47 protein-coding genes, 1 tRNA gene and 3 pseudogenes (1 of these 51 only partly in view) are annotated in these 56367 nt (G+C 70.5%); 17 read left to right on the top strand and 34 right to left on the bottom strand.

All coding sequences use genetic code 11. The features are described 5' to 3' along the window. Window positions 1-375: the 3' portion of a snapalysin gene (gene snpA, locus ACZ69I_RS32075; protein ID WP_470836091.1), read on the top strand. Its footprint begins 297 nt before the window's first position; 375 of the gene's 672 nt are visible here — the last part of the coding sequence; the start codon falls outside the window, past its left edge; its stop codon occupies window positions 373-375. A 102-nt stretch (window positions 376-477) separates the two neighbouring features. On the opposite strand, the gene ACZ69I_RS32070 is transcribed toward snpA, so the two are convergent. The 3 genes from ACZ69I_RS32070 to ACZ69I_RS32060 form a co-directional block, all read right to left on the bottom strand. Beyond that, the gene (locus tag ACZ69I_RS32070; protein WP_467674468.1) at window positions 478-2487 is read right to left on the bottom strand and encodes an FUSC family protein; all 2010 of its coding nucleotides are present in this window, start codon (window positions 2485-2487) and stop codon (window positions 478-480) included. A gap of 44 nt (window positions 2488-2531) precedes the next feature. Then, a complete protein-coding gene (locus tag ACZ69I_RS32065) occupies window positions 2532-3548 on the bottom strand; it encodes an endonuclease/exonuclease/phosphatase family protein (RefSeq protein ID WP_470836090.1) in 1017 nt (338 codons plus the stop codon). Window positions 3549-3619: 71 nt separating this feature from the next. Further along, on the bottom strand, window positions 3620-4570 hold the full coding sequence (locus tag ACZ69I_RS32060; protein WP_470836089.1) for a hypothetical protein: 951 nt from the start codon (window positions 4568-4570) through the stop codon (window positions 3620-3622). A gap of 143 nt (window positions 4571-4713) precedes the next feature. On the opposite strand from ACZ69I_RS32060, the gene ACZ69I_RS32055 reads away from it, so the two are divergent. Together ACZ69I_RS32055 and ACZ69I_RS32050 are read left to right on the top strand one after the other, a co-directional pair. Then, window positions 4714-5148: an SH3 domain-containing protein gene (locus tag ACZ69I_RS32055; RefSeq protein WP_470836087.1), complete on the top strand. Its 435-nt coding sequence runs from the start codon at window positions 4714-4716 to the stop codon at window positions 5146-5148. An 86-nt stretch (window positions 5149-5234) separates the two neighbouring features. After that, window positions 5235-5627: a hypothetical protein gene (locus tag ACZ69I_RS32050; protein WP_470836085.1), complete on the top strand. Its 393-nt coding sequence runs from the start codon at window positions 5235-5237 to the stop codon at window positions 5625-5627. A 377-nt stretch (window positions 5628-6004) separates the two neighbouring features. Here the strand turns inward: ACZ69I_RS32050 and ACZ69I_RS32045 are convergent, their stop codons facing one another. Continuing rightward, the gene (locus tag ACZ69I_RS32045) at window positions 6005-7312 is read right to left on the bottom strand and encodes an SGNH/GDSL hydrolase family protein (RefSeq protein WP_470836084.1); all 1308 of its coding nucleotides are present in this window, start codon (window positions 7310-7312) and stop codon (window positions 6005-6007) included. Window positions 7313-7466: 154 nt separating this feature from the next. Between ACZ69I_RS32045 and ACZ69I_RS32040 the strand changes: the two genes are divergently transcribed. After that, the gene (locus ACZ69I_RS32040) at window positions 7467-8375 is read left to right on the top strand and encodes a LysR family transcriptional regulator (RefSeq protein WP_470836082.1); all 909 of its coding nucleotides are present in this window, start codon (window positions 7467-7469) and stop codon (window positions 8373-8375) included. Between the two features lie 330 nt (window positions 8376-8705). Here ACZ69I_RS32040 and ACZ69I_RS32035 read toward each other — a convergent pair whose 3' ends face one another. Further along, window positions 8706-9155, bottom strand: coding sequence for a DUF7144 family membrane protein (locus tag ACZ69I_RS32035; protein WP_467674454.1), 450 nt, complete (start codon window positions 9153-9155; stop codon window positions 8706-8708). A gap of 132 nt (window positions 9156-9287) precedes the next feature. On the opposite strand from ACZ69I_RS32035, the gene ACZ69I_RS32030 reads away from it, so the two are divergent. Next, window positions 9288-10136 (top strand): helix-turn-helix domain-containing protein, encoded by an 849-nt coding sequence (locus ACZ69I_RS32030; RefSeq protein WP_467674452.1) that lies wholly within the window; start codon window positions 9288-9290, stop codon window positions 10134-10136. Beyond that, the gene (locus ACZ69I_RS32025) at window positions 10096-10311 is read left to right on the top strand and encodes a DUF397 domain-containing protein (protein ID WP_467674450.1); all 216 of its coding nucleotides are present in this window, start codon (window positions 10096-10098) and stop codon (window positions 10309-10311) included. The genes ACZ69I_RS32030 and ACZ69I_RS32025 overlap by 41 nt, the downstream gene beginning before the upstream one ends. Here the strand turns inward: ACZ69I_RS32025 and ACZ69I_RS32020 are convergent. From ACZ69I_RS32020 to ACZ69I_RS32005, 4 genes are all read right to left on the bottom strand, one after another. Beyond that, complete coding sequence (locus ACZ69I_RS32020) at window positions 10292-11230, bottom strand: SGNH/GDSL hydrolase family protein (protein ID WP_470836081.1); 939 nt, start codon at window positions 11228-11230, stop codon at window positions 10292-10294. The genes ACZ69I_RS32025 and ACZ69I_RS32020 overlap by 20 nt on opposite strands. Window positions 11231-11319: 89 nt before the next feature. Continuing rightward, on the bottom strand, window positions 11320-12474 hold the full coding sequence (locus tag ACZ69I_RS32015) for an abortive phage infection protein (RefSeq protein ID WP_470836080.1): 1155 nt from the start codon (window positions 12472-12474) through the stop codon (window positions 11320-11322). 207 nt (window positions 12475-12681) lie between these two features. After that, window positions 12682-13047, bottom strand: a complete 366-nt coding sequence (locus ACZ69I_RS32010) for a PH domain-containing protein (RefSeq protein WP_361732807.1) — start codon at window positions 13045-13047, stop codon at window positions 12682-12684. Window positions 13048-13086: 39 nt separating this feature from the next. After that, window positions 13087-16614: an AfsR/SARP family transcriptional regulator gene (locus tag ACZ69I_RS32005; protein WP_470836079.1), complete on the bottom strand. Its 3528-nt coding sequence runs from the start codon at window positions 16612-16614 to the stop codon at window positions 13087-13089. Between the two features lie 128 nt (window positions 16615-16742). Here ACZ69I_RS32005 and ACZ69I_RS32000 point away from each other — a divergent pair, with 128 nt between their 5' ends. The 3 genes from ACZ69I_RS32000 (at window position 16743) to ACZ69I_RS31990 (ending at window position 18895) form a co-directional block, all read left to right on the top strand. Further along, window positions 16743-17231, top strand: a complete 489-nt coding sequence (locus ACZ69I_RS32000) for an SDR family NAD(P)-dependent oxidoreductase (RefSeq protein ID WP_470836078.1) — start codon at window positions 16743-16745, stop codon at window positions 17229-17231. 150 nt (window positions 17232-17381) lie between these two features. Beyond that, window positions 17382-18623, top strand: coding sequence for an MFS transporter (locus tag ACZ69I_RS31995; RefSeq protein ID WP_470836076.1), 1242 nt, complete (start codon window positions 17382-17384; stop codon window positions 18621-18623). A 59-nt stretch (window positions 18624-18682) separates the two neighbouring features. Next, window positions 18683-18895 (top strand): hypothetical protein, encoded by a 213-nt coding sequence (locus ACZ69I_RS31990; protein WP_470836074.1) that lies wholly within the window; start codon window positions 18683-18685, stop codon window positions 18893-18895. Between the two features lie 59 nt (window positions 18896-18954). Here the strand turns inward: ACZ69I_RS31990 and ACZ69I_RS31985 are convergent, their stop codons facing one another. Continuing rightward, window positions 18955-19617, bottom strand: coding sequence for a DUF4232 domain-containing protein (locus ACZ69I_RS31985; protein WP_470836072.1), 663 nt, complete (start codon window positions 19615-19617; stop codon window positions 18955-18957). 631 nt (window positions 19618-20248) lie between these two features. On the opposite strand from ACZ69I_RS31985, the pseudogene ACZ69I_RS31980 reads away from it, so the two are divergent. Next, window positions 20249-20756, top strand: a pseudogene (locus tag ACZ69I_RS31980) (hypothetical protein); the annotation flags it as partial. 236 nt (window positions 20757-20992) lie between these two features. Here the strand turns inward: ACZ69I_RS31980 and phoA are convergent. The 9 genes from phoA to ACZ69I_RS31935 form a co-directional block, all read right to left on the bottom strand. After that, window positions 20993-22375, bottom strand: coding sequence for an alkaline phosphatase (phoA, locus tag ACZ69I_RS31975; RefSeq protein ID WP_470836071.1), 1383 nt, complete (start codon window positions 22373-22375; stop codon window positions 20993-20995). A gap of 102 nt (window positions 22376-22477) precedes the next feature. Beyond that, window positions 22478-23761 carry a 5-methylcytosine restriction system specificity protein McrC gene (locus tag ACZ69I_RS31970; protein ID WP_470836070.1) on the bottom strand — a complete coding sequence of 428 codons (1284 nt, stop codon included), beginning with the start codon at window positions 23759-23761 and terminating at the stop codon, window positions 22478-22480. A gap of 35 nt (window positions 23762-23796) precedes the next feature. Continuing rightward, entirely contained in the window at window positions 23797-26037 is a 2241-nt protein-coding gene (locus ACZ69I_RS31965; protein WP_470836069.1) for an McrB family protein, read from the bottom strand. 237 nt (window positions 26038-26274) lie between these two features. Continuing rightward, a complete protein-coding gene (locus ACZ69I_RS31960) occupies window positions 26275-27315 on the bottom strand; it encodes a helix-turn-helix domain-containing protein (RefSeq protein ID WP_470836067.1) in 1041 nt (346 codons plus the stop codon). Window positions 27316-27672: 357 nt separating this feature from the next. Then, window positions 27673-28377 carry a hypothetical protein gene (locus ACZ69I_RS31955; protein WP_470836066.1) on the bottom strand — a complete coding sequence of 235 codons (705 nt, stop codon included), beginning with the start codon at window positions 28375-28377 and terminating at the stop codon, window positions 27673-27675. 135 nt (window positions 28378-28512) lie between these two features. Beyond that, window positions 28513-28881: a MerR family transcriptional regulator gene (locus tag ACZ69I_RS31950; protein ID WP_470836064.1), complete on the bottom strand. Its 369-nt coding sequence runs from the start codon at window positions 28879-28881 to the stop codon at window positions 28513-28515. A gap of 720 nt (window positions 28882-29601) precedes the next feature. Next, a complete protein-coding gene (locus ACZ69I_RS31945; protein WP_467674425.1) occupies window positions 29602-29925 on the bottom strand; it encodes a CBS domain-containing protein in 324 nt (107 codons plus the stop codon). 108 nt (window positions 29926-30033) lie between these two features. Further along, window positions 30034-31527, bottom strand: a complete 1494-nt coding sequence (locus tag ACZ69I_RS31940) for a DEAD/DEAH box helicase (RefSeq protein WP_467674423.1) — start codon at window positions 31525-31527, stop codon at window positions 30034-30036. Window positions 31528-31813: 286 nt separating this feature from the next. Then, window positions 31814-32017, bottom strand: coding sequence for a cold-shock protein (locus tag ACZ69I_RS31935; RefSeq protein ID WP_383781634.1), 204 nt, complete (start codon window positions 32015-32017; stop codon window positions 31814-31816). 319 nt (window positions 32018-32336) lie between these two features. Here ACZ69I_RS31935 and ACZ69I_RS31930 point away from each other — a divergent pair. Then, window positions 32337-32804 (top strand): annotated as a pseudogene (locus ACZ69I_RS31930) (GntR family transcriptional regulator); the annotation flags it as partial. 290 nt (window positions 32805-33094) lie between these two features. Here ACZ69I_RS31930 and ACZ69I_RS31925 read toward each other — a convergent pair. Together ACZ69I_RS31925 and ACZ69I_RS31920 are read right to left on the bottom strand one after the other, a co-directional pair. Then, the gene (locus ACZ69I_RS31925; protein ID WP_470836062.1) at window positions 33095-33409 is read right to left on the bottom strand and encodes a S1 domain-containing protein; all 315 of its coding nucleotides are present in this window, start codon (window positions 33407-33409) and stop codon (window positions 33095-33097) included. Between the two features lie 13 nt (window positions 33410-33422). Continuing rightward, window positions 33423-34040 (bottom strand): annotated as a pseudogene (locus ACZ69I_RS31920) (DUF6009 family protein). 99 nt (window positions 34041-34139) lie between these two features. Between ACZ69I_RS31920 and ACZ69I_RS31915 the strand changes: the two are divergent. After that, window positions 34140-34325, top strand: a complete 186-nt coding sequence (locus ACZ69I_RS31915) for a hypothetical protein (RefSeq protein WP_470836061.1) — start codon at window positions 34140-34142, stop codon at window positions 34323-34325. A 46-nt stretch (window positions 34326-34371) separates the two neighbouring features. Here the strand turns inward: ACZ69I_RS31915 and ACZ69I_RS31910 are convergent, their stop codons facing one another. The 6 genes from ACZ69I_RS31910 to ACZ69I_RS31885 all read right to left on the bottom strand — a co-directional run bounded on the left by ACZ69I_RS31910 (window position 34372) and on the right by ACZ69I_RS31885 (window position 42230). Then, window positions 34372-34725, bottom strand: coding sequence for a hypothetical protein (locus ACZ69I_RS31910; RefSeq protein ID WP_470836059.1), 354 nt, complete (start codon window positions 34723-34725; stop codon window positions 34372-34374). Window positions 34726-34746: 21 nt separating this feature from the next. After that, window positions 34747-39201 carry an RHS repeat-associated core domain-containing protein gene (locus ACZ69I_RS31905; RefSeq protein ID WP_470836058.1) on the bottom strand — a complete coding sequence of 1485 codons (4455 nt, stop codon included), beginning with the start codon at window positions 39199-39201 and terminating at the stop codon, window positions 34747-34749. A 7-nt stretch (window positions 39202-39208) separates the two neighbouring features. Continuing rightward, entirely contained in the window at window positions 39209-39520 is a 312-nt protein-coding gene (locus tag ACZ69I_RS31900) for a hypothetical protein (RefSeq protein WP_467678883.1), read from the bottom strand. A 64-nt stretch (window positions 39521-39584) separates the two neighbouring features. Next, window positions 39585-40391 carry a hypothetical protein gene (locus tag ACZ69I_RS31895; RefSeq protein WP_470836056.1) on the bottom strand — a complete coding sequence of 269 codons (807 nt, stop codon included), beginning with the start codon at window positions 40389-40391 and terminating at the stop codon, window positions 39585-39587. Between the two features lie 209 nt (window positions 40392-40600). Beyond that, window positions 40601-41263, bottom strand: a complete 663-nt coding sequence (locus ACZ69I_RS31890; RefSeq protein WP_470836054.1) for a hypothetical protein — start codon at window positions 41261-41263, stop codon at window positions 40601-40603. A gap of 893 nt (window positions 41264-42156) precedes the next feature. Then, window positions 42157-42230 (bottom strand) — tRNA-Gly (locus ACZ69I_RS31885). Window positions 42231-42749: 519 nt separating this feature from the next. On the opposite strand from ACZ69I_RS31885, the gene dcd reads away from it, so the two are divergent. Then, window positions 42750-43325, top strand: coding sequence for a dCTP deaminase (gene dcd / locus ACZ69I_RS31880; RefSeq protein WP_055565996.1), 576 nt, complete (start codon window positions 42750-42752; stop codon window positions 43323-43325). A gap of 8 nt (window positions 43326-43333) precedes the next feature. Next, complete coding sequence (locus ACZ69I_RS31875; RefSeq protein ID WP_467674421.1) at window positions 43334-43831, top strand: phosphoribosyltransferase; 498 nt, start codon at window positions 43334-43336, stop codon at window positions 43829-43831. A 120-nt stretch (window positions 43832-43951) separates the two neighbouring features. On the opposite strand, the gene ACZ69I_RS31870 is transcribed toward ACZ69I_RS31875, so the two are convergent. From ACZ69I_RS31870 to ACZ69I_RS31845, 6 genes are all read right to left on the bottom strand, one after another. After that, entirely contained in the window at window positions 43952-44995 is a 1044-nt protein-coding gene (locus tag ACZ69I_RS31870) for a Yip1 family protein (protein ID WP_470836053.1), read from the bottom strand. A 158-nt stretch (window positions 44996-45153) separates the two neighbouring features. Beyond that, a complete protein-coding gene (locus tag ACZ69I_RS31865) occupies window positions 45154-46683 on the bottom strand; it encodes an FG-GAP-like repeat-containing protein (protein ID WP_470836052.1) in 1530 nt (509 codons plus the stop codon). Between the two features lie 531 nt (window positions 46684-47214). Beyond that, window positions 47215-48699, bottom strand: a complete 1485-nt coding sequence (locus ACZ69I_RS31860; RefSeq protein WP_470836050.1) for an FG-GAP and VCBS repeat-containing protein — start codon at window positions 48697-48699, stop codon at window positions 47215-47217. Between the two features lie 386 nt (window positions 48700-49085). Beyond that, window positions 49086-50612, bottom strand: coding sequence for an FG-GAP and VCBS repeat-containing protein (locus ACZ69I_RS31855; protein ID WP_470836049.1), 1527 nt, complete (start codon window positions 50610-50612; stop codon window positions 49086-49088). Window positions 50613-50925: 313 nt separating this feature from the next. Beyond that, window positions 50926-52326 (bottom strand): FG-GAP repeat domain-containing protein, encoded by a 1401-nt coding sequence (locus ACZ69I_RS31850; RefSeq protein ID WP_470836048.1) that lies wholly within the window; start codon window positions 52324-52326, stop codon window positions 50926-50928. A gap of 224 nt (window positions 52327-52550) precedes the next feature. Then, a complete protein-coding gene (locus ACZ69I_RS31845) occupies window positions 52551-53330 on the bottom strand; it encodes a helix-turn-helix domain-containing protein (protein ID WP_470836047.1) in 780 nt (259 codons plus the stop codon). Between the two features lie 228 nt (window positions 53331-53558). Here ACZ69I_RS31845 and ACZ69I_RS31840 point away from each other — a divergent pair, with 228 nt between their 5' ends. From ACZ69I_RS31840 to ACZ69I_RS31830, 3 genes are read left to right on the top strand one after another with little or no spacing between them, the layout of a single operon-like run. Continuing rightward, a complete protein-coding gene (locus tag ACZ69I_RS31840; protein ID WP_470836046.1) occupies window positions 53559-54230 on the top strand; it encodes a DUF4097 family beta strand repeat-containing protein in 672 nt (223 codons plus the stop codon). A gap of 41 nt (window positions 54231-54271) precedes the next feature. After that, window positions 54272-55243 carry an ATP-binding cassette domain-containing protein gene (locus tag ACZ69I_RS31835; RefSeq protein ID WP_470836045.1) on the top strand — a complete coding sequence of 324 codons (972 nt, stop codon included), beginning with the start codon at window positions 54272-54274 and terminating at the stop codon, window positions 55241-55243. Continuing rightward, window positions 55240-56031, top strand: a complete 792-nt coding sequence (locus ACZ69I_RS31830; protein WP_470836043.1) for an ABC transporter permease — start codon at window positions 55240-55242, stop codon at window positions 56029-56031. The genes ACZ69I_RS31835 and ACZ69I_RS31830 overlap by 4 nt, the downstream gene beginning before the upstream one ends. Window positions 56032-56145: 114 nt before the next feature. On the opposite strand, the gene ACZ69I_RS31825 is transcribed toward ACZ69I_RS31830, so the two are convergent. Further along, window positions 56146-56367, bottom strand: a 222-nt coding sequence (locus ACZ69I_RS31825; protein WP_470836041.1) for a hypothetical protein, incomplete at its 5' end; no start/stop codon positions are given.

The raw sequence follows: 56367 nt of genomic DNA, 5'->3' as shown, positions 1-56367 counted from the left end.
GCGTCGATCTGGAACGGCGCGGTCTCCAACGTCAAGCTCCAGGCGGGTACGTCGGGCGCGAGCTTCGAGTACCGCGAGGGCAATGACCCGCGCGGCTCGTACGCCAGCTCCGACGGGCACGGCAATGGCTATGTCTTCCTGGACTACGCGCAGAACAAGGAGTACGACTCGACGCGGGTCACCGTGCACGAGACCGGGCACGTGCTCGGGCTTCCCGACACGTATGACGGGCCGTGCAGCCAGCTGATGTCGGGTGGTGGGCCCGGCCCTTCCTGCACCAACTCCCAGCCGGATGCGGCTGAGCGGGCGCAGGTGGAGCAGCTGTGGGCCAATGGGCTCGCCAAGGCGCTGCACAAGGTGAACGCGGGTCGCTAGGCGCGTGCTGTAGCGGGATGCATGGTCGTGGGGAGCTGCGGGTCCGTTGTGGCTGGTGGCGCAGTTCCCCGCGCCCCTTCTTTTGCGGAGTTCCCCGTGCCCCTAGGTGGTCCTCGGGGACGTCAGCGCTCTCGCCGCGTTGACCTCCTGGCGCAGGGGTTCCAGGACGCCGGCCTCGTTGTCGGTGCTGAAGTTCGTCCGGCCCTTTTCCAGGTGGACCGACGTGCGCAGGCGGGTCGCCAGGGCGTGCAGTTCCCGGGCGACTTCGGCCACCTCGTCCCCAGTGGGCGCCTCCGCTCCGTGCTTGATGCGGACCCTGGCCGCCGTCGTCGCGTCCAGGACGCGTTCCACGGCTACGACCAGCGGCCACCAGGCCGCCGCGCGCGTGCCGGTGGGCGGGGGCTCGGTCAGGGCGCGCTGGAACTCGGAGCGGATGACGGACAGGTCGCGGTAGAGGCCGCGGCGCATGCGGGCGCGGGCCGCGGGGTCGCCGTCGGCGCCGAACGCGCACTCCACGTACCGCGCCGTGTCCGCGACCGCGTCGGCGAGGCGGTCGCCGATCCGCGTGCCCCAGCTCTCCGGCCAGAGCAGGTACCCGGCGACGAGCGCGATGCCGCAGCCGATCAGGCTGTCGACGAGACGCGGCACGACGAGGCCGAGCCCCTGGTGGTTGAGGATGTCGGAGAGCAGCAGGATGACCGGGGTGATCGCCGCCGTCTGGTAGCCGTAGCCGCGGGTGGTGAGGGCCGGGATGAGCGGCGCGAGCAGCATCATCACCGGCACGTCCCACCAGCCGTGCGGCACCTCGGCGAGGACCGCGGCGGCCACGACCAGGCCCGCGGCGGTGCCGAGCGCGCGCAGGACCGCGCGGGAGAAGACCGAGCCGAAGTCGGGCTTGAGGACGAACGTGACGGTGAGCGCCACCCAGTACGACCTGGGCACGTCGACGAGCGAGACCAGGGCCTGGGCGATGCCGATGCAGAGTGCGAGGCGCAGACCGTAGCGCCAGGAGGTGCTGGAGAGGACGACGTTGCGGGCGGCGCGACGGGCGCGGACGCGCAGGGCGGCGGGCCGGCCGAGGCGGTCCTCGGTCTCGATGACGCCGAGCGGGTCGGGGTCCTGAAGGGTCTCCGCCGCGTGCAGGACGGCGTGGTCGAGGGCGCGGGTGGCGTGGTCCTGGGCCTCGGGGATACGGGCCGCGGCCCGCGCGGCACCGGGCTCGCCCCCGGCGGCGTGCGGGGGGCCGCCCCGCTCCACCGCCGCCGCCAGCGCGCGGACCGCGTCCGGCACCTCGGCGGGCAGTCGTACGCAGGCGTGCCGGGCGGCCTGGTCGGCGGCGGGGGCCGCTTCGACGACCGGGGTGAGGGCGTTCAACTGGGCGACGAGGCGCACCAGTTCGGGGTTGCGTCCGTGGTCGCGGGTGCGCCGGGCGAGGACGAGGTCGTAGCTCTGGTTCAGGGCGGCCGTCACGGCGGTGCGCGCCTCGCCGTACGCGTCCGTGCCCGCCGCGTCGAGCAGGGCGGCCACCGAGCGGTAGGCGGCGGCGACGGCGGCGCGTTCGGGGACGCCGGAGCGCAGCGGCCAGGCGAGCAGGGCCAGCGCGAGGACGAGGAGTCCGCCGCCGGTCATCAGGAGCGGGGCGAGCCACCACTGCCCCGGCATGGGAAGCCCCGCGCCGACCACGGAGTTGAGCAGCAGGAGCAGCCCGGACACGGAGGCGACGGCGCCGATCGTCGACATCATTCCGGAGACGAGCGCGACGAGGGTGACCGCGCCGACCGCGACCCAGCCGTGCCCGAAGACGAGCGAGCCGAGGGTGACGCCGAGGGCACCGAAGAGCTGGGGCACGGCGATGTTGAAGATCCGCATCCGGTAGGCGTCGGCGGTGTCGCCGATGACTCCGGAGAGGGCGCCCATGGAGGCGAGCGCCCCGTAGGAGGGCTGTCCGGCGAGGATGCCGAGGGCGAGGGGCAGCGCCATCGCCACGGAGGCGCGGGCCGCGGCCGCCCAGGGGATGGGCGCGGACTGCGGCTTGAGGGACCTGACCAGCCAGTCGGGTGGGGTGAGCGGGCTCAGTGAGACCGGACGGGACGGGCGGGGCTCTCGGGGCATGCGCCCATTATCGGCGCTTTACGTGACGTGTCCCGGTCCGTGGATCAACGCTCTGTTTCGGCTTCGTGGAGGATCAGCGTGACGGCGAGCGCCCGGTGGTCGGTGTTGCCGATGTCCAGGAAGCGGGCGTCGCGGGCCGCGAAGTCCGGCGTGGCGAGGACGTGGTCGATCTGCGCGCCGAGCGGCGCGGGCGCGGCGGCGGGCCAGCTCGGGGCGCGCGAGGCCCCGGCGAGCCGGGCGGCGTCGCGCATCCCCGTGTCCAGGACGGCCCGGAAGGCGGCGTGGTCCTGGGTGGCGTTGAAGTCCCCGGCGACGATGGTGGGCTGCCCGTCCCCAGCGGCGGCGTAGTCCCGCAGCTCCCGCATCTCCGAGCGCCACAGGCCGACCCCGCGGGGCACCGGCGGCATGGGGTGCGCCAGCTGGACGCGGACGTCGTGACCCCGTACGTCGGCCACGGCGCCCGGCATGCCGAGCGTGCCGTCGATGCCGGGCGCGCTCTTCAACGGCACCTTGGCGAGGATGACCGAGCCCTCGGCGCCGGACGCCTCGACGGACTCGCGGTAGGGGTAGTCGGCGCGGGGCAGTTCCCTGCGGAGCAGCGCGGAGCACGCGAAGTCGCACTCCTCGACGAACAGCAGGTCGGGCCGCTCCTCGCGGACGGCCCGCACCAACCCCTCGGTGCCGCCGCCGAATTCGACGTTCGACGTCAGGACGCGCAGCTCGGCGACGGCGGGCCCGTCCGGTGCGTCGGTGTTCCCGTAGGGGTCCGTGTACCAGGCGAGGAGGCCGAGCACGACGACGCTCCACAGCATCCCGGTCCGCCACCGGCCGAGCACGGCGAGCAGCAGGGCGGCGCCGGCGGGCACGAGCAGCCAGGGCAGGAAGGCGAGCACCTGCGGGACGGGCGTGAACCCGTCGGAGTCGGCGATCCGGAACCCGAGGACGGCGCTGACCCCGGCGAGCAGCAGCCCGGCCCCCCACGCGGCGGCCCGGCCCACCCGCCGCCGCTCGCCCCCGCCCGCCTCGTCCTCGGCGTCAGGGATGACGGTCGTGGTGTCCAAGGGACCGGCCTTTCGTCGGGGGTCGTACTGCGCGCGTCCTTATTCCTGATTCCTGCTGCGCGCATCCTCCCTCAGACAGGACGGCTCTCGGCGTGCCCCGGTTCACGCCCCCGGGCGAAACGGTGGCGCAACCGGGGAAGGAGCCAGGCGCCGAGGGCGACGACGAGGGTCGCCGCGACGATGATCCAGGCCGTCGCCCGCGGCGTCCAGGTCAGCGCGTCGTAGACCGCGCCCGCCGCGTCGCGCGAGAGGTCGGAGGGCAGGTCGTCGAGGGTGACGGCGCGGCCGATCGCGACGGCGGCGAGGAGGACGGCGGCGCCCAGCGCCATGCCCAGCGCGGTCGCGACGACCGCCCGGCGGCGACGGGCGGCGAGCAGGACACCGGCGACGGCGAGCACGGCCGCCGCCACCGCGGGCCAGACACCGGCCACCTGCAGCGCGTGGAAGCTCCGCCACAGCCAGCCGAGGTCCTCGGACTGCAGGACCGTGACCTCGGTGTGCTTCACCGGGATCTTCGACGCGAACGGCACGCCGTCGTCCTGCAGTTGCTGCTTGATCTGCTGGGTGATGGGGGCGAGGTCGATGGTGACCTCGCCGTTGTCGTCGTGGTTCAGCTCCGACTGCACCGCGTCGTGCGCCGCGCGGTTCGCCGCGTTCCAGGCCGTCTTGAACGCCGCCGTCTCGGTGAAGGACCGCACCGCGTCGCGTACGAACGACTCGACCGTGCCCTGCAGCGGGCCGACGTCGATCTCCTTCATCACCGAGCCGGTGACCGCGTCCGCCACCGCCGTGCGCACCGCCGGGTCGGAGGCGAGCGGCGCCATCGTGGCGACGTAGCTGTCCCGGTCGCCGATCTCGAACTTCGCCCAGGCGGAGAGCGCGCCGACGGGGACAAGGAGGCAGGCCAGGACGAGGAGCACGGCGGACAGGGCGGCTCGGGCGCGGGACGTACGGCGGGCGGTGCTGGACGTAAGGGGGACGGCGCTGGACGTACGGGATACACGGCGGACGCTTTTCGGCACGAGACCAAGGCAAGGCCCCGGCTCCGCGGGGCGCGACCGGGGCGACTGCATATGGGGCAACGGCGCCGGGCCGGGACGGCGGGCCCAAGTGGAGCGCTGGGCCGAACGGGTGTTTCCTGGATGAGGGGGCGAGGAGGTCGATCATGCGAATCGCTCTGAGCCCGGTGGCCGTGGCCGCCGCGGCCGCCGCGGCCCTGCTGACCGCGGGAACCGCCACCGCGGCCACCGCCGCCACCGCGGCCACCGCCGCCACCACGGCGGTCCCCGCGCACCACGACGACGGCGTCATCTGGGGCACCGTCGTCTCCGGGCCCGACCTGAAGGTCAGGGACGAGCCGAGCACCCACGGCGAGATCCTCGCGAAGCTGCCGCCCGGCAGTCAGGACCGCGTCAAATGCGCCGTCTCCGGGACGACCGTGCACGGCGACCCGCACTGGTACTGGCTGGAGGGTGTCCGCGGCTGGGTGAGCGCGGCCTACGTCGACACGGACGGCCGTCACGTGCCCGCCTGCCCGTCCGCGGACCCGTGTCCGCAGTGGCGGGACCGTGACTGTCACCAGGACCCGTGCGACCACTGACGTGACCACCACGTCACTGACCGTCTGGATCGTCTGCGGAAGCCCCTACGGAAGCCCCTACGGAAGCTCCTACGGAAGGACCCGTCATGGCACACGCCGCCCCCGTCTACACCGCCCCCGGCTCCCGGGCCACCGGCACGACAGCTCTCTGGGCGGGCCTGCCCCTGCTCCTGGGCATCGTCTACGGCATCTGGACATCCGGCATCCGGCGCGACGGCGGACCGATCACCACCGGCAACGTCATGTTCGGCGTCGTCACCGGCCTGATCTTCGCCGCCGTCTTCTTCGCCCTGCACCGGATGGCACCCACGCTCCCCCGCGAGGTGCGCGCCCTGTCCTGGACGGCGTTCGCGGGGGTCGCGTTCGGCTTCCTCTACAGCCTCACCGGTGCGACCGTGCTGCGGTCGGTGGTGATGGCCGCCGTGGTGTCCGCGGCGGTGTTCGCGGTGATCTTCTACCGGTACTACACGACGGAGTGACCCGCGCCCTGGCGCGCCCCGCGAGGTGCATCCGCGGTGCGTCCTTCGCTGCGGGTGGATCGTGGTTGCTCGCGCAGTTCCCCGCGCCCCTGATCCGGTCCCTCTCGTGCGTTCTATGGTGCGGGCACGTCGTGGCTGGTCGCGCAGTTCCCCGCGCCCCTGGGGGGGCGGTGCCTGGGGGTTTTTCAGGGGCGCGGGGAACTGCGCGAAACCCCGTGGGGGTCGAGCTGAGCGGGGGAGGTGAGGTTGTTGCGGGTGGGGTTTTTCAGGGGCGCGGGGAACTGCGCGAAACCCCGTGGGGGTCGAGCTGAGCGGGGGCGTGAGGGTGTTGCGGGTAGGGCTGTTCAGGGGCGCGGGGAACTGCGCGGGGCCTCTCGTCACAGCGTCTTCAGGTCCACCGCCCGGGCCATCGCCCGGTAACCGGCATCGTTCGGGTGCAGGTGATCACCACTGTCGTACGCGGACGCGATCCGCTCCGGATCCGCCGGATCAGCGAGGACCCGGTCGAAGTCGACGTACGCGTCGTACTCGCCGGACGTCCGCACCCAGCGATTGAACGCGTCGCTGACCGCCGCCGCGTGCTCGCCGTAGTGGTCGGAGCCACCGAGGGGAAGCAGCGTCGCGCCGACGATCCGGACGCCCTTGGCACGGGCCTGGCGTATCAACTCCCGGTGCCCCTCGATCAGTTCGCGCGCGCTGACGACCGGCGCGGGCTTGTACGTGGGCTGGTCCGTCTCGCTGAAGCCGATGTCGTTGAGGCCTTCCAGGACGACGACCGTGCCCGCCCCCGGCAGGTTCAGGGCGTCCCGCGCGAACCGGTGGGCGCTCTTCTCGCCGTACCAGGCCGAGTCGTTGAGGACGAGGTTGCCGCCGATGCCGGAGTTGAGGACGGGCCGCTGGTCGCCCGCTGCCGCGAGCCGCTCGGCGAGGGCGTCGGACCAGCGCCGGTCGCGGTCGGTGGAGGAGGCGAAGCCGTCGGTGATCGAGTCGCCGAAGAGGACGACGCCGTCGCGCCGAGCGGGTCTGCCGGCCCCGGTCCCCACGTCCACGCCCGACAGGTAGTACCAGGACTCGGTCGACTCGCGGAAGGCCCGGCCGCCGGTGTCGGCGGTGTGGTCGCCCTGCGCGCGGTAGCTGGTCGCGAAGGACTGGGCGTGGAAGGTGGCGGGGCCCGTGGTGCCCGCGAGGTGCAGGGTGACCGTCACGGAGTCGAAGGCGTCGAGGTCCAGCCCGGCGGCGTCGCTGGAGAGCTGCCCGTGGGCGGGAACGCTGACGGCCCGCTCGCCGCCGAAGGTGAGCCGCCGGACGGACCCTTCCTGGACCGAGGTCGAGGTCGAGGTCGAGGCGTCCCGTTCCGTACGGGCGATCGTGGCGCCCGCGATCCGCAGCGGCGAGGTCCCGTACGCGTTGGAGAGCCGGATGCGCGCCCTGTCGCCGCCCTCCGTGACGCGGACGACCTGGCGCAGGGTCTGCCCGTCGAAGCCCGCCTCGGACCAGTTGGGCTTGAACCCGGTGCTGGGGCGCTGCGGCGAGGTGGCCCAGGCCGCGGTCCAGGCGGCGCCCGCCTTCCCGCCTTCGTGGCGGCCGGATGAGGCCTGCGCGCCGGTGGCGGCGAGTCCGGCGGTCAGGGCGAGGGCGGTGGCGGCGGCGGTGGCGACGAGGGTCGTGCGAGCACGCGAAATCATCGGGATCTCCGGGTGGTTGAGGGGTCGGGCGTCCGGTCCGGCGGTCGCCGTCCTGACTCCTCAAAGATCCGCCGACCACGACCGCCCATCAAGGGCGATCCGTGAAACGATCGGCACGCTCGCGCTTATCGACGCAGGTCACAGGGGGTATGCGATGGAACGGCAAGAGCTGGAGACCTTCTTGACCCTGGCCGAGGAGCTGCATTTCGGCCGCACCGCCGAGCGCCTGCTCCTCTCCCAGGCCCGGGTCAGCCAGACGCTGAAGAAGCTGGAGCGCAAGATCGGCGCCCCGCTCTTCGAGCGCACCAGCCGGGTGGTGCGGATGTCACCGCTGGGCCGTCAGTTGTACGAGGATCTGGCGCCGCTGCACAAGGAGATGGACGCGGCCGTGGTCCGTGCGAAGTCCGCTGCGCGGGGCGTGGAGGGGGAGTTGGACGTGGGGTTCCTCGGGGCCGGGGCGGGGACCCTCACCGGGCCGATCCTCGACGCGTTCCGGGAGCGGTGTCCTGGGGTGGAGGTGCGGATGCGGGAGACGCAGTACCAGGATCCGCTGGGCGCGTTGCGCTCCGGCGAGGTCGATCTGCTCTTCACCTGCCTGCCGGTGGAGGAGCCCGACCTCACGGTGGGGCCCGTCGTGATCAACGAATCACGGATGCTCGCGGTGCCGGTGCGGCATCCGCTGGCCGGGCGGGTCTCCGTCTCGCTGGAGGAACTGGCGGGGGAGACATTCTTCGGGGTGGTGAACGGGGCGCCCGCGTACTGGTGGGACTTTCACGTGCCGCGGGTGACGCCGTCGGGGCGGGGGATCGGGCGGGGGCGCGCGGTGGCGACGTTCCAGGAGCTGATGATGCTGGTGGGGACGGGGCAGGGGGTCTCGCCGGTTGTCGCGTCCGTCGAGAAGTACTACGCCCGGCCGGACGTCACGTTCGTCCCTCTCCGGGATGTCCCTCCTGCGGAGGTGGCGCTGATCTGGCGATCAGGGGGTTTGGGCGTACGCGCGGAGTCGTTCGGGGAGGTGGTCCGCGAGGTGGTGCGGGGGAATGGGGGCCCGGCACGGTTCTGAGGGGCGGGTGTCTTTTGGGTGCGGGTGGGTCGTGGCCGTTCGCGCAGTTCCCCGCGCCCCTGATCTGGTTCCTCTCGTGCGTTCTATGGTGCGGGCACGCCGTGGCTGGTCGCGCAGTTCCCCCCGCCCCTTGTGTGTTCCCCTCGTCCGTTTTCCGGTGCGGGGGGAGGATTTCAGGGGCGCGGGGAACTGCGCGAAAGCCCCGGTGGGGGCTCGGCTGGCGGGGGAGGCTGCCGTGTTGCGGGGGAGGATTTCAGGGGCGCGGGGAACTGCGCGAAAGCCCCGGTGGGGGCTCGGCTCACGGGCGACGTTGCCGTGTCGCAGCGAGGCTCAGGGCCCCGCGACGTCACCGCGGTCGTTGCACAGCGCCCAGATGACGAAGACACCGATCGCAATCGAGATGAGCGCCCAGACGGGCGTGTACGGCAGCCACAGGAACTGCGCCACGATGGCGAGCGCGGCCAGCGCGACCCCACTCCCCTTCGCCCAGCCCGCACCCTTGAGAATGCCCCACCCGACCACGGCCACGAGGATGCCGAGGACCAGGTGGATCCAGCCCCACGTCGTGAGGTTGAACTTGTAGACGTAGTCACCGATCCGCTCGTAGACGTCGTCCTTCGCGATGCCCGCGATGCCCTCGAAGATCCCGAGGATTCCGTTCACCAGCATCAGCACACCGGCGAACATCGTCCCGCCGGACGCCCAGACGCTGTCCGCCTTCGTACCGTGGTGATCCGGCTTCCCGTGGTCCGGCTTGCCGGGAGCTGCTGCGCTGCTCATGGCCACACCTTCGTCTAGCGGTCAGGGATACACAGCCTCCGGCGGCGTCGGCGGGACGGCGAGCGGGCGTGGGCCGAACGGGTTGTGTGATTCAGGCCACCCGAGCGGAGTCGACTGGTTACGCTGGGCTACATGGTAAAAGCGCGGGATCTCGACCCCAGTGCGTCGCCCCTCGATTACTACGGCTCCGAACTGCGCCGCCTGCGCGAGGCGGCGGGCCTGAGCCAGCCCCAGCTGGGCTCGTGTGTCTTCGTCACGGGCTCCCTCATCGGCCAGATCGAGACGACGAAGAGGGTGCCGACGAGGGACTTCTCCGAACGGGTGGACGCGGCGCTCGGCACGGACGGGGCGTTTTCGCGGTTGGTGGGGCTGGTATTGCGCTCCCAGTTGCCGTCCTGGTTCCAGGCGTACGCGGAGATGGAGGCGCGGGCGAGTTACATCTCCACGTACCAGGCGCAGGTGGTGTACGGCCTGTTGCAGACGGAGGACTATGCCCGCGCAGTACTGAGCACCGGGATGCCGGAGAGGCTCGACGACTTGGTGGCGGCCCGAATGGAGCGCCAGCGGGTACTGGAACGGACGAACCCGCCTTTGTCCTTGGTGATCCTCGACGAGGCCGTACTGCACCGCCCGATCGGTGGGCGCAAGGTCATGCGGAACCAACTGGGTCACCTGTTGGACTTCATGGACAAGCGCTGGACGAGTGTTCAGGTGCTGCCCTATTCAGCCGGGGCGCATGCCAGTCTGGCCGGTTCGTTCAACCTCTTGCGCTTCGACAGCGACCCGGAGCTTGTCTATACCGAGGACCTGATCGCCGGTCACATGACTGCGCACCCCGAAACAGTCCGTGAAGCCGCCCGCCGTTACGCTAACTTGCAGGCCGATGCCCTCTCGGAGGAGGAGTCGGCGGATCTGATCAGCAGCGTGATGGAGGAACGATATGGCGACCAGTCAGGATCTGCCCCACACGCGGTGGCGTAAGTCTTCGTACAGCGGCAACACCGGCGGCGACTGCATAGAGTGCTCCGCACTCGGTAACGGCACCGTCGCCGTCCGCGACAGCAAGAACCCCGAAGGCCCCACCTTCACCGTCACGGAGACCGCCTTCCGCACCTTCGTGACCGCCGCTGCCACCGTCAACGGCGATCCGCGCTGATCCTCTCGGTGATCGCCGAGGCCATCCTCCGGATGCCCGGCGAACGGACGGGGCACGGCCGGGACTTGGCCGTGGTCGGCGCCAAGCAGAAGTGCAGGTAGTCGTCCCCGCTCCGGTGCAACGCCGCCCGCCCCGTACGGCAGTACGCCGCGTGCGACCGCTCGTACGCCGTGCAGGGCAACGACTCGACCCACGTATAGCGGTCGGACGCGGGAGCGACCGACCGCCCCGCGTCGGCGACGAGGTCACCCGTCGCCTTGGCCTGCGCCTCGTAGAGGTCGTTGACGCCCCGTACGCGGTCCGGCGTGATCGGATCGGGTCCCTGCAGCACCCACACCACACGCGGCCCACCCGCACCACTCGCCCCGCGAATCTGCGCCGCAAGGCGCCTCGCGTCGGCCGCGTACCGGTCGTAGTACTTCGCGCGCTGCTTGTCGTACGTGATGCCGTCCATGCAGGGCGTGTAGCCCCACGCGTTGCCCCAGAACTGCAGGACGACGTAGTCGGGCCGCTCGGCGCGTACGAGGGCGGCGGCCTTGTCCTTGTCGGGGACGAGGGAGTCCTCGCCGGTGCCTTCGAGGTAGTCGCAGAGGGTGGTGCCCGAGTAGGGCGCGCTCCGGTAGCGCGCGCCCAGGCGGTCGCGGAGGTCGGCGCCCAGGACGTCCTGGTTCTCCATGGCGAGGGAGTCGCCGAGGTAGAGGACCTTGGGGGCCTCGGCCCGGTCGACGTTCTCGGCGGCGCGCCGCCGCGTCGTGGAGGACGGGCCGGGGGACCCGGAGGGGTCGGGCGGCGCCGCACTGTGCGTGGCGTCGTCCGGGAGGTCGGCCGGTGCCGCGTCCCCCGCGCCGGGGTCTCCGCACGCGCCCAGGGCCAGCAACCCGGCGAGTACCCCCGCGCTCCACAGATTCCGCTTGCGCATTGCGGCAACTCCCGCCCCAGACAGCCGAAATGGCCACCAGGCAAGCACACGAGCGCGGACGACGGAAGACATCTGTCCGCCAAGCCGGGTCAGCGGCGGGCGGCCCGTTCGAAGTGGCGGGCGAGCGCGCGGTAGGACTCCTTCGGCTCCCAGTGCCAGCCGGCCGCCGGGTCGTCGGGGCGTATCCGTACCGCCTTGGTGATGCTGTAGCTCGCCATGTCGAGGTCGTGGCGCGGGTCGTCCGGGCGGTGCGGGGCGTCCGGGGTGACGAACTGGTAGACGAGCGCGGCGTGCAGGTTCATGGACTCGAAGACGTTGAAGACGTCGAGGAGGTATGCGGCCTGCGTGCGCTCGCTGCGCCGGAGCCCGCCGGTGATCTCCGGCGGATCCTTCGTGTAGTCGACGGCCTCGTGCCAGCCCATGCCGCCGTCCTGGGGCGCCCCGGCGTACGTACAGGACCCGCATTCGGTGATCGCCACCGGCTTCCCGAACCGCTTGTAGGGCGTGAGCTCCTTGACGTACGCGGCCCGAGTGCGGTGGTACGCGTAGTAGTTGACGCTGACGACGTCGAAGAGGGACCAGTCGACGTCGTCGTCCTGCGCGGCGCCGTAGGTCAGGGGGCCGCGGAAGACGGAGCGGCCTGTCTTCGCGGCGCGCGCGATGAATTCGCGCAGCCGCCGGACCATCTTCTCCGGATCGAAGTTGCCCTTGAGGAGGTTCTCGACGCGCTCAAGGGCGTTGTCGCCGGGCACGATCCCGGGCACGAACAGCACGAACTCGGCGCCCACGCTGAGGTGGACGTCCGCGCCGTGGCGCCGCATGCGCTCCGCGTGGCGCCCGGTCTCGGCGAGGTGGTCGAGGATGTCGCGGTGCGGGACGTCGGCGAGACGGGGCTGCAGCCAGACGTTCAGGCCGCGCTCGGCGGCCTCGGAGGCGGTCGCGGTGAGCCGGTCGACGCCCGTGCCGAACACGGAGACGGTGTTCGCGTGCAGGTCGTGCCGGATGGCGCGCATGTCGCCGCGCATGCGGGCGGCGTTCCAGCCGGTCGCGGCCGACTCCCCGTCCACGACCTCGTAACCGACCCCTCGGTGGGCGAGTCCTCGGTGGGCGAGCCCGCGCCGCCCCCGCGCGACGGCGGGAGCAGCGCCGCCCACGGCGCCGAGCGCCCCCAGGGCCCCCGCCCCCAGGACCCCCGCCCCCGCCAGAAACCGCGCCCTGCTGATGCCGCCACCGTGCTGCCGCATACCGCCACCTTCCCGTCGACCCGCCGCCCGCCGCCGGGGCGGACGCCCCACGGCACGTCCGTCAGCATCGTGCGGGGAGGGGAGCGGGCTCATCGGCCTTCGGTCGACGGGACGGCGCCTTTGGAATGAACGGGCGGGCCGGGGCGGCGACTTACGTCGATACGACGGGTCGCCCGGCAGCAGCCGTCAGCCGTCAGCCGTTAACCGTCAGCGGGCGACGAACTGCGTCAGGATCGCCTGCACCTCGTAGATGTCGACGCCCTTCGTGAACGTCTTCTGCATCGGCGTCGGGTTGCTGGAGATCCAGATCTTCAGCTCCGCGTCGAGGTCGAAGTGCCCGGCCGTCTCGACCGCGAAGTGCGTGATGCTGCGGTACGGGATCGAGTGGTACTCGACCTTCTTGCCGGTGATGCCCTGCTTGTCGACCATGATCAGACGACGGTCGGTGAACAGCATGGTGTCGCGTATCAGCGTGTACGCGGCGTGCACCTGCTCGCCGTGCCCGAGCAGGCGCGCGTACTCGCTCTGCGCCTTCATCGGGTCGACGGTGTGCGCGTTGCCGAACAGTGCCATTTCAGCCCCCCTGTGGATGAGTGCCGCCCGTGTCCCGCCTCACGGGTGCCTCATGGGTGAATGCTGCGAAATGCGGGAGCTCGCCACTGTATCGGGGGCCGATTTCGCCCCGCGTGCGAACCTCTCTTCGAACTCCGCGTCCCCGAGAGCCGCCCGTGCCGCCGCCGTGATCCGGTCGACGTCACCGCGCTCGGCGGGCGGCAGCGGCGCCCCCACGCCGCGCCGGGCCGCGTCCGCCGCCCCGAGCAGCAGGGCCGCGCGCCCCGCCGCCCCGGACACGGCCGCCGCGCCCGCCAGCCCCTCCAGGGAGAGGGCGACGGCGCGGGGCTCGGCGAGTACGCGGGCGGCGTCGAGGCCGAGGAGGTGGTGGGCCTCGGCCCCGGACCCGTCACCCCGCAGCTCGGCGATGAAACCCAGCTCGGCGTGGTGCAGGTGGTCGCCCGCGGGCGAGGAGACGTCGGCGTGGCGGTCGCGGATGCGCAGGAGGTACGCCTCGGCGGCGGCCAGGTCCCCGGAGCGGCGCGCGCCGAGGGCGAGCCCCATCTCGGCGTGGATCTCCCCGTACCGATACCCCTGCCGCACCGCCAACTGCCGCGCGCTCTCGTGCAGTTCGCGCGCCTTCTCCCAGCTCCGGGTGAGCAGCGCGATGCGTCCGAGCCCCGAGAGCCGGGCGGCGACCTCCGCGTGGAGCCCGAGGCCGCGGGCGAGGGCGAGCCCCTCCTCCTGGCGGCGGGCGGCCCCGACGTAGTCGCCCTTGATCTCGGCGAGCACGGCGAGCGGCGTCACGGTCTGCAACGCGCCCCACCGGTCGCCCAGCTCCTCGAAGATCCCGGCCGCACGGGTCCCGTCGACACGGATGGTGTCGAGGTCGCCCCGGAGCAGGGCGTGCATGGCCCGCAGAGCGAGCGAGGCGCCGAGGCTCCACTGATCACCGGAGGCGGTGGCGCGGTCGAGCACGCGCAGGTTGACGTCCTCGCTGGCGCGGGTGTCGCCGGAGCTGAAGAGCGCGTAGGCGGTGAGCCAGAGGGTGGGGGTGGGGGTGGGTGCGTTGGTGGGGCTGTGGGTGACGTCGGGTTCGGTCGAGGGCGTGGGACGTTCGCCGGTCAGGAGGGCGAAGGCGTGCCGAAGGAGCGGGAGTTGGGCCGCGTCGGGCGTGGCGCCCGGCCGCCCGGCACCCGTCGTCACGTCCGCCGTCGCCGTCACTGTCGCCGTCAGCGCGCGGCGGGCCTCCGTGAGGTGGCCGCGGAGCAGCCACCACCAGGAGAGGGCCGTGGCCAGGCGGGCCGCCTCCTCGGGGAACGGGGCGCGTACCGCCTCGTCCAGCGCCCCGCGCAGGTTCGCCGCCTCCGCGTCCAGGCGGTCGAGCCACGTCGACTGGCCGCCGCCGCGGAGGTGGGGCTCGGCCCGTTCCGCGAGGGCCAGGTAGTGGCGCAGGTGGCGTTCGCGTACGCCGGTGAGGTCCTCCATCTCCCGCAGCCGCTCCATGGCGTACGCGGCCACGGACTCCAGGAGCCGGTAGCGCGGCGCGGTCCCAGCGGGGCCCGGCGCCATGACGACCAGGGACCGGTCGACGAGACGGGTGACCAGGTCCAGGACCTCGTCACGGGTCACCCCGTCCCCCGCGCACACGGCCTCCGCCGCCTCCAGCGTGCTGCCGTCCCGGTGCACGGCCAGGCGGCGCAGCACGATGCGCTCGGGCGCGCTCAGGAGCTCCCAGCTCCAGTCGATCATCGCCCGCAACGTCTGCTGACGCGCCGGCACGCCTCGCCGTCCGGCGGCGGAGAGCAGCCGGAAACGGTCCCCGAGCCGCTTCGCCAACTCCCTTACGCCCAGGCCCCGTACGCGCGTCGCGGCCAGCTCCAGGGCGAGCGGGATGCCGTCGAGGCGGCGGCAGATCTCCGCGACGGCCTCCTCGTCGGCGGGGCCGCCGAGCGCGAAGCCGGGGGCCGCGGCGGCCGCCCGAGCGGTGAAGAGGCTGACGGCGTCGGCCGCCGGAAGCGGCTCGACCAGGAACACGGCCTCGCCCGTGAGCCCGAGCGGCTCCTGGCTGGTGGCGAGGACCCGCAGCCCGGGTGCCGCGCGCAGCATGGCGTCCGTGAGCTCGGCGGCCTGCTCGACGACCTGTTCGCAGTTGTCGAGTACGAGGAGGAGGCGGCGGTCGCGCAGGGCGGTGGCGAGACGTTCGACGGGGGTCAGGGGTACGGCGGTACCGGCCTGCCCCGGCACGCCGGTGGGTGCGTCGTCGCGGAGCCCGAGGGTCGTGGCGACCACCAGGGCGAGGTCACCGACGCCGCTTGCGCCGCGCTGCCCGGCGAACTCGACGAGCAGAACGCCGTCCGGCACCCCTTCCGACTGCCGCGCCGCCACCTCCACCGCGAGCCGCGTCTTGCCCACACCGCCGGGGCCCGTCAGCGTGACGAGCCGGGAGGTGCGGAGGGATCCGCTGACCTCCGCGACGGCATGCTCCCGCCCGATGAGGGGGGTGAGTTGGGCGGGGAGGTTGGTGGGGGGCGGGGGGTTCACCAGGGACGATGGGGGTGCCGGGGCCGGAGGGGCCGCCGGGGATGACGTGTCCACCAGCGATGATGTGTCCACCTGGGATGACGTGCCCACTTGGGATGACGTGTCCATGAGGGATGACGCGTCCACCAGGGATGACGGGGACGCCGGAGCCGCAGCGTTCGCCACGGACGACGGGCTCACCAGTGACGGAGGAGTCGCCGGGGCCGAAGAGGGGGTCAGGGCCGACGAGTTCGCCAGGGCCGACGAGTTCGGCAGGCCCGACCAGTTCGCCAGGGGAGAGGGCGTGCCCGGTGCGGCCGAGAGTGCCGGGTCCTGCCGGAGGATCGCCTCCTGCAACGCCACCAGCTCCGGACCGGGATCGATCCCCAGCTCCTCCGCCAGCCGCACGCGCAGCGCCCCGTACGAGGCGAGCGCCTCACTCGCCCGCCCCGCCCGGTACAGCGCCCGCAACTGCACGGCCCGCAACCGCTCCCGCAGCGGATGCCGCGCGACCAGGTCGGCCAGCTCCCCGGTCAGCAACGTGTGGTCGCCCGCGGCGAGACGCGCCTCCGCCCGCTCCTCCAGAACGGCGAGCCGCTGCTCCGCGAGACGACCGGCCGCGGCGCGTACGAACTCCTCGTCGGCGAGGTCGGCGTAGGCGGGACCCCGCCACAACTCCAGGGCCTGGGTGAGGAGGTCGGCCCGGCGGCGCGGATCCGCCGCCGCCTCGGCCCGCGCCCCCTCCACCAGCGCGCGGAAGCGGTCCGCGTCCACCTCGTCACCGGCCGCCGCGTCGAGCCGCAACCGGTACCCCGGCGCCTGACGCACCACGCGGTCGCGGCCGAGCGCCCGGCGCAGCTGGGAGACCTTGGCCTGGAGGGCGTTGGCGGGGTTGCCGGGCGGGGCCCCGCCCCAGAGGTCGTCGATGAGCCGGTCGGCGGAGACCGGCCGCCCCTCGTGTACCAGAAGGTCGGCGAGGAGCGCCCTGACCTTCGTTTCGGGAACCCTGACCGGTTCCCCCTCGCCGTCCCACACTGCCAGTGGACCCAGCACCCCGAACCGCATGCGGATCACCGTACACAGCCCCGTACCGGCAGGGCGGAGGCGGCCGTCAGCGGACCGTCAGCGATCCCGAAGCGCCCGCGAGCAGAGTCGTCCACGTCAGCAGGGAGCGCGGGACGGAGGAGGGGCCGATGCCCAAGTACGCGGGCACGAAAGCCGTCGTCATCGGTGGCGCCACCGGCCTCGGCCTGGCCGTCGCGAAGCGGCTCGTCGAGGGCGGCGCGGAGGTTCTGGTGACCGGCGGGCCGGGCGCCGACCTGGCCGGGGCGGCGGCGGAGGTGGGCTCCTGCGCCCACGTGCTCCGCACCGGTCCGGCCGATGCGGGGCCCGGGGCGACCGAGGCGCTGGCGGCCGCCGTCCGCGCCAGGCTCGGCACCGTCGACCTGCTCGTCGTCCACGCGGACGACGCCCTGCCCGCGCTGCCGGTGCCCGGTCTCCTCCAACTGTTACGGGAGGACAGCGCGGTCGTCCTCACCGGCCCGGCGGGCGACGGCCCGGGGTCCAACGTCGCGGCACCCGTGGTCCGTTGCCACGGCCCGGCCGACGAAGGGGCCCGCGCCGTGCTCCGCCTGGCCGCGGAGAGCAGCTCGGGAACGCGGAGCGTCTCGTACGCGCCCTGACTGACCGACTGCCTCGCCGAGTCCCCCGTACCGGCACCGCGCGGGCCTGCGAACCCGCACCCGTACCCGGGCCAATACCTGCGCCCGCACCGGCGCCCGTACCCGCACTCGTACCCGCACCCGCACTCGTATCGAAAGGGACCCACCCCCATGCGTACCGCAAAAGCCACCCCCACCCGGGTCACCCCCACCCGGGTCGCCTCCACCCCCGCCCCACCCCAGAAGCTCCCCCTCCTCGCGCTCCTCGCCCTGGCTACCGCCGTCTTCATCACCAGCCTCACCGAGACGCTGCCCGCGGGCCTGCTGCCCGCCATGAGCGCCGACCTCGGCGTCGGCGAGTCGGCGGCGGGCCAGACCGTCACCGTCTACGCCATCGGCACCGCGCTCACCGCGATACCGCTGACCGCGGCCACCGCGGGCTGGCGGCGCAAGCGACTACTCCTGACGGCGATGGCGGGCTTCGCCGCCGCCAACACGGTCACGGCGGTCTCCGACAGCTACGTGTTGACCATGACCGCCCGTTTCGTCGCCGGTGTCGCCGCGGGCCTCGCCTGGGCGCTGCTCGCCGGATACGCGCGCCGCATGGCCCCCGCCCACCTCCAGGGCAAGGCGATCGCCATCGCGATGGCGGGCATCCCGGTGGCGCTGTCGCTCGGGGTCCCGGCCGGCACGTACCTCGGCAAGGTGCTCAGCTGGCAGGCGGCGTTCCTGGCCATGACCGGCCTCACCGTGGGCCTGCTCGCCTGGATCGCCGCGCTCGTCCCGGACCACCCCGGGCAGCGGCCGGGCGGCGCGAAGACCCCGATGGCGCGCGTGCTGCGCGTGCCCGGCGTGACACCGGTGCTCCTCGTCACCCTGGTCTTCGTCCTGGCGCACACGGTTCTCTACACGTACGTCGCGACCTTCCTCGACGGACTCGGCATGGGCGGTTCGACCGACCTCGTGCTGCTCGTCTTCGGCGCCGCGTCCCTGGTCAGCATCTGGATCGTGGGCGCGCTGATCCACCGCGGGCTGCGCGCGCTGACGCTGGCGAGCGTGCTCCTGGTGGGGGTGGCGGCGGCCGTGCTGGCCGTCTTCTCCGGCACTCCGGCCCTCGTGTACGTGGCCGTGACGCTGTGGGGCCTGGGCTGGGGCGGCGCCCCGACGCTCCTCCAGACCGCCGCGGGGGACGCGGGGGACGCGGGCGGCAGCGAGGCGGCGGACGCCGCCCAGGCCATGCTCGTCACCCTGTGGAACGTCGCGATGGCGGGCGGCGGCGTCTTCGGCGGCGTCCTGCTCGGCCTGGTCGGCACCTCGTCGTTCCCCTGGACGATCCTGCTGCTCCTGGCACCGGTGCTGCTGGTGGTGCTGGCGGCCCGCAAGCACGGCTTTCCGGCAGGAAACCGGCACTGAGGAACCGGCCCCGTGGGATCGGCCTCTCCTACGGAGAAGGACGAGGAAAGGGGAGGCCGATGATGGCCGTACTGCTCGGCAGCGCGGTGCTGATCGCGGCGCTGGGCCTGGTCGCGGTCGTCTGGGCGGCGCGCGGAGGCCCGCGCTGGGTCCGCGGCGTCGCGAAGGTGACGATGGTGTTCGCGGAGGCCGTGGCGTCGATGGCCAAGTCGAACCGGCGCGGCACCGGCAGCGGCTCCATGGGCGGCGACGACGGCGGCTCGGGCAGCTGAGGACGCCCCCTCGGGCAGCTGAGGACGCGACGCCCCCTCGGGCCGCCGCCCGCCACGACTCAGAAGTCGTCGGCGCCGGCGCGCAGTTCGTACGTCCAGTAGCCGGTCAGCGCCTTCGCCGGGTCGACGGCGACACCGCCGCTGCCCGGCGCCCTGACGGCGGCCATGCCGCCACCGCCCTGCAGCGTGACGGAGAAGGCCGAGACGGGCTCGTTGTCCTCGTGCGCACCGCCGTCCGACAACTTGACCAGCGCGTACGCGGGAGCACCGGCCTTCAGGACCACGGGCGCGGCGGGCTTGCTCTTGGCGACGGCGGGCACGTTCTGCTTGTGGCTCTCCAGGAACTGGATCTCCGGGTAGCCGGTCATCGTGCAGCTGCGGCCCGAGGTGTTCCTGGCGGTCAGGACGAGGTGGGTGACGGGCGGCCCGTCCAGCCGGACGGCACTGAGGGCGACGTCCTTGGTACCGCAGGCGGGCACGGCCGCGGAGGCCTTGGCGGCACCGGTGTCACCCACGACCTTGACCTCGGCGGCACCCGGAGCGGACTCTCCCGGCGTGCCCCCCGCCCCGATGGACTTGGTAGTCCCCACGGACTGCCCACCGGAGTGCTCCCCACCGGCACCGGCACCGCCACCGCCTTGGCCACAGGCAGTCAGAGACAGAGCGAACACGGCGGCGCCGGTGGCGGCGAGGACGGTGGTGCGGCTGCGGAACGTACGCATGGGACTTCCCCCGGGAGCGATGACGAGACGGCCGGAGCGACCGCCCTGACCTGCTGTGACACCCACAACTCTGCCTACCCCCGCTAACGCCCCACTGCCGTCCCACTGACGCCCCACTGACGCGGCTCCCGATACCCCTACCGGCGCGGCTTCCTGGCGGCGACCCGGTAGACGGCATAGGTCAGCGCCACGATGAAGTCCGTGGCCAGCCAGAACCCGACGATCAGCCCGACCCCGATGGTCGTCCCCACGTCCCCGGCGTCCTCACACACCTCCAGCCCGTCCCCCGCCGGCCCCGAACAGGACTCCGACGCCCCGCTCCCACTGGCGATACCGGCGACGACCCAGACCAGAAAGAGAACCTGGATCGCCAGAAAGACCCAGAAGAAGACCCGGTGACCCGCCCGCGCGGAAGGCCCGGCGTCGGGTCGACGGTGAGGGGCGTACGTGTACGGAACCGGGGGTGGCGGCGGCGGAGGCGCGGGCGCCGACATCCTCCCGAGTCCCGGCCGGGCGCCCCACGCCGGGGGATGCTGCACTGCTGGGTGCCGAGCACGGCGAATCTTGCTCATGGCCCCGTCCTTCCGGAGATCCTCCTTCCATTGTGCGCTTGTGAATCCTCGGGTGAACCGAGGGAGTGGGCAAGCTGTGGACGGCGCTGGTCGAGACCGAGACCAACGGGAACGCCTTGAAGGCCGAACAGGTGCAGGCGTACATGGACATCGCCGCACGACGTGGCTACGAGGCGGTGATCACGCTGTCGAACGACGTCGCTCTCGAAGGCAGCCCGCTGGTCGACTCAGGGCTACCCCCTGACCCAGGTCAAACGGCTCGTGCGGCGCCTGGCCGAAGCGCCCGCCGACCTCCACATCGAGACGTTGGTGGACGGCGAAGCGGGCGGCCCGCGCGGCACGCTGGAGCGGCTGCGCCCGGAGCCGGCGGACTTGTTGCCGAAGAGCGGCGTGCAGATCACCGGGTTCCGGCTGTCCCTCTTCAACGGCATGGGCAGCGGCCGCGGCAACGCCGAGTCCGGTTTCATCCGCAGCGTCGACGACGCCGTGCACCGGTTCTACGCCACGGTGGCGGTACTACTGGACCGCCCTTCGCCCCGAAGGCCCTCATCCCCATCCCCATCCTCGCCCTCGCCCTCGCCCGGAGGACGGCCGGGCGGAATCGAGAGCACGTCACGGGCGGAGGGGAGTCGACTGCCTCACCAGGCCGTCCCCGCCCAGGAGTCCGGGAGCCCGGCGGCAGGCGTGGGTTCGGCTTCGGCGCAGGGCGGCTGACCCGCACGTAACAGCAAGGCGCCCCACCCGGAACCCACCCGGGTGAGGCACGTGGCGCACGCTCTGAAGCTCCTGCTGACCGCGCCCGCTCACCGCAGCCGCAGCGCCTCCCGCACCGTCCTGAACAGGTCGGTCTGGTTGGTCACGCCCAGTACGCGGTACGCCTGCGGGCCCTGTGCCGCGATCCGGACCTGCGTGCCGGTGTGCTCCTGCGAGGCGCCCGGCGTGTTCGTCGAGTAGTTGACCTTCAGCTGCTGGCCCTCGTCGGTGACCAGCGTGGAGGAGAGGCCCGGAGGCTGCGCGTCCAGGGGCACGATCTGGCTGGTGTGCGCGTGGTCGGCGGTGGTGACGACCAGGGTGTCGGGGTGCTTGGCGGCGTAGTCGCGGGCGACCTTCACGGCGCGGTCGAACGCGGCCGTCTCGCCGATCTGACCGCACGGGTCGGCGGCGTGGTCCTGCTTGTCGATGGACGCGCCCTCGACCTGGAGGAAGAAGCCCTGCTTGCTCTTGGCGCCCTTCTGCTTCGCCTCGAGGAGCTTGATGGCCTTGGTGGCCTGCGCGTCGAGGGCGGGGGTGCCGGCCGGGCGGCCCGGGTTGGAGGTGGTGCAGCGCTGCGGGTCCGTACCGCCCTTGGCGGCCGCCTTGCCGGTCCACTCGACCGGTACGTTGCCGGGGGCGAAGAGGCCGAGGACGGGCTTGCCGTGCTTGACGGACTTGACCGCCTTCAGCTCCCGGTCGTTGGTGACGATCCGGTACCCGAGCTTCTTCGCCTGCTCGGCGACGGTGAGGCCCTTGTACTTGCCGTCGGTGACCTTCTGGTCGAAGCGCTGCTTGCCGCCGCCGAGGAGAACGTCGACCTTGTGGTTCACGCTCTGCTCGGCGATGGACCCCGGCCCGCCCTTGGCGATGGTGTCCGTCGGGCACTTGGCCATGTCCGCGGGCCCCTGGCAGCTGCGGTCGGTGGCGTGCGAGGCGAGGACGGCGGGGGTGGCGTCCGTGAGCTCGGCGGTGGTGACGGAGCCGGTCGCGTACCCCTTCTTCTGGGCCAGTTCGAGGATCGTCGGCACGGCCTTGTCGCTGCCCGGCGTCTTCGAGATGCGCCCGTTGACGGTCTTCACGCCGGTGGCCCAGCCGGAACCGCTGGCCGCGGAGTCGGTGACGTAGTCGGGCGAGCCGTCCTTGTGCACCGCGTACGTCGTGTAGGCGCCGGTCAGCGGGAACTTGTCCATGTTGAGGCGGCCGTTGGCGCCCACCGTGTAGTCCCGGGCGAGGGTGATCTCGGAGTCGCCCATGCCGTCGCCGATGAGCAGGATGACGTTCTTCGCCTTCCCGCCCTTGACCGCCCGCCGGGCCTGGTCCTCGGTGTCGGATGCGCCGGCCGTGGCGGTGACGGTCACGGCCACGGCGGTGGCGGCGACCACGGCAGCGGTGGCGGCGGTCAGGCGACGACGGGACAGACGCGGTCTGGCCATGCGGAACTCCTCAAAACGTCCTTGTACGGTGCAGCCACCTCACCAGCGCCACATGAACCGCACGGGACGTGTCGATGCCTTTCCGATGTCGTGGGGGCGACGTCAAACAGAGCTCGGGGCGATACCAGCCGCGAATCGGGCGATTGCCTCCCGCAGTGGCTCCGCCGCGTCCTTCGGTGCGGCACGCGTGTCCAGGCCCAGCACCTCGATGAACCCCAGGCGCCCTCGCGGGCCATTGACCCGCAGCAGTCTCCGGGTGTGACCCTCCGGTGAGGGGTGGACCACCAGGGCGAGTGGGGCATTCGGTTCGGTGTATCCGGCGATGTAGGTGAGGAGCTGATGCCGGTCCGTGGAGGAGACGTTCTCCTCCACATACTCCTTGTACTTCGCGTCCACAACCAGGTAACGCGTCGTGGTGGTCTCACCGCCCGTCGGCGGGAACGCCAGCAGCACATCCGGCCTGAACGACGGGGTTCTGTCGTTGAGGCCGCCAGAGGTTTTGATCGCGCCCTCGTTCAGCCGCGCCCCTCTGCCGCCCAGGCCCGCGGCCGCCTCGACGGCCATCCGCCGGACGACGTTCTCCCACAGGACGTTCAAATTGAGCAGCAGGCTCTTCGCCCCGAAACCATGAGGTTCGAGAAGGTCGGTCACCCCGCCGCCGCTGAGCACCATCCGGGCCCAGGCGTGCGCGGCCCGGTAGTGGCTGTTGAGCCGGGTGTACCGGGCGCGTGCGAGGAGGGGGAGCGCGTCGAGCGGCCGCCGCAGAGGCGGGAAGCGCGATGCGGCCTCCAGCAGCCATGTCGCTTGTGTCACGTCCGTGCACTGCTGGGCGGCGAGCGTCAGAGCGGCTCCGCACACCTGGTTCTCCCAGCCACCGTCCTCGTACTCGAAGGTCTGGACGTGGAGCCGGTCGACCGCGCCGTAGCAGCGGGTCGCCTGTGCCTCCACGTCGAGGCGCCCCCGCAGGGCTGTGTCCACGCGGTTCCGGCGTACGTAATCCCTGCGCAGGCCACGCCGCAGCAACAGGCGGCACTCGTGCAGCAGCGCGGCAGGCACGAGCCCCGCGTACCCGTCCCGCCCGATGGGCCAGTTCCGCAGCGTCCCGTCCGGCTCGCGGCGGTCATTGGCGTAGCAAAGCCAGTCGATCAGGCGAGTGCCCTCGATCTGGAATTTGGGCTGCAACACCAGCCGTATCCGGTCGAGCTGGAGCACACCGGTGATCGCCCGCGCCTTGAGGACATACCCGGTGCGGCCCTCGGTCAGGGTGATCATTCTGATCGTGCGGAGTTTGTCCAAGTCATCCCCGTACAGCTTGGAGCGTGGGACGAGGACGGATTCGTACTCCCGGAGGATCACTTCGTGCCGCCCGGTGGAGTCCTGCCCCACCTGGCCGCTCCCTGCCTCGGGAGCATCCGCCCGCCTCACCCGCGAACTCCGAGCCCCTCGCCCCCGGCTGCGTCGTCGGCGCCCACGAACTCGTCGGCCAGTATTCCGGGCAGATCTCGCGGGTTGGTCTGCACGACCCGGCCTGTCCGGTCGTTCACCAGCGAGCCCAGTACGCTCCTCAGCAGCTCGGGTTGTCCCAGACAGTAGTCGGCGATCAGCGGCACGATCTCGTGGTGGAAGGCGTTGGAGAGCTGCTCGGCGGTGGCGAGGGGCCGGTCACCGACGAGCAGACAGGCCTGGCCCAGCAGATGGTCCGGCCCGAAGGCGTCGTCGAGCTTGGCGTTGAGGCCCTGCAGGAAGTCGGCGAGCCCGAGTCCTTCCACCTCACCGTCGAGAACGTCCAGGTCCGGCGGTACGTCGACGAAGGCGAATCTGCGCCGGATCGCGGCATCGATGTGCCCTACGCTCCGGTCGGCGGAGTTCATGGTGCCGATGATGCGCACGTTGGCCGGTACGGTCTGCTGCCGTCCACTGGTGGGCAACGTGATGGATACGGCGTCCCGCTTGTCGAGCTCTAGGAGGGTGATCAGCTCGCCGAGGATTCTGGGCAGATCACCTCGGTTGATCTCGTCCACGACGATCAGGAAGACATCGTCGGGAGCCTTCGCGGCCGCTGCGCACACCCGGCGGAACAGCCCATCCGTCATCTTCAGGTTGAGCCCGGCCCCGTCCGCCGCAGGGTCCGGCTTGAAGCCTTCCACGAAGTCCTCGTACCCGTAGGACGGATGGAAGGTCACCAGGGTGAGACGGGCTGCCGTGGCGCCCGCGGGAACCCTGGACAACTCGGTGAGGGCCTGCGCGCGTTCCTCCGGTGGCGCCTCGATCCGATCACGCTGGCCCGCCATGGCGAGCGCGACGCTGAGCGCCAGCCGCGTCTTGCCGGTCCCGGGCGGTCCTTGCAGCACGACCTGCCCCTTGTGGTCGAGGAGGGCCCTTACTTTGGCCACCAGGTCGGGAAGTTCGATGTCGGGATCGACGAGGGTGTCGGCACCGCTCATCGCCTTACGGGTCCCGGCGGCTCCTGCGGTGCCCTTGGCTTCGGCTACTCCGGCGGTAGCCTGGACTTCGACGCGGCCCGCTCCGCGTCCGTCCCGGATCTCCCGCCACAGGGTCGCCGGGACCTTGGCGAGCGTCTGCTGCCAGGCGTGTCGCGGCGCGTCGAAGGTCTGGGCGTACGAGGTGTCCCAGTCCACGCTGACGGTGTGCCGGTGTCCGTCCAGATCCGGATCGTAGGAGTAGCCGTCGGCGACGGTGCCCACCGCCAGTACTTCGGACTTTCCCCGGTTGGCGACGATCAGGTCACCGGGCTCCAGATCACGGAAGGCGAGTAGCTGTCGGGCGAGCCGGAGGTTCCCGCCGGTGCTGTACGGCCAGTGATGGTCCAGCACTTCTTTGAGCTCTTGGTCGCTCTCGTACTGGCCGAGGCTCTGGACCTCGTCCCAGGCGATCCGGATGCGTCGGTTCGCGAGACAGTCTTCCCAGAGCGTGGCGCGCTGACCGGGTGCGACCTTCCAGATCGCCCGGTCCCTCGGCCGCGGATCGTGGAAGGTGTACAGGAACTGCATGATCTCGTGCGGCGGCCACGACCTGAACTCCGGTACTTTCCAGAGGAGTTCGAGCAGCTCCCGGTTGGCTCGCCAGGTCCGCACACCGGAGGAGTACTGGTGTGGGCGCCCGCCCAGGAGCGCGGTGAAGTGGCGCACGTGCGAGGCGGAGAAGATCGGCAGGAATTGTCCGGGGCAGTAGATCGCCAGAGCCTTGGTTGTCAGTGCTTGACCGTACGAGAGTGACTCCAACTCATCGATCAGCTCGTACGACCTGTCAGCGGCTGCCTGGAAGGCAGTCACGAACTCGGCGCGTACCTCGGCCCAGGCCTCGTGCACGCCCAACGCGCGCAACGAGCTCGGCACGACCCGCCACTCGCCCGTCCGGTGCTGGTACACGATGTGCTTGGCCGCGCTGCCGCCCCGGATGCTGCCGATCGTGTTGGTGCCGTACTCCAGTAGACGGCAGAAAGAGTGCGTGGGCCCGCCGTGGGATGCCGGCCCCAGCGCATACCGTTCCAGCGTCAGCTCATCCCAGCTGCCCAGCGGAAATTCGGTCAGCACCCGTTGTCGTTCGGCCTCCGCCCGGGCAGCGGCTTGTGCGGCCGCATTACGATCGAAGCTCGCCACGCGCTCCGCGAGGCCGTCCCAGAACTCCCCACCCTCAGCCATGCGGTCATTGTTGCGTACGGGGTCGGCCGGGGATGGGCGGCCTGCGACTGCTGCAGCGGCCCAGCTTGCGGCCCTCGCCCACGGCCACCGGGCGGCGTGCCGGGTCTGACATACCCCGGCACACCGCCCATCTGGCGTGCGCGCCCCGACGCCCTCCCCCGTTCCTTCAGGGGCGCAGTGGCGGACACTGGCGGCGGTCCCCCGACCGCGCCGCCACATACGAGTGTTCCCGACGCCTCACCCCGCGTCCTTGACCCGGAGCGCACTCCCGTTGACCGCCAGCGCACTCCCGTCGCCGAGCAGCGCGCGCGTGCGGGCCTCGCTGGGCGTGAGCCCGTACGCGGCGCGGAAGGCGCGGGTGAAGACGGCGGGCTGGCTGAAACCCCAGCGGGCGGCGATCGCGCCGACGGGCACGGTGGCCAGATCCGGGTTGGCCAGCGCCCGGCGGCAGCGCTCCAGGCGCAGCTGCCGTATCCAGGAGGAGACCGTCAGGCCCTGGTCCTGGAAGAGCCGGTGCAGATAGCGGGTGGAGATGTGGTGCGCGGCGGCGATGCTGTCCGGGCTCAGCGCGGGGTCGCCCAGATTCCGCCGTACGTGGCTCTGCACCCGTAGCAGCAGCGTCCGCCGACGGCTCTCGGCAGGCAACTCCCTTTCCCGGTCCAGATGTTGGGCGGCGAGATGCCCCACGAGGTCGACGAGCGTGTGCGAGAGCCGGTCCGAAGCGGCGCTCGTATCCCCGAACTGCCCGACGTCGTCCATCACTTGCCGCATGAAGTGCGCGAGCAGCGACCCGAACCCCTCGCCGGCGGACATCGGCACGGCGACGAGGGAGGCGATCCGGTCGGCCGGGAGCGGCAGCAGTTGCACGGGCAACATGGCCACGATGCTTTCGGTTGCGGCGCCACTGTCGTCCCCACGCCGCATCCACCCCTCGAACGGCGACGACGAGTCGTACAGAAGGATGTTGCCCGCCCCGAACCGCACGTTCCGCCCGGCCTGCTCGAAGCCGCTGGTCCCCCGCAACGTGAGGGAGACCTGGAGACTTCCGGGATCGCCCCTACGGATGTGCCGGGCCGTGCGGCGCACTTCGGAGGACGGATACGCCATGGTGGTCAGCGTCGCCGCGCCGAGGTTCACGTGGTCGACCGCCACGGGAAAATCCTCGGTGCAGTCGCTGCGCAGGGTGGTCGCGATCGGCGACGCGGACTTCAGCCCGTGCCACCAGTCGAACCGTTCTTCCGGGGGAACGGCCTCGCTGGACAGGCTCGCTCGGATCATCCTGACCCCTCTTCTCCACCCGCTCGTACGTCCCCCCTCGCCCCGTTCCGGCTCCTCCCCTGAACCCCTCAGAAATGCTCCCCGGGCACCCCTAATGGCCGACGCTAGCGGAGATCGGCCACGCGTTCGGAGGGGGTGGACGACTCTCGGATACGCGGTGGGGCGGGCGGACGGGGGCGGACACGAGGGGTCACCGGGCAAGGCGGGCGGGGGTTGCGCTGCGGGGGCGCGGGGCGTGGGGGCCGGCCCTCGCGCGGCGTGGGCAACACGCACCGTGTTGGCTTGAACTGTGCGGTGGGGAGCGCGAGTTGACGCCCACTCCTCCTGTCGCATCGCCGCCCCCACGTATCCGTTCCGCTAGGAGGATCCACTCCCGGAAGCCTGCCCGCACCCCTTGATGTCATCGAGGTCGGTGCCCTTGAAGAGGCTCGACGTCTTCCCGAAGGCGGCCACGACCTTGCCCTTGCCGTGGCCGGTGTCCCAATACCCTCCGCTACGGAGCGAGTCCAGAGAACGGGTCCACGGCGCACCGGACGCATCCTTGAAGGAGACCTCGATACCGACGCGCGCTTCCCCTCGTGCCAGCAGATCCCGCTGCTTCCGCGCGGCAGCCGCGGACGCGTCGCCCCGCGGCAGCCCCTTCACCAGATGGGCGACGGGAATCTGGACGCGCATGCACGGCGGCAGGGTGCCGAGGTCGAAATAGCCGGGAGCGCGCACGGCTCCCGAGGCCGGTAGGAGGCGGAGCCACATGTTGTAGGCGGGGTCGGAGGACCGATTGCTGACGAACACCGCGCTTCCCAGGCTCCCGACCCACAGCCCGACCTGGGACGCCTGGGCCCGCTCGGACGACTCCCGTTTGGCGGCGTCCTCGTCGCGGACCTGCAGCATGGAGTAGGCGGAGAAGAAGAGCCCGGCGGCGACGGAGACGATCGCGGCGAAGTGCCCGAGCGTCTCCAGGCGCCGCGGCAGTGTGCCTTGCCCGCTCCCAGGGCTCGCCTGCCCATCGGACCCGGATCCCGAGCTCGATGGGGCGCCGCCCCTGCCCTCGCCGCTCGTCAACGCGCGCTCACCGCCCGTAAGTTGAGAAGAGGAGAATCATGCTGCCCCGCAGCGCCCTACGTCTCGCCCCTCACGTACTCGGACCACTCCTGTGGGTGAACGCGCCCCGGCCCCCGGCCCCCGGACCTCAGCCCCTCAGTCGGTGGCCGTCGGCTCGGTGGCCCCGGCGGCCCCGGCGGACCCGGCCGACCCGGCGGCCTCGCGGCGGTACTTCGCGTTGATCTGCTGCGCCTCCTCGAGTTGGTCCTCGAGGATGACGATCCGGCAGGCGGCCTCGACCGGGGTGCCCTGGTCGACGAGTTCGCGTGCGCGGGCCGCGATCCGCAGCTGGTAGCGGGAGTAGCGCCGGTGGCCGCCCTCGGAGCGAAGCGGCGTGATCAACCGCGCCTCGCCGATGGCGCGCAGGAACCCGGGAGTGGCGCCGATCATCTCTGCGGCTCGGCCCATCGTGTACGCGGGGTAGTCGTCGTCATCGAGACGGCCCGGCAGATCGTCTGCTGTCATCTCACCTCTCTGCATCTCTGTGGATCTCTCTGGATCTGTGGATCTCTGTGGAACGCGTCGGGGGCACAGCATGGAGGGGCCCTGGTGCCGTACGGCACCAGGGCCCCGAAGGAACTGCAACCATCTGCCGACCCTAATACCGCGTCGGCCTTCTGTGTCCGCACGACCGTCCTCTGTAGCGACGGGAGTGCGCGGATCGCGGATGCGTGACCGGAGACCACCTCACTATCGATGTCCTGCGGTACCCGGGATCAGTGTTCTCGCCCGGGCGATCCTGATGGCGCTCAATTCCTCCGTTCTTCCCTCATCTACCTATCTGTACTGCTCTCTACTGCGGACTACGTACTGCTTGCGGCGGCCCCTGATCACTGCGGGCCACCCGGTCCGGCGGTCAGCCCCGTCGCCGTCACACGACAACCCTGGCTTCGACGCTCCACCGCCGCACCGTTGTGCGGGTACTGCTTGCACTTTGTACTGCTTGCCCGGCAGTTCGTGTCTACCGGGCCCTGCTCGATCTCCGTACGACAGAAACCATAACCACACGAGGGCCGGATGTCTACCTCGGTGGGAATAGATTTTTGAGCTCTCGTCGATGAGGTATTCGACCGTGCTGGCCTAGGGATGCGAAGCGGAGCCCCAGGACGCCAGGACGCAGAGAGGGTCCGACCGGCGTACACCGGTCGGACCCTTGGACCTACTACCTGCTCTGCTCTGCTCCCGTCAGCGGGCGAGCGCAAGGCCCTCCGACTGCTCGCAGCCGCTGTCACCGTCACCGTCGCTGATGTCCCGCAGGCGTACGCGGTCCGTGTAGGCGGAGCCATCACGGACGGCGATGAGCCGCTCCCGGGTGACCACATCGGTGCGCTTGCCGTCCTCGTTGCAGACGAGCAGGTGGTCGACGCGGGCGCCGGCCATGACGGACAGGGCGACCTCGACCGTCATGTCGGCCCAGACCTGCGGCCCGGCTTCCCGCACGATGTCGTACGGCGCTGCGGGCGCGGGGACGGTGCTCATCGAGCGGGCCGGTATCGGAACCAGCGTCAAAGGTGCCTCCTGCAGAGATGGGTCAGCTTCCTGATCCGGTGTGTTGCTGATCCGGCGTGTTCACGCGAGCCCGTGAAGCCTCCGGAAAGGCTCTGGGCCGCCATACGGCTAGGCCGCCGTGCTGCCCGCGGAGAGCTGCCGCGGCGCCTGCGACGCCGACGACGTACGCCGCGTCGCGGAAGCGGGGCGGCGACGGCCGCGCGACGTGCCGCCGCGCTTGGGGCGCTCGACCACCGGTGCGGTGATGACGACGGGGACCCCCGAGGGAGCCTGGGCGCCGGTGATGCGGTGCAGTTCCGGCTCGCCGGAGCGGACCTGCGTGACCTGCGGGCGGATGCCGGCGTCCGACATGAGGCGGACCATGCCGCGACGCTGGCTCGGGGTGACCAGCGTGACGACGCTCCCGGACTCACCGGCGCGGGCGGTACGGCCGCCGCGGTGCAGGTAGTCCTTATGGTCGGTCGGCGGGTCGACGTTGACGACGAGGTCGAGGTTGTCCACGTGGATGCCGCGGGCGGCGACGTTCGTGGCGACGAGCACGGTGACGTGCCCGGACTTGAACTGCGTCAGGGTGCGGTTGCGCTGGGGCTGGGACTTCCCGCCGTGCAGCGCGGCGGCCCGCACGCCGCTGTCGAGCAGGTCCTGGGTCAGCCGGTCGACGGCGTGCTTGGTGTCCAGGAACATGATCACGCGGCCGTCGCGGGCGGCGATCTCGGTGGTGGCCGTGTGCTTGTCGGCGCCATGGACGTGCAGGACGTGGTGCTCCATCGTCGTGACCGCGCCCGCCGAGGGATCGACGGAGTGGACGACGGGGTCGGTGAGGTAACGGCGCACCAGGAGGTCGACGTTGCGGTCCAGGGTGGCGGAGAAGAGCATCCGCTGCCCCTCGGGCCGCACCTGGTCGAGGAGGGCGGTGACCTGCGGCATGAAGCCCATGTCCGCCATCTGGTCGGCCTCGTCCAGGACGGTGATGCCCACCTGGTTCAGGCGGCAGTCGCCACGGTCGATGAGGTCCTTGAGCCGGCCCGGGGTCGCGACGACGACCTCGGCCCCGCCGCGCAGCGCGTTGGACTGCCGTCCGATCGACATCCCGCCCACGACCGTGGTCAGGCGAAGGCGGACGGAACGGGCGTACGGGGTGAGCGCGTCGGTCACCTGCTGCGCGAGCTCGCGGGTGGGGACGAGGATCAGCCCCAGCGGCTGGCGGGGTTCGGCGCGCTGACCGGCCGTCCGGGAGAGCAGGGCGAGGCCGAAGGCGAGCGTCTTGCCGGAGCCGGTCCGCCCGCGGCCGAGGACGTCACGGCCCGCGAGGGAGTTCGGCAGCGTCGCGCCCTGGATCGGGAAGGGAACGGCCACACCCTGCCTGCCGAGCTCGGCGAGGAGGGGCGTCGGCATGCCGAGGTCGGCGAAGTCCTCCACGGCGGGAAGAGCCGGGGTGACGGTCTTGGGGAGAGCGAACTCCCCCTGCAGGGCGGCGGGTCGACGACCGCCACCCCCGGACCGGCGCGGCGCCGCCGACCCGAAACGACCACCACTCCTCCCGGCATCGGCATTGCCACTGCGGGTGCGGGCGTAACGGTCGTTCGTACGTGTGCGGTTCATGCGGGAACCTTCCTCGATGCGGCGCATATCAAGGAATTCCCGCAGCGTTGAACGCGCAGAGAATCACGAGAATGGACCGAAGCTGAAAAAATAAAGCGAAAGCGAAATGGGTGCAGGGAATGGAGCGGGAGCGTTGAGGGCGGCGGAACTCCGCCGAACGACACGCGCCCACAGGTGAACGCGCTCCGAAATCTCCAGTAGCACTCCACTGCGGGAAATGCATATGAATACAGCTGGGGCCCGCACCCCGAAGGATGCGGGCCCCAGCTGCAAGTGCGCGTGAGCGTCAGGCGGGAACGATGTTCTCGGCCGTCGGGCCCTTCTGGCCCTGCGCGATGTCGAAGCTCACCTTCTGGCCTTCGAGCAGCTCACGGAAGCCCTGGGCGGCGATGTTCGAGTAGTGGGCGAACACGTCGGGGCCGCCACCGTCCTGCTCGATGAAGCCGAAGCCCTTTTCCGCGTTGAACCACTTCACGGTGCCATTAGCCATGTCTATCTCCCTTGGGGCAGTACATCGGCATCCGCACTGTACGGACACCGTGTCGCCGCGATGATCTCCCCGCCGGAAATGACCGGTAATGAAAAAAGTGCACCCGTCACAAAATGAGATCCGGGGGCACTTGAAGTTTCGGGAACCACAACTGCAACTGTGAAGACAGTAGCACGACTTGGCGGCCCGCGTATCGAAATAATTCCACTCAGCCCGTTACGCCAAAAAGCCTTCCCGCCCGGCCCATTAAACCCTCACTCGGCGAACGCAGAAAAAGTCCCTGCGGGGTTGCCGTCGAGTCGCTGGGGACGGCATGAACTACATGGCCGAGGGCGATGCGGCCGGTGGTCGCGCGCAGGTCGACGGCCTGGAGGCCAAGGAGGAGAAGGCCGGTCAGGGTGTCTCCGCACGGCTCGGGGCGTCGGTGCGGCGGGTGCTGGTTCGTCGGCGGCGGTATCTGCTCGACGGTCGGCCGGTGGAGTTAGCCGTCTCCTACCTTCCGCTCGACATCGCGCGCGGCACACGGATCGCCGACCCCGACCCCGGACCCGGCGGCATCTACGCCCGCCTCGAAGAGCTGGGGCACCGTCTCGATCACTTCGATGAGGAGATCCGTGCGCGGATGCCCTCACCGGTCGAGGCGCGGACGCTCCAGCTGGGGTCCGGCGTGCCGGTCATCCACCTCGTCCGGACCGCGTTCGACACCCAGGGGCGGGCCGTCGAAGTCTGCGACACGGTCATGTCGGCGGACGCCTACGTACTGGCGTACCGACTCCCCGCCACCTGATCCCGGAGAATCCCGTACCCGCCCGCCAGCCCGTCGCGCCCGCGCAAAGCAAAAGGCCCAGGTCGTCCGACCTGGGCCTCAACTATGAAGAGCTATGGAGCGGGTGACGTATCGAACTCGCACTCTCAGCCTGGGGAGCTGCGAGCATTTGGAGCCAGCTCGGGCACTGACCGGGACGAACGTACGCCCCCTGCTCCCTGCCGGTTCGGCCGCGTTCTACCGTGGTTCGCCGCTGTTCCCTGCTCGTTCTGGTGCGCCAGTGGTGCAGCGCTGCGGCGCCCAGGCGGTGATCAGCAGGGCGCGCGCCATTCATCGAGCCGGACCTTGACCTGACAGTTGTGGTCCGCGTGCCAGATCACCTCGCCAGCGACGGTGGCACCCAAGGCAGGCAGCTCCCTGCTGAGAGGCATAACGGTGATCTCGGCAAGGCCGAATGCGTTCGGCACGCCATCGAGGAGGAGGAAGACGCCAAACGGTTGCCGGCCAACGACTCGTCCGCTGACACGAGATCCAAGGGGTAGTGCCGCGACCGTTGCCGGCCAGCACTGTCCTATGACATCCGAGGCCGGGAGCAACGAGCGGTCCGGCCAACTGAACTCGGGCATGGGTCAATCATGGTCAGAGCGACGATCGTTGTCGACAGGAGGACGCAATGCCTCCCCGCTCGGCCACGACAGCGGATCGGATCGTTTCCGGCACGCTCACCTCGTGCAGGTATAGCCAGTCGGCGAAGGCTTGCGTGACGCCACGTTCCGTGGAGCTGGGCTCCGTGGTCTTGGTCGGTGCAGGTTGTGAGGACCGCGGTGCGGTGGGTGCGTTCGTCAGGCGTGTGTCGCTGGTCTCCCGCGTGGGAGCTTGCGGTCCTCCAGAAGGCGCGGGAAGGGGGGAACCCCAGGCTCGCTCTGTGAGCTCACCCCAGACACCAGGGGCAACGGTTCGCGGGTCTACGCCCTCGCTGGGTGCCGTGGTCTTGTAGACACCCTCTAGGTGTTCGGATCGGTCATGGTCTTTCACCCAGAAGATGCGCCTGGTGAACTTCCCGGTCGATTCGTTGCTCGGAGCGTCGGCTTTGAGGACCTAGTTCCCGACTCGACGACCGGTCCCCCGCCAAGGAACCGGGCGTCTCCGTGTGCTGGCGTCAGTGGTGCTGGACTCACGCACGTAGTCGAATTCGCCGATGTCCTCGGTCCAGACGATGCGCTCCTCGTGGCGAATGTCCTCTGGGTCCTTACTCATATGCCCCCCTGGGTGTCTGCTGTCGTGCAGTGAAGTGGCTGGTCGAGGCGGGTGAGGATCGGTGCGTTACGACTTGTGGCGCCTTTCGGCACTGTGCAGATGCTGGCGGAACTGTTCACTCAACAGCCGGAGCGGAGTGTCTGGGCCGAGTCGCCGCAGGGACTCGCGACCTCGCATGTGATCAGGCCCGCCTTGGCGGGAGAGGTACAGACCGACGTGGTCGATGCCGAACTGGTCGTCATAGTCGAGGAGCAGGTGCCCGATACCCGGCTGGCGAGCTGGTAGATCTCGTCGTGGCCCAGGCGGCGGGCGGAACGCCTGGCCCTGGAGATCAGACAAAGAGAAGTTGATCCGTAACCGCCAGGTTCGGGAATACCTGAATGTCCATCTTGCCGGCGCACTCACCCATCTGGAATTCGATCGAGACGTATGTGGAGCGCGAACTGGAGTGAAGCACCATACGAGTCGCGCCCTCGCGGAAGATGTCCAGGATCTCCTCGCCGCTGCTGTTCTTCCAGCGGACCCTCACTGACCTGGCGAGTGCGTCGTAAGAGAGGAGCATCTGCTCGTCCCCCTCGCCCTGCAAGGTGAGCACCCGGGCTTCGCTGTCCTCCTCGGACTCGGGCCACTCGCCAATCGTTTCGAGGACTTCCTGGTCGTCCGGGACGACGAACTCTTGGTACATGACTTCTCCGGCCTCGTACGGCTAGTGGTTGTAGGGCGGCCATTTGTCGGAGCTCTTGACGATACTCACGCCGGGCCCGCTGCCTCGGAAGATGACGGTGGACAGCCTTCGCGTACCGTCAGACCGTAGTTCCCAGGTGCTCTCGACGCCGAGTGCACCTCGTGGGCCGTGGACGACGGAATTCGTCACACCGAATTCACCGCTTCCGCCGTTCCACTCCTTCGTGAAGGTCCTCTCGAACGGTTGCTTCGATGCGCCGGTCAGATGCTCGGTCACGTACTGCCGCATCTCTGCGGTGTCGTTGATGCCGATGCGTCCTAGCTGCAGTTCGTTTTGCAGTGCCCTGGGTGAGTTGTGCGAGTCCGGCTTGATGTTCTTGTTGAAGAGATAGTCGAGTTTGCGAGGGTCGACTTCGGTGCCGCCTTCGCCCGGTGTGCATGGTGCGAGCCCCAGCGGGTCGGCCCAGGTGTGCGGGTTTTGAACATAGGCGACGGGGTTCGGGGCGGGGGCCAGGCCGAGCGGGTCCGGGGTGAGGTATCGGGCGGTTTCAGGATCGTAGTGGCGGAAGTAGTTGTAGTTGAGACCGGTTTCCGGGTCGTGGTACTGGCCGGGGAAACGGAGCGGGGTATGGGCAGTGGCAGCACGATTCCAGGTCGTGGTGCCCCAGAGCGTGGTTCGCGCACGCCAGACGATGTCCCCGTGTTCGTCGAGGAGTTCGGTGGGTGTGCCGACGAGGTCAGTCACGATGGCGTAGAAGCGCTCGTCGACCTCGGAATCGTCGAGGTACTTGTGTTCGGCCTGAGTGAGGGGGCGCAGGCCGTCGTGGGTCCAGGTGAGGGTGACGGTCTCGGCACAGGCGAGGGCACGGCTGGATTGCTCGGCGAGTGTGGTGCCGTCCCAGGTGAAGTCGGTCTGTTCGGTGACTGTGTGGCCATCGGACGCGAGTCGTTGCTTGGCGATGCGACGACCGGCCGGGTCGTAGAGGTAGCGCCAGATGGTGCCGTCGGGAGTGACGACCTGGGTGAGACGGTCTTCGGCATCCCAGGTGTAGCGCCAGGTATCCGGCTTGCGGGACAGGCGAGGTTTCTGACGCAGGGTGATGCGTCCGGCGTCGTCGTGTTCGTAGCGAACCTGGCCGGCCCGGATGATGCGGCTACCGGAGTATGAGCGGGTGCCGGTGGCTTCCTGGCCGGGTTGCTCGGTGGGCCAGGCAGCCTTGGTCTGGTTGCCTGCGTCGTCGTAGGCGTAGGTCTCGGACCACTGATCTGCGCGGACTGCGGTAACCCTTCCCGCGGCGTCCAGATCGAAGTGGCGGTAACCGTTGAGACGGTCGTTGACGCCGACAAGGGCGCCGTCCGCGCGGTAGGTGTAGTCCCGCTGCTGGATTACGCCGTGCGGAGCCGGTCCCGTCACTGTCTGGTTCGTAAGGCGGCCGACGGGATCGAAGACGCTGGCGAGCGTGACGGTCTCGCCGAGGCTGCGGGACAGCTCACGGCCTGCCTGGTCGTGGTCGAACGTCAGGGTGTGGCCGGAGGTGGTCAGCTGCGTCCGGTGCCCAGCTGCGTTGTAGGCGTAAGCGGTGGTCGCACCGGTCGGGGTGGTGCGTTCCGTACGGCGTCCCAGCAGGTCATAGGAGTACGTCGTGGTGCGGTCGTTGACCGTCTCGGAGAGCAGGCGTCCGGCGGTGTCGTAGCAGCGGCTCAGTTCGGCGTCGCCGGTCACAGCCCGGGTCAGACGGCCTGCCTCGTCATAGACGTATGTGGTGACGGAACCCGCGGCGTCCTTCGTCACCGTACGGCCCAGGAGATCGCGCTCGAAGCGAATCTGCTGCCCGGTGGCGGTGGTGCGGTTGACGAGTTGGCCAGCTGCGTCGTGGGTGTAGGCGAGGGTGCGGCCATCGAAGTCTGTCTCGGAAACCAGGCGGCCTGCCGGGTCGAAGACGTAGGCCCACGTCGATCCCTGGGAATTGGTGACGCCGGTGAGGCGCAACTCCGCGTCGTGCGTGAACTCGTACCGGACACCGTCGGGACCGGTGCGTGCGGCGAGCTGGTCGAAGTGGGTGTACTCGAACCGAGTGACCGCTCCCGTCGGGTCGGTGTGACGCGTGCAGTTGCCTTCGCCGTCGTACACCCAGCGCTCGCTGGAACCGTCCGCGTACGTACGGCGGGCGAGCTTGCCCTCCGCCGTCCATTCAAGGCGGGTCACGTGCCCCAGCGGATCAGTGACGGTGACGGGGTTGCCGAAGGCGTCACGTTGATACGAGGTGACAGCGTCGAGGGGGTCGGTGACTTCGACAGGCAGGCCCGCCGCATCGCAGCGGACGCGGATGGTGTGGTCCAACGCATTGGTGACGGCGACGAGATGGCCCGCCTTGTTGTAGCCGAAGCGCGTCGTGGCCCCGGCCGGATCCGTGACAGCGACCCGGTTGCCCCGGTCGTCGAACTCCTGCCGCCATACGCTGCCGTCCGGCTCGGTGACCGTTATGGGCAAGCCGAGTTCGTTGTATTCCGCGTCAGCCGTCAGGCCGTCCGGCCGTACGGCGGACGCCACCCGGCCGTGTTCGTCGTGAATGAAACGCGTGGTGCGGTCGAGCGGATCAGTGACCGCGATGAGCCGGTGATCGGCATCCCACTCCTGGCGGGTTGCGTGCCCGAGGGGATCGGTCTGCCGGATGAGGCGGTATGCCCCATTGTGCTCGTAGCGGATTGTATGGCCAAGGCCGTTGGTGACGCGCGTCGTGCCCGTCTCGTCGTCGTAGGCGAGGGTGCCGGACAGGAAGCCGTCGCTGCCCGCGGTATGAACCACGCGCCCCGACTCGTCGTAGGTGTATTGGTAGACCGTGCCGTTGCGGTCGGTCCACGAGGTGATGCGCCCTACGTCGTCGTACGTGAACCGCAAGGGCAGCCCCGAGGAATTGGTGACCTCGGTGAGGTGCCCATCCTCGTTGTAGCCGTAGGAGACGAGGAGCGTCCCGTTCCCCTCCGGCTGCGCCGGGTCGAGGAGCCGAAGGCTCGCTATGCGGGGCAGGTGGGGGTGGTGGTCGAGGGCGATGCGGTATCCGCCGGAATGGGAGACCTCGGTGGGGAAACCGTCGTCCGCGTAGTGGAGGGCGATGCGTTGGTCGTTGCGGTCCACGATGGTGTGCAACGGCAGGTCGACGGCCTGGCCGTCGTCGGCGGGAAGCGGAGAGTGGAAGACGTACGAGTGCCCGGTGCCCGGATCGGTGATGCGCAAGGCGCCGTCGATTTCGGTGTCCCAGGCGAGCGAGAGGCGCGAGCCGCCCTCCGGGTAGACGGGGTCGGCGGCCTCGGAGGCGAGTGGCGGGTAGATCAGCCGGGCCCCGTCGGGGGCGGCGTAGATGAAGCCGCTGGCGTCGGCTTGGAGACGCTGGTCGAGGGTGGAGGCCCAGGAGGGGCCGAACCAGCCGCCCCAGCGGTACGAGGAGACATGGGTGCGCCCCAATACCAGGGGCAGGGTGCCGGGCAGTGCGACGTCGGTCTGCGGCAGCAGCATGTCGCCGGTGGCCACGTCGATCGGGTCACGGTCGCACTTCTTGAGCATTGCCCGGATGGAGGCGGGCAGTTTCTCCCACTCCGCGGGACGCAGCTTGAGCCGGGACAGACCCGAGCCGTCGGCTCCCAACGCCTTGCTGAGCTTGGCGAGTTCGCTGGGCTTGAGCTTGCCCAGGCCCTTGCCGAGAAGCTTGCCCAGACCGCCGACACCAACACCGAGCGCTGCCCCCGTCGCCAGGGTCTCCGCCAGTTTGCCCGGGTCCTTGAAGGTCCCCGGATCCTGCAGGGCAGCGTCGAAGGCGGCGAACGACATACCCTCGCCCGCGAGCTTTCCGGCCTTCGCGATCGTCTTGATCTCGCCGAGGGCCTTCAGCGCCCGCTCCAGGCCGCGGATCGCCTCCATGACGGTGCGGATGACCGAGGCCATGCGGGTACCGGACTTCTCGATCCGGGCGATCAGCGCCACTACCTTCGCGGCCCGTGCACCGGCCGCGAGGTTCCCGGCGATCACGGACAGGCCGCCGGTCAGCACCGACAGGCCCAGGCTCGCGATCTCGAACTCAGCGATCTCGGCGAGGATCACACCGATCTCGGAGAGCAACTCGTGTGCCTCGTCGGCGAAGTCGTCCAGCGCCTTGGCGCCGTCGCGTAGCGAGTCAGCCATGTTGGTGGCCTGCGTGCGGGCGGTTTTGGCCCGCTTGTGGAGGGCTTTGGCGGCTTCGCCCTCCCACTCCAGGTCCGTGAGCGCCGTCTCGGCGGCCTGAGCTGCGGCGTCAAGCCCCTTGGCCAGGGCCCGCCACTGCTTGGCTATCTCCCGGATGCCGTCGGGGTCGACAGCCGGGTCGGTGATGCCGAGGAACTCCAGATTGCTGGCGAGGGTGTCGCCGAAGGCGTGGTTGGCCTTGTTGATCCATTTCAGCGGGTTGAGGTCGCCGGCATCGATGCCGGGGATGTCGAAGCCCATGGACGGCTCAGCCCTTCTTGGCGCGGGCCGCTGCGCTCAGCAGGATGTCCAGCAGGTCGAAGGCGTCGGAGACGTCACCCAGGAACTTCGCCTCGTCCTCCCACTCCTTGTGGAGGTTCTTGGTGAGCTTGGCGATGGTGTCCATGCCGTCCTGGATGTCGTCCTTGGCGCTCATCAGCGATCCCAGCACGCCGAAGGCGGACATGTCGTGTGAGGCGGCCTTGAAGTCATGCAGGGGCTTGGTGGTGTGGTGATCCACTTTGCCCAGTGCGGAGGCCGCCTTGTGCAGGGATTCCGCGTCCTTCTTCAGGTCCGACATGCTGCCCGCCCCCGTGGGTCGAGATGGTTCTGCGTGTGGTGCACCGACCGGCCGACGGCCTCGGTCAGCGGTTGATCGACTGGACTTCCTGGACGTTCATGTCCTGGGTCGTCTCAAACGTGCCGTCGGGCAGGGGCCCATGTGCATCGCCCGTGCCGCGCCAGGAGATCTCCCAGGTCACCGATGCCGTGAGCTGGTTGGGCTGGCCGTCCGAGGCGCGCAGATAAGTGATGCCGCACGGCGGGTCCTGCTTCGAGCTGCCCTTGGTGTACGGGGTGCCGATGGAGCCGTCCTTGTTGAAGGTGCACTCGCCAGACGTCGGGTATGTCTGCGCGTCCTCGGTGCCCGGTTCCAGGTGGAGGCTGACCGGCTTGGCGGTGGTTTCCGCGAACAGGCCGGTGCCGGGCAGCTCGGCCCGTACCTTGACCTCCTTGAACGTGCCCTTGTCCAGCCACACCCACGTGGGCAGGTTCACCGTCGACTTGGCCTCGGGCTTCAGCTCGACCTTGGTGTCGGGCACCCTGGTCTGCTGGTAAGCCAGCGCCGCCAGGGTCTTGGGATCGATGGCCTGCGGAACCTTCGGGACCTTGCCCTTGTCCACCCAGAACGGAGGACGAGTACAGGCACCCGCGGCTGGGTCGTCCCTCATGTCGGGGTTCTCGACAGCGACCCACCACATGCCCTTGCCGTTCTTGCCGGCGTTGAAGTTCTTGTAGGGGTGCCCGCCCTTGTAGCGCGCCTTGGCGTCCGCGAGGTCCTTGGGGTCACCTCCCGCGGACTTGTGCATCGACCACTTCGCCTCCGTGAAGGTCTTGAAGTCCTTGGCCTTCCAGTAGGGCTCATACCAGCACGCCGGAGCCTTCCAGCCCACAGCCGTGGGGGTCAGGGAGCCGGAATGCCGGACCTGGGAAGGGGCGCCTTGCATCTTGAAAGCGACCCTGGACAGCAGTTCCTGCCCAGACGAGTCACCTGATGTCTCTGTCTCCTGGGAGCCAGCACCGCCCCGGCCTGCCGCAAGGGCCACAGGTGTGCCGAGCAGGCACGCTGTGACGGTGAGCGCCGCAATGGCTCTGCCCCGCGTCACGGCTGACACTTCTGCGACCCCCGGTCCTCGTTGAGGCTCCGGGTCTGCCAGACGCCGTCTTTGTTCTTCTTCACGCCGGTGTTGTAGAAGACGTAGTTGTCAGGGCTGTCCGGCGGGGTGTCGCTCTTGATGACCTTGTTCGACTTGCGGTTCTTCAGGTTCGTCCTGCTCTCGTCGACGCAGTACGTCACCGCGGCCGAGGTCTTGTCGAAGACCGTCACGCGCCGGTTGAAGTAGCGTGCGGTGCCGGTCCAGCTGACGTCTTCGTCGATGTTGCGCTTGGTGTACTTGTAGAGCCCGACCAGCGCCTGGTCCGTCGTATAGAAGGCAACTGCAGAGTGCTTCAGGTCCCCGGTCGCCAGAGCCTCGTCCACCGCACTGATGCGCCGCTCGTTGTCCGCCAGGATCGCGTCCTTCACCGCATCCCCGGTTTCCCGGCCGTCGAAGACGTTCTTCATGTCCGGCGGCAGCTTGATCTCCGGTCGGTCGATGCCGTCCGCCGTTGCAGAGGACGACGGTGACGCCGACTTCGTCTGACCTGTATCTGCCCCGGCGATCTTGTTGCTGTCGTTCTTGTCGTCCGAGCCGCCGCAGGCGCTCAGCAGCAGAGCCGCGGAAGCCGTGAGCGCGGCCGCCGCGAGCCGGGTCGAGCGGTTCACAGTTGTCTCCGGTGAGGTGAGGGTTAACCCGAGCGAAGCAACGCTATCTGTGAGCGCTTGGTGACAAAGAGAGCGGGGCGGACTTTGGCCGAGACGTATCGGGGCGCACCGGTTGATGATGGGTGCAAACATGGCGCTGGCGGGCTACGGCACGGACACGATCTGAAGCGACCGCCGAGTCCTCTGTGCGTCACCGCGAGCAGGATCCTGACATGACCCTGGCCCATCACGGCGACACGGAGTCGGTGGAACGTGGGATGCAGGGGCAGGCTGTCCACCTCAACGGGGTGAGGTGCAGCGGAGTGCGAGCGTTCCGTGGGGATATCTGCCGCAGTGAGGCGGCTCTACGATGAGGGTGGCCTCGGAGTCAACGGCGAAGGCGAAGTCGCCCCGCAGGTTCGCCGCCCGTGTCGCCAGCCTGGTCGCTCCCATGGGCTGGAGGCGGTGTCCTGCCACGGTGTGCTCAAGTGTGGGATCACTCCGATATCGGGTGTTCGCCCCACTCGACCTCTGGTGAGCCGACGCAGCGTCTTCCATAAGCCACCGTCGGACTCCAGGACCCGACCCACCTGGCCAGCCTGCTCGGCCAGGGCGCGAGCCGCCTGCTTGTTGTCGTCACCTGACATGAGGTGACTCACCCACGACCGCGTTCGGGTCGTGGGTGAACTGCCGGTTTGCGTAAGCGACTTGGAGGCGGCACCCGTTGAAGTGGTCCAGGTCATATAAAAGGCGTCTCGTGATTCGAGATGGATTGTCGGGGCGTGCGCTACTGAAGCCCGCCGCACCTCGATGGCGTGCCGGTTCGTGCGGCTTGGGGCACGTGGAGGGCACGCCACCCTCTAATGGGTCTAGACAACAAACAAGCCCCAGGCCGATGACCTGGGGCTAAAGACTGGAGCGGGTGACGAGAATCGAACTCGCACTCTCAGCTTGGGAAGCTGATGTTCTACCACTAAACTACACCCGCGAAAGACGCCGCCAGAAGCGGTGTCGTAACGTCGCACACTCTACCTCATCGTGACTTCGTCATGGGCCCCGCGCGCTCTCGCCGCGGGGCCCGAGCGCTGTCCGGGGGGTGGATGCGCCGTGCGTCGGGAGGGAGTTGGGGCGTACCGTGGATTGTGGTCGCGCCGCCTGGAGAGGCGTCCCTTTCATACCGTAATGTGGGCTTTCGTCGTCGGCTCGGAGGCGAGCGAGAGACGAGTGAGTACGGGTACGTACGAGCTCACCTACGACTGGGGAAGGGACCCGAGGACTTGATGGAGCGCACCGTCGTCCGATGTGCCGAAGGGCACGTGTTCAGCACCACTTCGTTCCCGATGCAGCAGGCGGACCGGCTCGGTCCCGGTCGGCTCATCCGCTGTCCGCGCTGTGCCCGGCTCCGGCACGCCGTGCCGGTGTCCCTGGCGAAGCGGTAACCGCGACCAGAGGCGCGCGGGTCCCGTCCGATTGGGGCGGGCCCGCGCGCTCTGCGTATCCTCGGGGCGTGCTTCTCTCAGACAAGGACATCCGGGCCGAGATCGACTCCGGACGGGTGCGGATCGACCCGTACGACGAATCCATGGTGCAGCCCTCGAGCATCGACGTGCGGCTGGACCGCTACTTCCGGGTGTTCGAGAATCACCGCTACCCCCACATCGACCCCTCCGTCGAGCAGGCCGATCTGACGCGGCTCGTGGAGCCCGAGGGCGACGAGCCGTTCATCCTGCACCCGGGTGAGTTCGTGCTGGCGTCCACGTACGAGGTCATCAGCCTGCCGGACGACCTCGCGAGCCGGCTCGAAGGGAAGTCCAGCCTCGGGCGCCTCGGGCTCGTCACGCACTCCACCGCCGGGTTCATCGACCCCGGCTTCAGCGGGCACGTGACCCTTGAGCTCTCGAATCTGGCGACTCTGCCGATCAAGCTCTGGCCCGGGATGAAGATCGGGCAGCTGTGCATGTTCCGGCTCACCTCGCCCGCCGAGGCCCCTTACGGGTCCGAGCGGTATGGGTCGCGTTACCAGGGGCAGCGCGGGCCGACCGCCTCCCGTTCCTTCCTCAATTTTCATCGGACACAGGTGTGAGCAGCGGTATGAGTGACGTGCGCGAGAACCTTACGTACGAGAAGTTCGGCGGCGCTGTGCGCGAGCTCGCGCAGACGATCGCCGACGACGGGTACCAGCCCGACGTGATCATCTCCATCGCCCGCGGTGGCGTCTTCGTCGCGGGCGGACTCGCGTACGCGCTCGACTGCAAGAACATCCACCTGGTGAACGTGGAGTTCTACACGGGCGTGGGGACGACGCTCGAGATGCCCGTGATGCTCGCGCCTGTTCCCAACGTCATCGACTTCACCGACAAGAAGGTGCTCATCGCCGACGACGTCGCCGACACCGGCAAGACGCTGAAGCTGGTGCACGACTTCTGCCTCGACCACGTCGCCGAGGTGCGGTCCGCCGTCATCTACGAGAAGTCGCACTCCCTCGTGAAGTGCGAGTACGTGTGGAAGCGCACCGACGAGTGGATCAACTTCCCGTGGAGCGTGGAGCCGCCCGTCGTGAAGCGTCAGGGTCAGGTTCTCGACGCCTGAGAAGTAGGTGGACGCCTGAGTAGCAGGTCTACGTGTGCAAGGGCCCGGGGACTGGTCGTCCCCGGGCCCTTGTTCGTTCGCGTACGGCGCACGGCGTACGGCTTATGGCGTACGTGCGTGCTAGAACGTGCCCAGCTTGATGATCGACAGGATCGCCAGGAGCTGGATCGTCGACGCGCCCAGCGCCTTCGGCCAGGGCAGGTCGTGGGACTTGGCGACCATCGTCGTGAGCAGCGCGCCCGCCGCGAGCCAGGTCAGCCAGCCGAGCAGCTGGACGAAGGGCTGGCCGCCGCCGAGGAACATCGCGACGACCACGCGCGGCGCGTCCGTGAGCGACATGATCAGCATCGAGAGGCCGACCGTCGGCTGCCAGGCGCCGTTGCCGCCGAGCTGGCGGGCGAGGGTGTGCGTGACCACGCCCAGGATGAACGCGCTGATGGTGATCGCGACGCCGGTGGTCAGTACGTAGGGGACGGCCGAGGACAGCGTGGCGTTGATCGCGTCCTGGCGGGCGTCCTCGAAGCCGAAGATCGCGAGCGCGCCGTAGAGGAACGTGACGATGAGGGCCGGGGCCCACATCGCGTAGTCCCGCATCTGCAGGAAGGTCGGGCCCGGGCGCAGCACGATGCCGCGCAGCAGGTCCTTCCAGTGCAGGCGGGGGCCGACGGGCGGGGCGGTCGCCTGGCCCGCGCGGTAGGTGTCGCCCTGGGTGTAGGGGTCCTCGCCGATGGAGAAGGCCTGGGTGTGCCCCGGGTTGTTGGCCGCGTACGGGTCGTACCCGCCCGGGTCCTGGCCGTGGGCGTCGGGGCCACCGAAGTACTCCGGCTCACCGTGGTTGCCGCCCGCCTGGGGCCACTGCTGGCCGCCGGAGCCGCCACCGCCGTACGGCCGGCCGCCGTGCGGGGCGCCGCCGGGGGCACCGCCTCCGCCGTACTGCGGGCCGTTCCCGCCGTACTGCGGGCCGCCCCCGCCGTACTGCTGCGAGTTCGACGGCGCGGGTGGGTAGCCGTACGGCTGTTGCGTGCCCTGCGGCGCCTGCGGCCTGCCCTGGGGGGCCTGCTGCCTGCCTTGCGGGGCCTGCTGTCCGTACGGCTGCTGCCGCGGTTGTTGTTGCGGTCGCGGGGCGCGGTTGTCCCGGCCGCGTCCGATCCTGAATCCAGCCACGAATCGAACGTACCTGGTCTGAAGGGCTCGGGTCGTCCCTCCTCGGGAGGAGACCGGCTTTGCCGCTGACCTGTGACAACCCTTAGGGGGTCCCGGAGGGGTTCCCCGAGGGGTTCCCCGAGGGGGCCCTGAGGGGTTGCCCCAGGGTCCCGGTGACGCTAGTGGCCGAGCACCGCTCCGTATGCCTCCGGGTCGGAAGAGGCGGGCAGGCCGAGGGACTTGGGGGTGACGGCGGTGACCGGGGTGCCGCCCGTCGTGGCCCCGGGCAGGTCCCAGACACCGCCCGCGGCGGAGTCCTCGCCGGGTGCGGCGGCGGACAGGTCCGGGACGCCGTCGCCGTTGTGATCCCCGAGGGCGAGGGCCGCGCCGAAGAGGTCGCCCGCCTCGGCGGCGCCCGGGACGCCCGGGGTGTTCTGCTGGTACGCGACCGCGCCCGCCGCCGAGCCGTCCGCGTTCAGGATGCCCTTCGCGCCGCCCTTCAGGACGGTGACGGCGCCTGCGCGTGCGGCGCTGCCGATGGCCTCGCCGGGGGCGCCCGCGATCAGGTCGTCCTTGCCGTCGCCGTCGATGTCCGCGGCGGCGAGCGCGTTGCCGAAGTCGTCACCCGTTTCGGCGACGCCCGGCACGCCCGGGGTGTCCTGGTTGAGGGTCTGGCCCTCCCACACGAGGCCGCCGCCGTCCCCGTAGTGGATGTGGATGCCGCCTCCCTTGGCGATCTCCTCGGGGCCGCAGGGGTCGTCGATGTTCTCGTCGGCGATCTCGCGGCAGTTGCCGAGGGCCAGGTCGTCGTGGCCGTCGCCGTTGAAGTCGCCCGCGGCCAGCGCGTTCGCGGCGCTGTTGTTGCTGCTCCAGGTCAGACCGAAGTCGCCTTCGAACTCGTCGTTCCGGTCGTAGCGGTAGAGCTGGACGTGTGACTGAGTGTTGGGCTGGTTCTGCGTGTAGTAGGCGACGGCGAGTTCGGGGTGGCCGTCGGAGTCGAAGTCGCCGGTCGTCATCACGGGGGCGCGGCCGCCCATGCGGCGGCCCATGAGGGGGCTGGTGTCGGCGGTGTACGGGTTGAAGTTGGCGACGACCTGGTCCTTGCCGCCGATCGCGAGGTCGACGTCCGTGTCGCCGGTGAAGTCGGCGGCGGTCAGGGCGTTGCCGTAGGCGTCGGAGGTCTTCTCGCCGCGGGCGGCCGTGTTGGCCTGCGCGAAGCCGTCGCCGGTGCCGTAGAGCACGGTGACGGAGCCCGCGTCCTTCTTGTCGTCGATGTCCTCGCCCGGGGCGCCGATGACGAGGTCGGCGTACTTGTCGTGGTCGATGTACGCGGTGGTGACCGCGCCACCGAACCGGTCGCCGGACTCCGGGGTGCCGGGCACCTCGACGGTGGCCTGCGTGATGCGGCGCACGTCGTGCGGGTCCGGCCCGTGCTCGCCGCCGAAGACGACGCTCACGTATCCGGCCTTGGCCTTGCCGTTGACGGTGCCGCTGGGGACGCCGACGGCGAGGTCGGCGTATCCGTCGCCGTTGAAGTCGCTCTTCGCGTGGGCGGGGGCGGGGGCGGCGGGGGCCGCCGGTGTGGCGGAGGCCGTGGTGGCGGTGAGGGGGAGGGCGAGGCCGGTCGCGGCCAGGGCGGTGGCGGCGGCCAGGGCGAGGGTGTGGGGGCGAGTGAGGGGGCGGGGGTGGTGATGGGGGCGGGGGTGCATGGGGGCTCCGGGGGGGGTGGGGTGGGCCGGGCCCCGCATCGGTGGGGTGCGGGGCCCGGGTGGTGGGTGGTTGGGTGGGCTGTGAGCTGCGGGCTGTGAGCTGACAGCTGCGAGATGCGGACGGCGTGGGCTGGCTTGGCCCGCGAAGTCGCTCCGGGGCAGGCCGTCCGGGTCAGCCTGTCCGGGGCGGTCCGTCGGGTCAGTCCGTCCGGGGGGCAGTCCGCCAGGGCAGTCCGCCCGGGGCGCCCGTCCGGGTCATCCCGTCCTGACAGTCCGTCCGAGTCATCCCGCTCGAGTCATCCCGCTCGGATCATCCCGTCCGGGCAGTCCGCCCTGGGCAGTCCCTTCGCGTGCGACATGTCCGGGTCGGCCCGTCCGCATCGGCCGTACGGAACAGTCCGTCCGGGTCGGCCCGTCCGCATCGGCCGTACGGATCAGTCCGTCCGGGTCGGCCCGTCCGCATCGGCCGTACGGATCAGTCCGTCCGCGTCAGTCCGTCCGCGTCGGCCCGTACGGATCAACCCGTACGGATCAGTCCGCGAAGTTCACGCCCAGGCGGGCCGTGCCCGCCGACGAGATGCCGACCGTCGACGTGTAGACGCCCGCCGGGCCGGCGAACGTGCCGTCCGCCTTGCTGGTCAGCGGGTAGAAGGCCCCGTTCGCGCCGTTCTCGCCGAACGCGCCGACCGTGACGTCGCCCCGCCCGTCGCCGTTCAGGTCGTCCACGTGGACGTCCGCGCCGAAGAAGTCGTTCGTCTCGTTGGAGTTGGGGACGCCCAGCGTGTTCTGGTCGAGGAGGACCGCGCCGCGCGTGGACAGGCCCGAGCCGTCCGCCGCGCCGTAGATGACGGTGACCGCGCCCGCGTCCACGACGCCGTCGAGGTTCTCCCCCGCGGAGCCCACGACCAGGTCGAGGTGGCCGTCGCCGTTGATGTCGCCGAGGTCGAGGTCGGTGCCGAACGAGTCGCCCTTCTCGCCGCTGCCCGGCACGCCCGCGCTGTCCTGCGTGAAGATCTGCGTGCTGCCGTACGGACCGGTGGCGGCGCCGTGCACGACGTACACCGAGCCGCCCTTGTTGGCGCCCGCGATGCCGTCGTCCCAGCTGAGGCCGATGACGATGTCGCCGAATCCGTCGCCGTCGGTGTCGCCGACGTCGGTGATGGTGCCGCCGGGCAGCCGCTGCTGGCGGGAGGTCTTGAGGCCGTCGGCGGTGCCGGGCACCCAGAGGTTGGCGTTGTACTCGTCGGCCGTGGAGAAGCCGTCGACGATGAGGTCTTCCCTGCCGTCGCCGTTCACGTCGCCGGAGTGCAGGTTGAAGGGGCCCGCGCCCTCGCCGCTCAGGATGGCGGGCTTGATCGTGTAGTGGCTGCTGCCGGTGCCCCTGGTGCGGGAGATCTTGCCGTTGAGGACGTCGATGGTGCTCGCGCCGGAGCGGGCGCCGATGGCGAGGTCGGTGGTGCCGTCGCCGTCGAAGTCACCGGCTTCGATGGGCGAGCCGAAGTAGTCGTGGCCGCTCGGGCGGGGGTCCTTGACGGTCGTGCCGCCGCTCAGGCCGTTCGCGGAGCCCCACAGGACCTGAACGGTGCCGCCGTCCTTGTCGCTGCCGACGTCCTCGCCGGGCGCGCCGACCGCGAGGTCGTCGAAGCCGTCGCGGTCGAAGTCGCCGTACGCGGTGTCGGCGCCGAAGCCGTCGCCCGTCTCCGCGGAGCCGGGGACGCCCGCGCTGTTCTGGCTGAAGGTCTTGTGGCGCAGGGTGGGACCGCCGTACGTGACGGCGACCTGGCCTGCCGAGTCCTTGCCCGCGACGTTGGCGCCGGGGGCGGAGGTGGCGAGGTCGGCGACGCCGTCGCCGTTGAAGTCCGCCTCGTGCGACGGCAGCGGGTCGGCGGGCGCGGCCGACGAGGTGGCTGCGGTGACGGAGAGCAGCCCGCCAGTGAGGGCAGCGGCCACGACCGTCGTCGCGACGAGGCGGCCGCGTCTGGACCGGGCGGTGGAGGTGCGCTGGTGCTTGAGCATGCGGGTCTCCTGCGGAGTGCGGTGCGGTGAGGCGCGTTCGCCGGGAGTTGGCCCTGGCGTCACGCGCTGGTCGGCGAAGGGGAGACCGCTGGGGTGGGGCAAGGGTTGTATGGGGAGGGGGAGTTGGGCGTGGCGAGTCAGCCCGGGTGATTCAGCCTGTCCGGCGTTTGAGGACGAACTCGGCGGAGCTGGTGATCGGACGGTGCGGTGATTCAGGCCGTCCGGAGTTTGAGGACGAACTCGGCGGAGCCGGTGTTCGGACGGTGCGGGGATTCAGCCTGTCCGGAGTTTGAGGACGAACTCGGCGGAGCCGGTGACAGGACCGTCCACCATGACGTGGGGGCGCCGCACCTGACGACGGCGCCCCGAACGGTGACCGAGCCCGACTACCGCGAAAGAACGGCCCCGTAGCCCCGCGCACCCGAGAGCCCCAGCTTGCCCGGCGTCACGGACGTGACCGGCGGCTTCGGGCCGGTCTTCGGGGACTCGGCGTACCAGACGCCGCCCTTCGAGCCGTCCTCACCGGGCGTGCCCACCGCGAAGTCCGCGCGACCGTCACCGTTGTAGTCACCGGCCGCGACGGCCGCGCCGAAGCGGTCGCCCGCCTCCGCCGTGCCCGCCACGCCGTCGGAGTTCTGGGTGTAGGCGGGGCCCGAGAAGTCCTGGCCGATGCCGGACGAGGCGAGGACCCAGTAGCCGCCCGCGTTCTTGGCGGTGCCGACGGCCTCGGTGTCGGCACCGGTGATCAGCTCGTCCGTGCCGTTCCCGTCGAGGTCGGCCGCCGCGAGGCGCGCGCCGAAGTTGTCGCCCGCCTCGGCGACGCCGCCGACCCCCGGGTTGCTCTGGGCGGTGCAGGAGGCGCCGCCGTCGCCGAGGGTGCCGTCGCTCTTGCCGTAGACGACGGCTATCGCACCACCGAGGATGTCCTCGCAATAGGTGCCCTCGGCCTCGGGGTTGGGCCGCATGTTGCCGACGGCGAGGTCCGTGCTGCCGTCCCCGTCGAAGTCACCGGTGGCGAGCGCGGTGTCGCTGCTGTCGGCGGTCGACCACGTCTCCTTCCAGGTGCCGTCCGAGCCACGGCTGTGCACGGTCGTACCGCTGATCTCCTGGCCGTGGTACGAGATCGCCAGGTCATCGCCGCCGTCGTTGTCGAAGTCACCGGAGGCCAGGGCGGACGCGCCCGCGAAGTGCCAGCCCGTGACCCGGGAGACCTCGGAGGGCGAGCCCTCGGTGAAGGGGCCGGGCCGCACGACGACCGAACTGCTCTCGTCGAAGTGGGCGTTGAAGGCGATGTCGATGTCGCCGTCCTTGTCGAAGTCGCCGGTGGCGAGCAACGAGCCGTAAGTGGCACTGTCGATGTCACCGTTGGCGGCGGTGAAACCGCCCTTGAAGCCGCTCGCGGAGCCCCACACGACCGCGACGGTGCCGGAGCTCAGGCCGACGGCGGTGTCCTCGTCGGGAGCGCCGACGACCAGGTCGCTGTAGCCGTCGCCGTTCATGTCGTTGGACTCGACAGTGTGGCCGAACCCGTCGCCCGCCTCCGGGGTGCCGGGCACGCCGGCCGTGGCCTGGCTGACGGTGGTCGAACCGTGCTTGCCGAGGCCCGACTTGCCGCCCCAGACGACGTTGACGTATCCGGCCTTGGCCTTGCCGTTCACGGTCGCGTCCGGCACGCCGACGGCGAGGTCCACGTAGCCGTCGCCGTTGTAGTCGGCGCGGATCTTCGAGGGGGCGTGGGCGGCCGCTGGGGTGGCCGCGGCGGCGTTGCCCGCGGTCAGGCCGGTGACGCCGAGGGCGGTGGCGGCGCAGAGGGCGCCTGCCGCGAGGAGCTTGTTGCGCGCGGTCGTGCGGGCGGTCTTGTGCGCCGGCTCGTGGGCCGACGCGTGTGCGGTCTTGCGGGTGTGGGTGGGCACGGGGGCCTCCAGCTGTTCGGGTGGTTCGTGTGCCGAAGCGGTCGCCTTCCTCGGCGACACCGGACAACCGCGGGCTCTGCGTGAGCCTTTGGGTACGGCTTGGCTACCGGGGGGTGTGACTCGTGGGGCGTACGAAGGGTTGTGCGCCGAGAGTGACGGGGAACCTCCCCCCGCCCTCCGGGGGTCGCCTCCCGGGCCGTCACGACGCCAAGCGTCAAGCCGTAGACGTCGTCACGCCCCGCTCAAGGACGCCCCGCTCAACACGCCCCCTCAAGGACGCCCCGCTCAAGGACGCCCCGCTCAAGTCGCCCGCTCAAGACGCCCCGCCCAAGGACAGGAACTCCTCCGTGGAGAACGTCAGTAGCGGCTTGCGCGCGACCAAGTCGCCCCCCTCCCCGCCGGGATAGACGGCCACCGTGTCCCGGCTGTCCCCGCGATACGTCCGTACGACCAGGTCAGCCCGCTTGTCCCCGTCGAAGTCCGCGACCTTGAGGACTTGTGTGGTGCCCCGAGCGGTTGGCGTGACGCTCGCCGTGGGCTCGGCGCCGAGCCCACCCGTACGCCCCCGGAACACCCGCACGGCGCCCGAGCCGCCACCGCTCCCGCCGCCGCCACCGCTCCCTCCGCTCCCGCCGCTGAGGACGAGCTCGCTCAGCCCGTCCCCGTCCAGGTCACCCGCGTCGGCCACCACGTCCTTGCCCTTCAGGGAGCCGCGCAGGGGGCCCGGCACCTCGTAACGGAGCGCGACACCGGTCGGCGAGGCGATGGCGGCGTCCATGCCCGTGCCCTTGCCGAACCGGCCGAACGCGACGTCCCTGCCCGCCGGGAAGAGCACGCCGGTCTCGTCGGGCCCCTGCGGGCCGCCCAGGACCAGGGCACTGGCGGCGGCGCCCGACGCGTTCGCGGCCTTGCGGACGAGGACGTCGTCGTAACCGTCGCCGTCGACATCCGTGGCGCGGCCCGACACGAGGTTGTTCCCCGGACCGGTGACGGGCTTGCCCGCGGCGCGCGGGGCGCCGTTCCGCTTGAACGGGCCGCGCAGGTACGTCAGTCGGGCCCCGCTCGCGTGCAGGACGAGGTCGTCCGCGCCGTCCCCGTCGAAGTCCCCGCACACCGGCTGGTCCGGCCAGTCATTGCCGAAACGTGCCTGCGCGGGCACCGTCAGCTTCACGGCCTTGCCCGTCAGACCCTTGGGCGAGCCGAAGAGGATCTGCAGCGGTACGGGGGGCTGTCCCTGCCCGTCGTACGGCGGGTCGGTCGAGACGAGCAGATCGGTGAAGCCGTCCTCGTCCAGGTCGCAGGAGGCCTCGGACTCGAACGCGGCGGGCAACTCACCCTTCGTACGGGCGCCGTTGGCGTGCGCGCTCAGGAGTTGCCGGGCGCCGGGGACGAGGCCGTCCTTGCCCCCGTAGACGATGCCGATACCGGCGTCGTCGCCGTGGCCGCGGTGGACCAGGTCGTCCAGTACGAGGTCCCGGGCGCCGTCACCGTTGAAGTCGTCGTCGGCCCTGCTGCCCTTGCCCGCCGGTACGGGGCGCTGCGCGGGGCCTTTGGCGGCGGTGTTGACGGGCCGGTGCGGCTCGGCGCCGTCACCGTCGTCGTGGCCGCCCCCGCAGCCGCCGAGAGCGAGCGCGCAACCGAGGGCGGTGGCCGTCGCCGCACCCACGCGCCGCCGTACGCCGCGGCTTCCGCCCCGTATCCCGGCACTCCGCATGCCTCTCACCCGCCCCGACTGCCTCTCCCGACAACAACCAGCCCATGATGCGCATGTTCCCCGTGCGGGATAAGGAGGGCGGGGTCCCGTTTGCATCACGGGACACACCGATCCCACGCCACCCTGCGGGCCCCGGGCCGACCGGGGGCCCGCAGGGCAAGCTCGTGTGGCTCGTGTGGTGCGAGCTCCTCGCGGCGGTCGCCTGACCTGGGGGGACCCCCGGATCACCGTGGCTCGGGCGACTCCGGCGACTCTGCCGGATGCGTCGGCTCCGACTCCGGCTCCGTGTGAAGAACCTCCCGTGCCTGCTCCGCCGCGCGTACCAGGCCCTCCGAGACGAAGTCCACGAAGCGGGCGACGCCTTCGAGACGTGCGGCCGCCCGCGTGCCGGGTCCCAGGATGCCGACGCCCTGCCGAGCCGTCTCGACCAGCCGGTCGTGCGCCCGGGCGCTGGCGATCATCGACTGGTACCAGACGTCGTTGTCGACGACATACCGCTCACGCCGCCGTTCGTCGCGCTCGCGGCGGATGAGTCCCTGACCGTCCAGGAACGCGACCGCCTTGGAGACGGACGCCGGGCTGATCCCGAGCCGCTGGACGAGTTCGGACGCGGTGAGGCTGCCCGCCTCGGTGGTGAAGAGGGCCACCAGCACGCGGGCGGTCATCTTGGGCAGGCCCGACTGCATGAAGACCGTGGCGAGCCTCTCCTCGTACTCCCGGACCACCTCGTCGTCGTGCCCGTCGTGCCCGGCGCGTTCGCCGGCCCCCGCAGGCGCCTGCGCACCCCGCGACGGGGTCTGCCTGCGCCGGTGGGCGCGCTGTTCCGTGGCGCGGTGGGCCAGGTCGGCGCGGTAGCCGGTGGGGCCGCCGTTGCGCATCACCTCGCGCGTGATGGTCGAGGTGGGGCGGTCCAGGCGTCGGGCGATCTCCGCGTACGGGAGGTCGTCGGCCAGGCCCAGCGCGATCTGCTGGCGCTCCTGCTGGGTGAGTCTGCCTCCCGGCATCGCGGTCTCCTTCGTGGTCTGCGGTGGCTCCAGCCTAGCGTTCGATTCCTATTCATTGCAACGCAACGAGGCTCGCATGTTGCATTAGATTTATAGCCGTTGCAACGAAATAGTGGTTGTGAGCTGCGGTGATGCGAGTTGAGTGCAACGAAAGCGTTGCTGGAATCGTGAACGCAACGTAGCTTTTTGTCCATCGGAAACGACAGCGACACAGCCAAGGAGCACACCATGCAGAAGTTCGACACCCCCGCCCCGATCGCCGCCCTCCTCGACATCCCCGCCGGCCGCCTCCAGCTCATCGCCGCCGACCGCACCGACACCGCCGTCGAGGTCCGGCCCGCCGACGCCGCGAGCGGCAAGGACGTCAAGGCCGCCGAGCGGATCTCGGTCGCGTACGCCGACGGCGTCCTGCGCGTCGAGGCCGCCGCGCCCAAGAACCGGATGCTCGGCCACTCCGGTTCCGTCGAGGTGACCGTCCAGCTGCCCGCCGGTTCCCGCGTCGACGCGAAGGCCGCCGCCGGTGAACTCCGGGGCGTCGGACGGCTCGGCGACGTCACCTACGAGGGCGCGCAGGGCCCGGTCAAGCTCGACGAGGCCGCGAGCGTCCACCTCGACGTGATGGCCGGTGACATCGCGGTCGGCCGCCTCACCGGGCCCGCCGACGTCCGCACCATGAAGGGCGACATCCGCATCGCCGAGGCCGTGCGCGGCGCGGTCGAACTGCGCACCGAGGCCGGGGAGATCACGGTCGGCGCCGCCCGCGGAGTCTCCGCCTCGCTCGACGCGGGCACCGCGTACGGCCGGGTCCACAACGCGCTCAGCAACACCGAGGGCGCCGACGCCGGTCTGGCGATCCGCGCGACCACCGCCTACGGCGACATCACCGCCCGCAGCCTCTGACCGCCACCCCGCCCACCGTCTCCAGAGGGAGCAGATCCACCATGACCGACCTGGCCATCGCGGCGCACGGGCTGCGGAAGTCCTACGGCGAGAAGACCGTCCTCGACGGCATCGACCTGGAGGTCCCGCAGGGCACGATCTTCTCCCTGCTCGGCCCGAACGGCGCCGGCAAGACCACCGCAGTGAAGATCCTCTCCACCCTCGTCACCGCCGACGCCGGTGCCCTGCACGTCGGCGGCCACGACCTCGCCACCGACCCCCAGGCCGTACGCGCCACCATCGGCGTCACCGGCCAGTTCTCCGCCGTCGACGGCCTCATCACCGGCGAGGAGAACATGCTCCTCATGGCCGACCTGCACCACCTGCCGAAACCGGAGGGCCGCCGCGTCGCCGCCGACCTCCTGGCCCGCTTCGACCTCACCGACGCCGCCAAGAAGCCCGCCTCCACCTACTCCGGCGGCATGAAGCGCCGACTCGACATCGCCATGACCCTGGTCGGCAACCCTCGCATCATCTTCCTCGACGAACCCACCACCGGCCTGGACCCCCGCTCCCGCCACACCATGTGGCAGATCATCCGCTCCCTCGTCGCCGACGGCGTCACCGTCTTCCTCACCACCCAGTACCTCGAAGAAGCCGACGAACTCGCCGATCGCATCGCCGTCCTCAACGACGGAAAGATCGCCGCCCAGGGCAGCGCGGAAGAACTCAAACGCCTCATCCCCGGCGGCCACGTCCGACTGCGCTTCACCGACCCCGACACCTACCGCACCGCCGCCCACGCCCTCACCGACACCACCCGCGACGACGAAGCCCTCACCCTCCAACTCCCCAGCGACGGCAGCCAACGCGCCCTGCGCGCCATCCTCGACCGACTCGACGCGCACGCCATCGAGGCCGACGAACTCACCGTCCACACCCCCGACCTCGACGACGTCTTCTTCGCCCTCACCGCCCCCGCCACCCCCTTCCCCGCCCAGCAGCACAACCAGTCGAAGGAGAACGTCCGATGAGCGCCCTCACCCTCGCCGTCCGTGACTCGTCCACCATGCTGCGCCGCAACCTCCTGCACGCCCGCCGCTACCCCTCCCTCACCCTGAACCTGCTGCTCACCCCGGTCATGCTGTTGCTGCTCTTCGTCTACATATTCGGCGACGCGATGAGTTCGGGGATCGGCGGCGGCGGCGCGGACCGCTCCGCGTACATCGCGTACGTCGTCCCGGGCCTGCTCCTGATGACCGTCGGAAGCACCCTGATCGGCACCGCGGTCTCCGTCTCCAACGACATGACCGAGGGCATCATCGCCCGGTTCCGCACGATGGCGATCCACCGGCCTTCGGTACTCATCGGGCACGTCGTCGGCAGCGTGCTGCAGTCGATCGCCAGCGTGGTCCTGGTGGGCGCCATCGGCGTGGCCATCGGCTTCCGGTCCACGGACGCCTCCGTACTGGAGTGGCTGGCCGCGTTCGGACTGCTCGTGCTCTTCTCCACCGCGCTCACCTGGATCGCGGTCGGCATGGGCCTGGTCAGCCCGAACGCCGAGGCGGCGGGCAACAACGCGATGCCGCTGATCCTGCTGCCCCTGCTCTCCAGCGCCTTCACCCCCGTCGACGCGATGCCGGGCTGGTTCCAGCCGATCGCCGAGTACCAGCCGTTCACGCCCGCCATCGAGACCCTGCGCGGCCTGCTGCTCGGCAGCGAGATCGGCCACAACGGATGGCTGGCCGTGGCCTGGTGCCTCGGCCTTGCGGTGCTCGGTTACTTCTGGTCGACCGCGACGTTCAACCGCGACCCGAAGTAGTGCCCAGGGGTACAGGGGTGACACCACAGGCCGGTCCCGCCCGAGGGCGGAACCGGCCTGATCGGCGTGTACCTGATCGGCGTGTAGTGGTACGGGACTACGTGGTCACCAGGGCTACTTGGCGGGCTCGGTCTCGGGCTCCGTCTCGCCGGTGGCGTCCTCGGCCGGTGTTTTCACGGAGTCGAGGAGGAGTTGGGCGACGTCGACGACTTGGAGGCTTTCCTTGGCCTGGCCATCGTTCTTCTTGCCGTTGACGGAGTCGGTGAGCATGACGAGGCAGAAGGGGCAGGCCGTCGACACGATGTCGGGGTTGAGGCTGAGTGCTTCGTCGACGCG

It is taken from the genome of Streptomyces sp. NPDC036815 (genome assembly GCF_055609205.1).
This window is presented reverse-complemented; position numbering and strand designations above follow the sequence as displayed.

Coding starts and splice junctions, on each gene's coding strand:
- ACZ69I_RS31835 (WP_470836045.1), top strand. CDS start 54,272: ATGACCGACCTGGCCATCGCGGCGCACGGGCTGCGGAAGTCCTACGGC.
- ACZ69I_RS31990 (WP_470836074.1), top strand. CDS start 18,683: ATGATGGCCGTACTGCTCGGCAGCGCGGTGCTGATCGCGGCGCTGGGC.
- ACZ69I_RS31965 (WP_470836069.1), bottom strand. CDS start 26,037: ATGGCTGAGGGTGGGGAGTTCTGGGACGGCCTCGCGGAGCGCGTGGCG.
- ACZ69I_RS32055 (WP_470836087.1), top strand. CDS start 4,714: ATGCGAATCGCTCTGAGCCCGGTGGCCGTGGCCGCCGCGGCCGCCGCG.
- ACZ69I_RS32025 (WP_467674450.1), top strand. CDS start 10,096: ATGGCGACCAGTCAGGATCTGCCCCACACGCGGTGGCGTAAGTCTTCG.
- ACZ69I_RS31850 (WP_470836048.1), bottom strand. CDS start 52,326: ATGCGGAGTGCCGGGATACGGGGCGGAAGCCGCGGCGTACGGCGGCGC.
- phoA (WP_470836071.1), bottom strand. CDS start 22,375: ATGGCCAGACCGCGTCTGTCCCGTCGTCGCCTGACCGCCGCCACCGCT.
- ACZ69I_RS32070 (WP_467674468.1), bottom strand. CDS start 2,487: ATGCCCCGAGAGCCCCGCCCGTCCCGTCCGGTCTCACTGAGCCCGCTC.
- ACZ69I_RS31915 (WP_470836061.1), top strand. CDS start 34,140: ATGCTGGCGGAACTGTTCACTCAACAGCCGGAGCGGAGTGTCTGGGCC.
- ACZ69I_RS31925 (WP_470836062.1), bottom strand. CDS start 33,409: ATGCCCGAGTTCAGTTGGCCGGACCGCTCGTTGCTCCCGGCCTCGGAT.
- ACZ69I_RS32010 (WP_361732807.1), bottom strand. CDS start 13,047: ATGGCACTGTTCGGCAACGCGCACACCGTCGACCCGATGAAGGCGCAG.
- ACZ69I_RS32005 (WP_470836079.1), bottom strand. CDS start 16,614: ATGCGGTTCGGGGTGCTGGGTCCACTGGCAGTGTGGGACGGCGAGGGG.
- ACZ69I_RS32040 (WP_470836082.1), top strand. CDS start 7,467: ATGGAACGGCAAGAGCTGGAGACCTTCTTGACCCTGGCCGAGGAGCTG.
- ACZ69I_RS31860 (WP_470836050.1), bottom strand. CDS start 48,699: ATGCTCAAGCACCAGCGCACCTCCACCGCCCGGTCCAGACGCGGCCGC.
- ACZ69I_RS31985 (WP_470836072.1), bottom strand. CDS start 19,617: ATGCGTACGTTCCGCAGCCGCACCACCGTCCTCGCCGCCACCGGCGCC.
- ACZ69I_RS31960 (WP_470836067.1), bottom strand. CDS start 27,315: ATGATCCGAGCGAGCCTGTCCAGCGAGGCCGTTCCCCCGGAAGAACGG.
- ACZ69I_RS31940 (WP_467674423.1), bottom strand. CDS start 31,527: ATGAACCGCACACGTACGAACGACCGTTACGCCCGCACCCGCAGTGGC.
- ACZ69I_RS31900 (WP_467678883.1), bottom strand. CDS start 39,520: ATGTCGGACCTGAAGAAGGACGCGGAATCCCTGCACAAGGCGGCCTCC.
- ACZ69I_RS32020 (WP_470836081.1), bottom strand. CDS start 11,230: ATGCGCAAGCGGAATCTGTGGAGCGCGGGGGTACTCGCCGGGTTGCTG.
- ACZ69I_RS32045 (WP_470836084.1), bottom strand. CDS start 7,312: ATGATTTCGCGTGCTCGCACGACCCTCGTCGCCACCGCCGCCGCCACC.
- ACZ69I_RS32030 (WP_467674452.1), top strand. CDS start 9,288: ATGGTAAAAGCGCGGGATCTCGACCCCAGTGCGTCGCCCCTCGATTAC.
- ACZ69I_RS32000 (WP_470836078.1), top strand. CDS start 16,743: ATGCCCAAGTACGCGGGCACGAAAGCCGTCGTCATCGGTGGCGCCACC.
- ACZ69I_RS31910 (WP_470836059.1), bottom strand. CDS start 34,725: ATGTACCAAGAGTTCGTCGTCCCGGACGACCAGGAAGTCCTCGAAACG.
- ACZ69I_RS31865 (WP_470836052.1), bottom strand. CDS start 46,683: ATGCACCCCCGCCCCCATCACCACCCCCGCCCCCTCACTCGCCCCCAC.
- ACZ69I_RS31830 (WP_470836043.1), top strand. CDS start 55,240: ATGAGCGCCCTCACCCTCGCCGTCCGTGACTCGTCCACCATGCTGCGC.
- ACZ69I_RS31950 (WP_470836064.1), bottom strand. CDS start 28,881: ATGACAGCAGACGATCTGCCGGGCCGTCTCGATGACGACGACTACCCC.
- ACZ69I_RS31995 (WP_470836076.1), top strand. CDS start 17,382: ATGCGTACCGCAAAAGCCACCCCCACCCGGGTCACCCCCACCCGGGTC.
- ACZ69I_RS31905 (WP_470836058.1), bottom strand. CDS start 39,201: ATGGGCTTCGACATCCCCGGCATCGATGCCGGCGACCTCAACCCGCTG.
- ACZ69I_RS31935 (WP_383781634.1), bottom strand. CDS start 32,017: ATGGCTAATGGCACCGTGAAGTGGTTCAACGCGGAAAAGGGCTTCGGC.
- ACZ69I_RS32015 (WP_470836080.1), bottom strand. CDS start 12,474: ATGCGGCAGCACGGTGGCGGCATCAGCAGGGCGCGGTTTCTGGCGGGG.
- ACZ69I_RS31845 (WP_470836047.1), bottom strand. CDS start 53,330: ATGCCGGGAGGCAGACTCACCCAGCAGGAGCGCCAGCAGATCGCGCTG.
- ACZ69I_RS32035 (WP_467674454.1), bottom strand. CDS start 9,155: ATGAGCAGCGCAGCAGCTCCCGGCAAGCCGGACCACGGGAAGCCGGAT.
- ACZ69I_RS31840 (WP_470836046.1), top strand. CDS start 53,559: ATGCAGAAGTTCGACACCCCCGCCCCGATCGCCGCCCTCCTCGACATC.
- ACZ69I_RS31875 (WP_467674421.1), top strand. CDS start 43,334: ATGAGTGACGTGCGCGAGAACCTTACGTACGAGAAGTTCGGCGGCGCT.
- ACZ69I_RS32050 (WP_470836085.1), top strand. CDS start 5,235: ATGGCACACGCCGCCCCCGTCTACACCGCCCCCGGCTCCCGGGCCACC.